The organism is Bradyrhizobium sp. AUGA SZCCT0105 (assembly GCF_018129565.1).
Classification (GTDB): Bacteria; Pseudomonadota; Alphaproteobacteria; order Rhizobiales; family Xanthobacteraceae; genus Bradyrhizobium.
Genome location: NZ_JAFCMK010000001.1, coordinates 683,956 through 737,827 on the forward strand (window position 1 = coordinate 683,956; position 53,872 = coordinate 737,827).

The following is a 53,872-nucleotide window of genomic DNA, read 5'->3' on the forward strand; positions in this document are numbered from 1 at the left end:
CCATGCAGATCTACGGCAAGCCGCTGGTCTATCTCGACAACGCGGCCTCGGCGCAGAAGCCGAATGCGGTGCTCGACCGCATGACCGAGGCCTACAAGAGCGAATACGCCAACGTGCATCGCGGCCTGCATTACCTCGCCAATGCCGCGACGGAGGCCTATGAGGGCGCCCGCGGCAAGGTCGCGCAGTTCATCAACGCCCGCCGCACTGAAGAGATCGTCTTCACCCGCAACGTCACCGAGGCGATCAACCTGGTGGCATCGTCCTGGGGTGGGGTGAACATCAAGGAGGGCGACGAGATCGTCCTCTCGATCATGGAGCACCACTCCAACATCGTGCCGTGGCACTTCCTCAGGGAACGCCATGGTGCCGTGATCAAGTGGGCGCCGGTCGACGACGAGGGCAACTTCCTGATCGAGGAGTTCGAGAAGCTCCTGAGCCCGCGCACCAAGATCGTCGCGATCACCCAGATGTCGAACGCGCTCGGCACCCTGGTTCCGGTCAAGGAGGTGGTCCGGCTGGCGCACGCCCGCGGCATTCCGGTGCTGGTGGATGGCGCGCAAGGCGCGGTGCATCTGCCGATCGACGTCCAGGACCTCGATTGCGATTTCTACGCCTTTACCGGCCACAAGGTGTACGGGCCGACCGGCATCGGTGCGCTGTACGCCAAGCACGAGCATCTGGTGGCGATGCGGCCGTTCAACGGCGGCGGCGAGATGATCCGTGAAGTGGCCAAGGACTGGGTCACCTATGGCGATCCGCCGCACAAGTTCGAGGCCGGGACGCCGCCGATCGTCGAGGCGATCGGGCTCGGTGCTGCGATCGACTACGTCAATTCGATCGGCAAGGAGCGTATCGCCGCGCATGAGCATGAGTTGCTGACTTACGCGCAGGACCGCTTGCGCGAGATCAACTCGCTGCGCGTGATCGGAACCGCCCGCAACAAGGGTCCGGTGATCTCCTTCGAGATGAAGGGCGCGCATCCCCACGATGTCGCGACCGTGATCGACCGGCAGGGCATTGCGGTGCGTGCCGGCACCCATTGCGTGATGCCGCTTTTAGAGCGGTTCAACGTCACGGCCACCTGCCGCGCATCCTTCGGGATGTATAATACAAGGGAAGAAGTCGACCATCTGGCGCAAGCGCTGATCAAGGCGCGGGAATTGTTCGCATGACCGATACAGCCGAAGTCAAGACGGCCACCATGGAAACCACCTCGGCTCTGCCGGCGGAGGAGACCGAGCGCATGAGCGGCGAGATCGTCGCGGCGCTGAAGACGGTGTTCGACCCGGAAATCCCGGCCGACATCTACGAGCTCGGCCTGATCTACAAGGTCGATCTCAAGGATGACCGCTCGGTCGACATCCTGATGACGTTGACCACCCCGAACTGCCCGGCCGCCGGCGAGTTGCCGCAGATGGTTGAGAACGCGGTTGCCAGCGTCCCCGGCGTCGGCGTCGTCAGCGTCAACCTGGTGTGGGATCCGGCCTGGACGCCGGACCGGATGTCGGACGAGGCGCGCCTCGTCCTCAATATGTGGTGATGCGTTAGAGGATTGAGCCTAAGCTCGAGATTGAATTGCCGCTGGGACTGACCACATGAGTGACATGACACAAGCCTCACCGACCCCAGCCAAGCCGAAGCGACCGCGCCCGCAGGTCATGAGACTGACCGATGCCGCGGCGGAGCGGATCACCGAGCTGACCCAGCGCGCCGATTCCGAGATCGTCGGCCTGCGCGTCGGCATCAAGAACGGCGGCTGCGCCGGACAGTCCTACACCGTCGAATACGCCCACGAGATCCGTCCGACCGATGAAGTGGTCGAGGACAAGGGTGTGAAGATCCTGGTCGATCCGAAGGCCGTGCTGTTCCTGCTTGGCACCGAGATGGACTACGTGGCCGACAGGATGCAGGCCCAGTTCGTGTTCAACAACCCGAACCAGGTCTCCGCCTGCGGTTGCGGCGAATCGGTGCAGCTCAAGCCGGCGACGGTCTGATCGCCGCTGCGCCCTCGCGAGCGCACAATCGCGCTCGCGTTTTGGATCCTATACCCACCATCGTTGCATGTTGACGCCGTCGTCGACCATACTGCGCTGCCAACAGGCTGCGGCTGGCGCGTTTGGCTGCGCTGGAACAATGGTGGGCATATGGACCGCGAATTCCTGACCGACCTGTTCGCCGATTTCGGCCCGGTCACGCTGCGCCGGATGTTCTCCGGCTACGGCATCTCCGCTGACGGCACCAATTTCGCGCTTGCGCTGCGCGCCGGGCTCTACTTCCGCGCCGATGAGGAGACCATCCCGCGATTCGAGGCCGAAGGCTGCGGGCCGTTCCAGTACCAGACGCGCGCCAAGACGGTGACGGTGAACTCGTACTGGCAACTGCCGGCGCGGCTGTTCGATGATGCCGAGGAGCTCGCGGTCTGGGCGCGTTCTGCCCTCGGCGCCGCCCAGCGCGCCGCGCTGCGCAAGCGGCCGAGGAAACGACCGGCCGCGCCGAAGTCGAAGACGCCGGTGAAGAAGGCAGCTGCAAAGAAGGCAGCGGGAAAGAAGACGCCGGCGCCGAAGCCGGGCACAAAACCGTCTTCAGCTTCGAAGAAGCGCGTGAAACGGAAATAATCCTGAGCGGCGCGGATTACGCGCGTCCCAAGGCACGTTCAGGGTTCACGCCACCCGAGTCTGGGTCTCGGCGCTGTATTCCGGATCGGCTTCGCAGATCACGCGGTTGCGGCCGGCGCGCTTGGCGCCGTAGAGGCAAGCATCGGCGCGCTCGATCAGGGAGTCGGTGTCGTCGGCCGGCTTCAGTATGGAGACGCCGACCGAGATCGTGACACGGCCGAGGATCTCGCCGGTCGACTTCTTCTTCAGTTCCTTGGCCATCACGGCGCGGCGGATGTGGTCGGCAACCGTCAGCGCCTGGCGCAACGCGGTGTTGGGCAGCACCACCGCGAATTCCTCGCCGCCGTAGCGGGCGGTGATGTCCTGGCCCTTGATGGTCTGCTTCAGCGTTTGTGCCACCAGCCGCAGCACCTGATCGCCGGTGAGATGGCCGTAGGAGTCGTTGAACGACTTGAAGTGATCGATGTCGAACATCAGGAGCGACAGCGGCTCGCCGCTGGCAAGCGCGGCCTGCACCGCCATGTCGATCGAGCGGTCGAAATATTTCCGGTTGCCGAGGCCGGTGAGCGGATCGGTCAGGCTCTCGGCGCGGATCGCCTCGAGGCTGTGTTGCAGGTCGCTGATCTCCGACTTCGACAGCGCGAGCCGGTTCTCCAATGCCTGATTGGTCTCGCGCATCTCGCGCGTCGATTTGGCCAGCCCCTCGACGATGGTCTTGATCTGGTCGCGGGTGGTCGCGGTCGAGAGCCGGTCGCTGGCGCCGACGAGGCTCGCGTCGTAGGTCGCGGACACGCCGAGCGCATCGGTGATCAGCCGCATGACGGCGTCGATCTCGCCGATGACGCGCGCGCCGACCTTGTCGATGCGGTCCGAGGTCTTGATGTGCGAAAGGTAGGTTTCGTAGATCTGCTCGAGATCGGATTCAGAGAGCTTGCCGCTGCGCGCCAGCGTCTCGTTGATGACCTTGTTGAGCGGTGCGTTGTATCCGGTCGCGTAGACGTACCAGATTTCGTAGTTGCGCGGCACGGCGGTCTGGCGAAGCGAGCGGATCTGGCCAAGCGCGACTTCGGCAAAGGCCAAAGTACGTTCGTGTTCGTCCAGCAGCTTGACCACTGTCACGTCCTCAATACACGCAATGCCGGTCATGCCCGGCAGCAATGACTAAATTATTGGCGCGAGGGTACGGGACGAGAATGAAGGCAAGGTAAATAGTGGAACTACGGGGATTTCGCCGCGACTAATGTCGTACGAGCTCGATTCCGTCGCGGGTCGAGCCCGGCTTTGGCGAGCCTTCCGCTTGCTCGCCATTGCGTTGCGCAACTGAGCGCATTTGCTTCAAACGCGAGCGATCAGCGCGAGCGTCGGTCGCCGGCGGCGACACAGACTCCGCAGGATGCCGCCGCTGGTGCGGCGGCATCGGAGCCGGTCTTAGGCGCGTACGCGCACAGGTCGCAGCAGGAAGGCGGGCAGGTGCGAATGATCGGCGGGCTCGTGGTCCACCTCGCGCTGCGGCCGGCGTGGCTCGGCGCGCCCGATCGACGGCACGTGCGACGGGGTGGCCTGGGGCGAAGAGTTGCGGCCATGGCGCGGTTCGCGCTCCGGCTTGGCTGCACGCTCCTGGCGGGGCTCCTGGTCCTGACGCGGCTCGCGTTCACCGTGACGCGCCTCGCGTTCACCCTGACGCGGTTCGCGTTCACGTCGCGGCTTGCGGCCGCCACGGGCACCATCGCGCGAGCCTTCGCGGCTGCGCGAGCGGCGCGGCGCACCGTCCTCGTCGGAGGCCTCGCTGTGAGCGGTGTAGTCGCCCTCGGCGCGCGGGATCGGCTGGCCGATCAGCTTTTCGATCGCTGTCATCGACTTGCTATCGAGCGAGGTGACGATGGAGATCGCGGTACCGGTCCGTCCGGCGCGGCCGGTGCGGCCGATGCGGTGGACGTAATCGTCGGGGTGGTGCGGCACGTCGAAATTGAAGACGTGGCTCACCGCGGGAATGTCGAGACCGCGGGCGGCGACGTCGGAGGCGACGAGCAGCGGAATCTCGCCCTTGCGGAATTGATCCAGCGCCGCGGTGCGGGCGGACTGATCCATATCGCCGTGGAGGGCGCCGACACTGAAGCCGTGCTTCTGGAGTGATTTGTGAAGGACGGCGACCTCGCGCTTGCGATTGCAGAAGATAATCGCGTTGTTGAGATCCTTGGCGTCGCGCAGCAGGCGGCGGAGGGTCTCGCGCTTGTCATGCGCCTCGCGACCGGCCGGGACCTGCAATTGCGTCACGGTGACGGCGGTGGTTGCGGGTTTGGAGACTTCGATCCGCGCCGGATTGTGCAGGAAGGCCTCGGTGATGCGGCTGATCTCCGGGGGCATCGTCGCGGTGAAGAACAGGGTCTGCCGCGTGAACGGGACGAGCTTGCAGATGCGTTCGATGTCGGGAATGAACCCCATGTCGAGCATGCGGTCGGCTTCGTCGATCACCAGCAGCTCGACGCCGGTGAGCAGCAATCCGCCGCGTTCGGTATGGTCGAGCAGGCGGCCGGGCGTTGCGATCAGGACGTCGACGCCGCGCATCAGCTTGGTGTCCTGGTCGCCGAACGAGACGCCGCCGATCAGCAGCGCCACGTTCAATTTCTGACCGGCGCCGTATTTGTCGAACTGCTCCTTCACCTGCGCGGCAAGCTCGCGGGTCGGCTCGAGGATCAGGGTGCGCGGCATGCGTGCCCGCGCGCGGCCCTTCTCGAGGAGGGTGAGCATCGGGAGAACGAAGGCAGCGGTCTTGCCGGTGCCGGTCTGGGCAATGCCGAGGACGTCGCGCCGGGCGAGGACGTGCGGGATTGCCTGTTCCTGGATGGGAGTGGGGGTGGTGTAACCGGTGGCCGCAACTGCGGCGAGGACCTTATCGGACAGGCCTAGATTGGAAAAAGACATTGAGCCTCTGGTCGAAACCGCCGTTCGGCATCGCAGGTAAAAGGCTGTCGCGTTCGGCCCCGAAACGGCTCGCTTTTCTATAAAGCTCGGGGGCTCTGGCTAACGCTGACGGACGGCAAACCTGACGAATCGCGTTTCGATCCGAGGGCCGCGTTGCCCGCAACATAGGGGCGAAAGCGGTAAAGTCAATCTTGGAACCAGCCGATAGCCGAAAAAGCTTAATGTTTTCGCCAAAATAACCGTCGTTTCCGTCATTTGGCGGTCAAATGAATCACCGGCTCGCTATCTGACGGCGGGGCCTCGGTGAGGGGTGTTCGCGCTGCTTTTCCCCTTAAATCCGCCGCAGCCGGCCCCGCCGCGGGGCGGGCTGCCCTACCAGGCATAACGGACCGCGCCTTTGCCGGCATAGGAGCGGGTCAGGCTGGAGAATTCGCCCTCGAAGCTTGCGAGCGCCGACCAGCCGTTGGCCCATTTCAGTTCGGCCGAGGCGGTGGTCAGGGCGGAGTCGGAGGCTTGCGCCGCGCCGCTCACGACGAAGCCCGCGCCGGGCAGGGCCTGGAAGGTCGCGGCGATGCTGCGGTCGGGGTTGAAATCATGCGACCAGGCGGCGCGGCCGCGTAGCGTCAGAACCGCATTGGAGAGCGCAAAGGATTTGTCGGCGCGCAGGCCGAGCTCGCTGCGGCTGTCGGTGATGCTCTTCGCGTTGTAGGCCAGCGCAAAGGTGTTGGCGCCGACGATGGCCTGCTCGGCGTAGCCCGGTAGCTGGAAGGTCGTGAACTGGCCGGCGGCATAGGGCGTGATGCCGACGCCGCCGATCCACCGCGCAACGAGGCGATAGCCGCCTTCGGCGCGGCCCGACCAGGCGTTGGCGTTGAATTCGGCGCGCAGGCGATCGAGACCCCCGACCGTCACGGTGCGGTCGGTGGTGACGTCCTGCCAGCCGTAGGCCAGCGCACCGGCGAGATACGCCGCGCCGACATTGTGCCGGACGAAGGCGCCGGCCTGAAACAGGTCGGAGCGGCCGCCGCCACCATTAGCGACGTTGAAATTGGTGCCGCCGCCGGCGAGCGCGAAGCCGGCGATAGTGTTTGGCGAGAAGCGATAGTCGGCGCCGATGGCGGTGCCGAACGCCTGGCTTGTGGTGTTGTTCGAGCCGAGTCCGGCGTTGCCGTCGGTCGTCTGTGAGCCGCCGTAGGCCGCCGCCCACACGCTCCAGCGTGGATCGTAGCTCTCGGCAATCGGCGCCTTGCGATAGATCGCGGCAGCGGCGTCGCTGGTCGAACGCCTGGCGGCATAGGCCAGGGAATTGTCATCAGCGTAAGCCGTGGCGCCGGCCGGCATCGCCGTCGCGCCGCGGCCGTCGATGAAGGGATCGAGCATCGTGCCCATGAACTGGTTCATGGCGTTGAAGGTGGTCTGCTGCGATCCGGCGGCGGTCTCGCCGGAGAGCTGGGTCAGGCCGTTGAGGAGGTTGTCGCCCGACAGCTTGAAGATCGCGCTGAACGCGTTGGAGAGGTTGGCGCCGCCGAGCAGGCCGTTGTCGATCGCACCCGCGACTTTGCTGTGGTTGATGCTGGCGTTGGCCGGCAGGATCGGGGAGAGCAGGCCGGGATCGACCGACAGCAGCACGTCGTTGCCGACATGGCTCAGCACCGGATTACGGGCGAGGTTGTTGGCGAGTAGCAGGCTTGCCGAGCCGAACGTGCCGCTCAGCGTTCCCGCATTGACGATCGTGTAGGTGGTTTTCTTGCTGATCCGCTCGAGCGGATCGACGACGACGTTGCCGGCAAGGTTGGCGGTGCCGGTCACGATCGCCTTGTCGCTGATCGTGTTGGTGATCTGCACCAGATAGGTTGCCGCCGCCGTCATGGTCAGGCTCGCCATGGTGATCGTGCCGGGCGAATTGCCGGGCGACAGCGTGCCGCTGATCGTCGCGTTGCCGATGGTGCCATTGCCGCCGAGCGTGCCGGTCGGACCGACCGTGACGCTGGCGTTCGGCATCGCGCCGTTGAGGATGAACGCGCTGTCGACGTTGACCATCCCGGCAAAGTTCGAGTTGTTGCCGGTGAAGCTCCAGTTCGAACCTGCAAGAACCCCAAAATTGGCGAAGCCAGTGCCGAGTTTCGACAGGTCGAAGTTCCCCGCGGTCGTGCCGCCGAACTGCACGATACTGGTCCCGCTGCCGACGATGTTGCCGTTGAACACGGCGCCGGACTGCACTTGCAGCACGTCGTTGGTGCCGCCGAACTGCACCGCGGTGCCACCGGTGCCGGTGATGGTGCCGTTGGCGATCAGCGTGGTGGTGCCGCCCGACGTCGTGATGCCGCTGGTGCCGGTGACGAAGGTGCCGGTGGTGATGAAGATGTTGCCTGGTGTCGAGCGCGAGGCGGATATGCCGATGCCCGTGCTTTGCACGCCGGCCAGCGCGTCGATCCTGATGTCGCCGAGCCCGTCGCGCTGGGCGAAGATGCCGTAGCTGCCAGCGGCGAGGCCGTTCGCAATGACATTGCCTTCCGCGCGTAGCGCCAGCGTTGCGGCGTTGTCGGCACCATGGGTAATGATGCCGCTGATGCCGATCGCCGCCGCGCTGGTCGAGGTGGCGCTCACGGTCCCCTTGGTGACGAGGTCGATGCCGCCGAGTCCCGCGGTGATGGTCGAGAACCTGGAAATGCCGCGGCTCAGCGTGATGCCGGTCGCGGCGCCGTCCGAGGTCGCGGTCACGTCGCCATTGGCATGAACGGTCATGGTGCCGGTGTTGATGTTGGTCGGAGCAAAGCTGGTGCTCGAGGCGCTGATTCCGGTGGCCGTGCCGCCGGCGCCGATCGCGGTGGCTGTTACGGCACCGTCGGCGGTCAGCCGCGTCGCGGCCAGATTGTATTGTCCCACGCTGATGCCGACGACGTTCGACGCGGTGTCGCTGATCGACGTTGCCGTCACTGCGCCGTGCAGATTGAAGTCGACCGAGACCACGCCGCTGGCGCCGAGGGACGCTCCGATCACGTTTGCCACGTAGCCGGACCGTGACATGCCGGTGACCGTGATCGAACCGTTGGCGTTCAGCACCGCCGAGCCGTTGCTGGACGTGCTTCCGAGCCCGGCGGACAGACCGGCGACGGTGCCACCGGCCGAAGGAAGGGTGGAAGCCCTGGTGTCGAAGGTTCCGGAAAGATCGCCATTGATGGTCGCGGTGTTGGTGCCGCCGGCGGCGGAAAAGCTGACCGACGCCAGGGTGCCGAAGAAGGACGTATCGGGGCCGCTTCCCCTGGCGATATTGCCGTCCACGACGAGGCTGTTGTTGGCGCCCCCGGCGGCGTAAACGGACAGCGTACCGCCCGTGATGCCGCGCGTTCGGACCGTCGTGGTGCCGGTGCCGTAGTTCCATAGGCTGACGTCGCCACTAACGTCCTGATTGAGCTTCACCGTGAACGCGCTGGTGTTGGCCGAATTGTTGCCTTCGAGGCGGATGCCCCCAGTGACGCTCGCATTGGTGGTGAGGTCGACGGTGCCGACGCCGCCGTTCTGGAGATAAATGCCGCCGGTGACTGCGCCGTTGGTCGTGGCGGAAAGATTGCGCGCAGAATGAAGGATCTGTCCCATCCGGACGAAGATTCCGCGGCTGCCATTGGTTGCGTCCCCGCTGACTGCGCCTGTCGCGATCGTGACGTCGGACTGGCTGCCGTCGGTCAGGACGTAGATTCCCAAGCTGGCCACGATCTGGCTTCCGACCGTGTTGATGTTGACGCTGGCGTTCGGTCCGCTGCCCGCAACCTGGATCCCGCTGCCGCCCCTGATCGTGCCGGCGCTCTGCGTAATGGAGACCGGTCCGTTTCCGATCGAGGCATTGATCGCGGACCCGTACACGCCGGCGGTGACGTCGGCCGACCCCGTGTAGGTGATCGTGCCTTGGGCGCTGAGCACGACGCCGTCGTAAAAGGTTGATGCGGTGATCCCGGCGAGGTCGTTGTGATTGAAAGTCAGGTTGCCGCCGCTGCTCGCCGCTGCGCCGCCGGTAATTCCGGCGCCGGCGTTGACGGTAACCGTGAGATCGTTTGAGAAACGCGTGACGTTAAGGCGCCCGCCGGCCGGGTTGGCGGCGTCGCAGAGGACGTTGTTTGACGTGGCTATGGTGCCGCTGAGGCCCTGGCAGGCCGCCTGCGCTTCGGTCGCGGCGGCCAGCGCGATCAGTGACGCCGAGCCGAGCAGCGCGCCGCGCCACATCGTCAGCCTGCCGCCGATGCCGATCATAACCTTGCCCCACGCCCCATTGTATCTGCACGTTTCTGGCGCAACGGTCGTGCGCTGTCTTCTCAGTGCGCGCATACCGTCGATCCAAAGCGCACCTCCCGCAGAAATGAGCACAGGTGTGGCCGCTCGGCACCATGCTGCACCGGCAGCGCCAGATCGGCTCCAGCGCAGTGCCGTCGGCCTAGAGTCCCGCAGCCCGGTACTCGCCCGGCGTCAGGCCCTCGGATGCGCTGAAGGTCCGGTAGAAAGTGGCGAGGCTGCCAAACCCGCAGGCGAGGGCGATATCGGCGATCGGCCGCGGCGGCTTTTCACAAAGCAGCCTGCGGCTCTCGCTCAAGCGCTGGGCCGTGACGGTTTGTGAGAAGCTCGCCCCGGTCGCTTCAAACAAAACGTGCAGGTAACGGACCGAGACGCCGAGTATGTCGGCGACCATCCCTGGCGACAGCGCCGGCTTCGCGAGATGGCGCGTGATCAGGCGGCGCGCCAGGCTGAGTCGGCCGACGCGCAGCGCCTGCTGGGCGCGGCGGCTGCCCGGCCTGATCGCGCCGCGCTCGATCAACGCGAGGTCCGCCACGATCTTGACCAGCGCAGCAATGCTCGCGGTGTCACCGGCCTCGGTGGCCTCCTTGAAATCGGCAAGGCAGGCTTCGAGCAACGGCGCCCAGCCGCGATTGCTTGCCGTCGGTGAATTCCGACGCGCAAGCGCGGGAGTTTGATCGACGCATAGCTCTCCGGCATCGGGGGCAAGAGCGCGAGCCGCGCCGGTGGATGGCGTTTCCGGGCTGTGATCCATTTGCTTGCTGCGCATCATGCATGACCTCTCGCTCTGCTTCAGAGCGCGCGTCGCCGGTAGGGAAATTGGCTGTGCCGCGTCCGGGCGAAGCGCCAGCGCGGTTCTGACGAAATCGCCGGAAATTATCGTCTCAATGCGCGCAGGCAGATCACTTCGGTTCGGCCGACGCGCGCCACGATCGGCCGGGTCGTCGGCTTGTCCCATGTCAGCCATTCGAGACGTCTCCAAAGGTCTTGCGATGCAATATCGTATATTTCACATAGTCATGTAAAATATGAAATAGCTAACAAGCGGCAAAACTTATCCACGGCCCGGCGAAATGGTCCGGCCGGTCGCTTGTGGTTGACAGTCGGGAGGGTTTGCTGATGGGCGACGGCCGTGCGCGGGCCGTCGTTGCGGACTACTTCCGCTTCGGCATCACGGCGCAGCCGTAGAGCACCATCGCGCACATCTGGCGGTAGCGGGCCGAGAAGTCGCCACGGGCGATCGGCGGCAGCGCCTGGTTGACGGCCCGTGCGCCGTCCGCAAGGGCCTGCGCGATCTGCGCCGGTTTGAACGCGCCGTTCAGCTTCAGCAGCCGTGCGGCCTGCAAGTCGATCACCAGTCCTTCCAGATCGGCCTGGAATGAGACGGCGGATTTGATCATCAGATCGCGGCAGCGCTTGAAGGCCTCGGCATTGAGCTCGACGGTGTGCGGCGAATGGGTGAGGCGGCGCCGCGTCTCGCCGTAGCGGACGTCGAGAATCGTCGCGAAAATATCCAGCGCGCCGCCGCCCTTCGCCCGCACGGACCGGCCGGCCTCCAGCGCGAGCGCCACGTCCTCGACGTGGCGCCAGGCGATCACGGCGCGAAACGCCTCTTCCTTGTTGCTGAAGTAGTAATACAGCGCGCGCTGCGTGAAGCCGCAGACCTTGGCCAGCCCGACCATCGACAACCCGCCATAGCCGTAGTCGAGAAAAGCCTGATTGACCTGCGCCAGCAGGTCGGGTCCAGGCTTGATCATCTTCTTCGACATCAGGATTCCAGGGACGACGAGGACGGCGCGTGACGCCGGGAATCCCGATTACGGGCATCAAGGCGCTTTAGCAACCCGCAACTGCCCGGTGTCCCGGCCGGTCTGGATCGAGGGTTTAGGCCGTGCCCGGTAATCGCCCGGGGTCATCGATTCGGACGCGTTGAAGAGGCGGTAGAACGTCGCGAGGCTCTCGAAGCCGCAGGCGAACGCGACCTCGGCGATCGTCTGCCCGGACTGCTCGCGGAGCAGGCGGCGGCTCTGCGCGAGCCGAAGTGCGGTGACCGTCTCCGAGAAAGTCTTCTCAGTTTCCTCGAACAGGATGTGCAGGTGACGGACCGAGATGCCGAGCAGGCCGGCGATCAGGCTTGGCGTCAGCGCCGCATTCGCGAGATGTCGCCGGATCAGGCGGCAGGCCAGCGACAGATGGGCGCTTCGCAGGGCCTGCTGCGCGAGCCGGCTCTTCGGCCGCATGATGCCGCGCTCGATCAGCGCGATATGGGCGAGTGCCTGCAGCATCGGGGCCGTATCCGCCGCGGTGGCGTCATGGCCTTCGATGAGGTCGCGGAAGCAGGATTCCAGCAGCGGCTGCAGCGCGGTCTCATCCTGCACGGGCCTTGGGACCAGTTCGCCGAGTTCGGCGCCCGCCGGGACGACGTTCGTCACCGGAATCTTGATGATGCGCAAATGGAAGCCGTCATCGTGCAGCGGGGCGGTGCGATAGGGCAGGTCCGAATAGCTGGTCGCGAACATGCCGTCGCGCACCGCGAATTCATCGAGCCGCGCGCCGCCGAACCAGCCGCCACCGCCGAGCTGCTGGTAGATACACAGGCTGTCGCTGCGCGCGTCCGCGATGTCGCCGGCGCGCCGCTCGACGCGGTAGGGCGAGGCACGCAGCTCGACCAGCCCGGCATCGCCGAGCTGGCGCAGCGAGAACTCGCCGAAGAAGTCGCGGCGGCGCTCGGGTTCGAGTTCCGCGGTGACGCCGAACAACCCCTTGGCGCGCACCTCGCGCCAATAGTCGAAGCGATCGCGGGGATCGACCTGTTCAGTGGACCATGTGTACACGGGAATGCCCCTGGAGTGCCCTTGGGACGTGCGGAGAGCTCGCGCCGGATGGAAGCCGGAATCTAACACGCGGCCCGTAAAAAGAAACTTGACCGAAGGCGGACGGGACGCCCCATGGTAGCCAAGAGGGCGCCAAGGGGTGGTCGCGGCGGCCGTCCGGCGTCGGCCTTGAACCGGCCAAACGGCTGATCCGACTATTAGGCGGCGGTCGCACGAGCGGCGCACTTGTCGTGCAGGCGGGAATTGGGATGAAGAGCTGGCTTTCGAGACTTTCAGCGGCCCTGTTGGCGGTCGCATGTGTTGCGTCGGCGGCGCCCGCCCAGGCTGAAAAGCGCGTGGCGCTGGTGATCGGCAACAATGATTACAGGAACGTGCCCAAGCTGCAGAAAGCGGTCAACGACGCCCGCACCATGGGCGACACCCTGAAGCAGCTCGGTTTCAACGTCATGGTGGCCGAGAATTTGAACCGGCAGGCCTTCTCCGAGACGCTGCTCGCCTTCGACCGCGCCGTGGAACCCGGCGACACCGCATTCTTCTTCTATGCCGGCCACGGCTTCGAGATCGCAGGCCAGAATTTCCTGCTGCCGACCGACGTGCCATCCGCCACCGAAGGGCAGGAAGAGCTGGTGCGCGACGCTTCGGTTCTCGCCGACCGCATCATCGAGCGATTGCAGAACAAGAAGGCGCGGACCTCGATCCTGGTGTTCGACGCCTGCCGCAACAATCCGTTCGAGCGCGCCGGGACGCGCGCGGTTGCCGGCGGCGGTGGCCTCGCGCCGATGACGCAGCTGCCCGAAGGCGTGTTCTCGGTGTTTTCGGCGGGGCCGCGCCAGACCGCGCTCGACCGTCTCTCGAACGACGACGCCAATCCCAATTCGGTGTTCACGCGAACCTTTGCCAGGGAGCTGCTGCAGCCCGGTGAAAACCTGGTGCAGGTCGCCCAGCGTACACGGCGTCTGGTCAGCGAGATGGCCGAGACCGTGAAGCACAAGCAGATCCCGGTCTATTTCGACCAGATGGTCGACGACGTCTTCCTGAACGGGATCGCCAAGGGGCAGGCGGAGGCGGCCAAGCCGTCCGCTCCGCCGCAGCAGGTGGCCGCGCTGCCGCCGGTCTCGGTGCCGAAGCTGCCGAAGGAGGATTCCATCAACGCGCCGATCGCGAGCTTCTCGCGGCACAATGGCGGCTGGACCGTCGTGTTCTCGATCGCCGATCCGACGCTCGGCATCTCCTGGCGGATCGGCGATAGCGGCGATTTCCGCGAAACCGGCTTCATGGACACGCTCGATCCGCGCACGCGCAAGCGAATGCCCAATCCATCGATCGAGCTGCCGGCCGATGCGCCGGCGGCGACGATCGAGCTTCGCTACGTCGATACGCAGGGCGAGATGCAGGGGCCATTTCCGATCAAGTTCGATCCCGACGCCGCGCTGATCCGCGACCAGCGCAAGATCCTCGACATGACCGCGACGAGCTGGCTGTCGTTCCGCGAGTTCAACGGGCTGCTCGTCTACTACACGCATCTGATGTCCTATCGCTGTGCGATCCGCGAGGTGCGGATCGGCATCGACACCGCGGTGCCGGACAAGGTGTTGAAGATGCCGGCCTGCAATTCGCGCGACCCGAGCGCAATCCCGTCCGACGCGCAGCCCTATCTGAAGCTCGCGCCGCAGACCAAATCGGTTTCGGTGGAGCTGACCTACCGCGACGGCAGCGTGTCGGAAATCAAGACGTTCAGGCGATAGCCTTGCATCCTTGTCGTTCGATCCGCGTTACAGTCGGCGAGGCAGCGATAAGGACGGCATCATGGACGCAGGCAATCCGGCAACGCCGAAGGCGCGTCAGATGAAGGTGCGCTGCTGCGTGGTCGGCGGCGGGCCGGCCGGCATGATGCTCGGCTATCTGCTCGGACGCGCCGGGATCGACGTCGTGGTGTTGGAGAAGCACGCCGATTTCTTCCGCGACTTCCGCGGCGACACCGTGCATCCGTCGACCCTGCAGGTGATGGACGAGCTCGGTCTGATCGACGGCTTCCTGAAGCTGCCGCACCAGGACATCCAGAAGCTCGACGGCATGTTCGGCGGCACCTCGGTGCGGATCGCCGACCTCAGCCGCCTCAGCGTCAAATATCCCTTCATCGCGATGATGCCGCAGTGGGACTTCCTCAATTTCCTGCGCGAGAGCGGCAAGCGTTTCCCTTCGCTCAAGGTGCTGATCAGCGCCGAGGCGACCGACCTGATCCGGCGCGGCGACGCAGTTGCGGGCGTCCATGTGAACACGCCTGATGGCCCGATCGAGATCGAGGCGGATCTCACCATCGGCTGCGACGGCCGCCATTCGATCGTGCGCGAGCGCGCCGGCCTCGACGTCGAGGAGATCGGCGCGCCGATGGACGTGCTGTGGTTTCGCGTCGGGCGGCGCCGGGACGAGACCGAGAATTTGTTCGCCCGCATCGACCACGGCAAGATGATGGTGACGTTCGATCGCGGCGACTATTGGCAATGCGCCTATGTGATCGCCAAGGGACAATATGAAGCCGTGAAGGCGAGGGGATTGCCGGCGCTGCTCGACGACGTGCTGCGGCTCGCGCCGATCCTCAAGGCCGGCATTGCCGACGTGAAGAGTTTCGACGACGTCAAGCTGCTCACGGTTGCGATCAATCGCTTGACCCGCTGGACCCGTCCCGGCCTGCTCTGTATCGGCGACGCCGCGCACGCGATGTCGCCGATCGGCGGCGTCGGCGTCAACCTCGCGGTGCAGGACGCGGTCGCGACCGCCAACATCCTGGCGGCCAAGCTCGCGCAAGGCTGTCCGCCGGAGGACGAGCTCGACGCCGTGCGGCGTCGCCGCGAATTCCCGGTCCGGGTGACCCAACGCATGCAGGTGATTGGGCAGAACAACCTCATCAGCGCTGCGCTGAAGGGTGGCGATCAACCGGTGACGTTCGCGTTGCGGTTGATCACCGCGATGCCCTGGCTGCAAGGGCTGACGGCGCGTCTTGTCGCGATCGGGGTGCGGCCGGAGCACGTCCATTCGCCGGCGGCGCGCTGACGGGCGTTGCGCGCAGGGAAGGAATTTATCAAGGATAACAGCTCCTTAAACGAGTCATTAGAAGTTGCGTGATTGCCACAGACCGACATGATTCGAACCCGGCGCACATGGATTCGGCGCGACCAGTTCCCACGGTTTGCTTTTGGTAAGGGTCTCTCTGGGAAAGCTCGTCCCCATCAGGCAATCTGGGGATGCCGCCATGTCTCATACCAAATTCATTGCCGCGCTGACCGTGACTACGGCGCTCGGCGTCGGTGCTGCGTCGGCCGCCGACCTTGCAGCCCGTCCGTACACCAAGGCGCCGGCCTATGTGGAAACGGTCTACAACTGGTCCGGCTTCTACCTCGGTGGCCATCTCGGCGGCGCCTGGACCAACGAGCAGTGGGTCAACAGCGCAAACACGACGGCGTTCGGCGATCTCGCGCCCGGCCAGGGCTTTCGGCAGCGCGGCTCGGGCTTCATGGGTGGCGGTCAGATCGGCTACAACTGGCAGGCCAACAACTTCGTGTTCGGCGTCGAGGGCACGATCTCCGGGCTCGACAATTCCGGCCGCGTCACCAACACGGTGTTCGGCGTCGGCCGCGACGATCAATTCAGCTGGCGCTCGAACGTCATGGCAACGATCGTCGGTCGTGCCGGCTACGCGATCCAGAACAACCTGCTCTATTTCAAGGGCGGCTATGCCGGCGTGAACAACCGCCTGTCCGTCGTCGACAACCTTCCGCCGGCAACGGGCTCCGGCAGCCAGACCCATTGGGCCAGCGGCTGGACGGTCGGCGCCGGCTGGGAATACGGCATCACCCGCAACTGGACCATCGGCGTCGAATACAATTACGCGGCCTTCGAGCGCCAGACCTATCAGCTCGCCGGCACCGCGGCGGGCACCTACACGTTCGATGCCAAGCCGCGTGACATCCAGTGGGCGGTGGTGCGCGTGAATTACAAGTTCGACGCGCCGGCCATCGCGCGCTACTGAACGACACTGAGGCGAACAGGATGCAGGAGCCCCGGCGAACGCCGGGGCTCTCGTGTTTCATGGATCCTGTGTTTTCAGGCCATCACCGAATAGCCGCCGTCGACGGGGATCGCGGTGCCGGTGACGAAGTCCGACGCCGGCGAGGACAGGAACACGGCGATGCCCGCGAAGTCGTCGATGGCTCCCCAGCGGGCCGCCGGCGTGCGTGCGAGCACGCGCTCGTGCAGCCCGGCGACCTGCTGGCGCGCGCCCTTCGTCAGATCGGTGTCGATCCAGCCGGGCAGGATGGCGTTGACCTGGATGTTGTCGGGCGCCCAGGCGTTGGCGCAGGCGCGGGTGTACTGCACGATGCCGCCCTTGCTTGCGGCATAGGCCGCAGCGAAGCTCGCGCCGAAAATCGACATCATCGAGCCGATGTTGATGATCTTGCCGTGGCCCGAGGCCTTGAGCGCCGGATAGGCCGCCTTCGAGCACAGGAAGGCGCTGGTGAGGTTGGTGTCGATCACCTTGCTCCACTCGTCGAGCTCGAGCTCGTGCGGCGGCTTGCGGATGCTCATGCCGGCGTTGTTGACGAGGATGTCGATCCGGCCGAGCTCGCCGATGACCCGATCGACCATGGCCGCGACGGCGGCCTTGTCGGTCACGTCGGTTGCCACCGCGATCGCCTTGATACCACGCTTGCCGAGGTCCTCGACGGCAGCCTTCGATTTCGCCTCGTTGCGGCCGACCACGGCAACCGCCGCGCCGGCATCCGCCAGGCCGCGCGCCATGCCAAGCCCGATGCCGCCATTGCCGCCGGTGACGATCGCGACCCGGCCCGAGAGATCAAACTGTCCGTTTCTCATTGTTGTTGTCCGCTGTGGTTTGAATCCGGTCGCGAGAGTGCCCGATCGCCACAGCGCTGACCAGATCGGGCGCGGCCGGTCGGCCCTGCGCCAGGAGGCGTGCGCGCGAGATCGTTCTCGACAGCGCTCAGGCAACAAAAAAGCCCCGGACAATGCCGGGGCTTTTCGTCTGCTGGATCAGCAGGGAGTATTCAGCTCAGTACTTGGCAACAACCGGACCGGTCCAGTTGAAGCGGTAGACCAGCGAGGTGCTGATGGTCTGGACGAACGGCTTGAAGGTGATGTCGCGGCCGTTCGAGATGTTGGTGACGTCGGCGAGTTCCGAGATGTTCCGGTTGTCGTAATAGGCAGCGCGGTACTCGGTCTTCATGAACCAGCCCGGCGCGGTGATGCCGAAGATGTTCAGGTTGTTCTCGACGCCGCCGCCGACGAACCAGCCGCTGCGATCGAAGCCGTTGGTGTGCAGGCCGGACGGGAGAGCGGTCGCGGTGTTGAACAGCGTGGTGCCCTTCCAGTGCGAGCTGGAGTAACCGGCGTTGACGTAGGACAGAACGTTCGGAGCGACCAGATAACCGAGGCGCGCACCGGCGGCCCAGCTGTAGTCGTTCTTGATGTTGCCGGCGATGAACGGACCCTGATCCTGGATCGTGCCCTTCAGGCTGCCGAACTGACCGTCGGCGAACACACCGAGGACCCAGCTGTTGGCGGTCTGCCAGTCGTAACCCGCACCGACGGTGCCGAACCAGCCATCGCCGCCCTGGCGCTGGTTGAAGCCGAGGATTGGCGCGCCCGTGACGGTCGACTGGACACCGGTGTCAGCGTCCCAGACGCCGCCGCCGCCGCCGCCGAAGATGTAGAAGCCGGTCCAGCTCGGCGCCACTGCGATCGGGGCCGGAGCCTTGGTGTAGGGGCGGGCGGCCAGATCGGCAGCCGACGCGGAACCCGTCATCGCAGCAACCGCGGTCAGAGCGAGCAAAATCTTCTTCATATCCAAATCCTCGACTTTAGCGTTCGATCGGGTCGCTGACGGGGGCGCGATGGCACCGATTCCCGAAACTCATGTCGGGACTATACGTAGTTCCGCCGGAAATGCTGTTGCGGGTGAGACACAACCGCCCGAAAACGAAACCGCAGACGCTCTCCGAATACGCGAATGAAAACGGCCGCCCCGATCGAGGGGCGGCCGGAAAATCATTTCAAATCAGCCGGTTGAGGCCTAAACGTCGAGCAGATCGTCGCTTGCGAATTCGGCCTTGTCGGAGATGAAGGCAAAGCGGGCTTCCGCCTTGGTGCCCATCAGCCGCTCGACCGAGTCGGCGGTGCCCTCGCGATCGTCGGCGAGCAGCACCACGCGCAGCAGCGTGCGCTTGGCCGGATCCATCGTGGTCTCCTTCAGCTGCGCCGGCATCATCTCACCGAGGCCTTTGAAGCGATTCACCTCGACCTTGGCGTTGGCGTTGAATTCGCTCTTGAGCAACTCTTCCTTGTGGGCGTCGTCGCGGGCGTAAACCGACTTGGTGCCGTGCTTCAATTTGTAGAGCGGCGGCACCGCCAGATAGAGATGTCCCTCGTCGATCAGCCGTGGCATCTGCCGGTAGAAGAAGGTGATCAGGAGCGATGCGATGTGCGCGCCGTCGACGTCGGCGTCGGTCATGATGATGATGCGCTGATAGCGCAAATCCTCTTCGCGGTAGTGCGCGAGCGTGCCGCTGCCGATCGCCTGGACGAGATCGGAGAGCTGCGCGTTGGCGGTCAGCTTGTCCTTGCCGGCAGAGGCGACGTTGAGGATCTTGCCGCGCAGCGGCAGCACGGCCTGCGTCTTGCGATCGCGTGCCTGCTTGGCGCTGCCGCCGGCCGAGTCGCCTTCGACGATGAAAAGTTCAGAGCCTTCGGTGCCGGCATCGGAGCAATCCGCAAGCTTGCCGGGAAGACGCAGCTTTTTGCCGGCGGACTTGCGCGCGGTTTCCTTTTCCTGGCGGCGGCGCAGCCGTTCCTCGGCGCGATCGATCACGAAGTCGAGCAGCCGGTTGGCCTGGTTCGGATTGCCTGACAGCCAGTGGTCGAACGGGTCCTTCATCGCCTGTTCGACGATGCGCTGCGCTTCGGCGGTGGCGAGGCGATCTTTCGTTTGGCCCTGGAATTCAGGCTCGCGCACGAACACCGAGAGCATCACGGCCGCGCCCACCATCACGTCTTCCGAAGTGATGGAGGCCGCGCGCTTGCCCTGACCGGCGCGCTCGGCGTGGTCCTTCAGGCCGCGCAGCAATGCGCTGCGCAGACCCGATTCATGCGTGCCGCCATCGGGCGTCGGCACCGTGTTGGTGTAGGACGACAGGAAGCCGTCGGCGTCGGCCGTCCAGGCCACCGCCCATTCGCAGGCGCCATGCGCGCCGCTGCGGCCGGATTTGCCGGAGAAGATATCCTGATGCACCAGCGTGTCGGCATGGATCGCCGCGGCCAGATAATCCTTCAGGCCGCCGGGGAAGTGGAACTTGGCTTCCGCCGGGACGTCCTCAACGCCCTTCAACAACTCCTGATCGCAATGCCAGCGAATCTCGACACCGCCGAACAGGTACGCCTTCGAGCGCGTCATCTTGAATAGACGCTGCGGCTTGAAGGCCGCCTTGGCGCCGAAAATGTCGGTATCCGGCTTGAAGCGGATCCGCGTGCCGCGGCGGTTGTTGACCTTGCCGAGGTCTTCGAGCTTGCCCTTGGGATGGCCGCGCTCGAAGGTCATGCGGTGCAACTGCCCGCTGCGCGCGACCTCGACCTCGAGCCGTGACGAGAGGGCGTTGACCACGGAGACGCCGACGCCGTGCAGGCCGCCCGAGGTCTCGTAGACCTTGGAGTCGAACTTGCCGCCCGAATGCAGCGTGCACATGATGACTTCGAGCGCGGACTTCTTCGGGAATTTCGGATGCGGATCGACCGGGATGCCGCGGCCATTGTCGGTCACGGTCAGGAAGCCGTCGGTGGTCAACTCCACGTCGATGAAGGTGGCGTGGCCGGCGAGGGCCTCGTCCATGCAGTTGTCGATCACCTCGGCGAACAGATGGTGTAGCGCCTTCTCGTCGGTGCCGCCGATATACATGCCGGGCCGCCGGCGGACCGGTTCCAGCCCTTCCAGCACCTCGATATCGGCCGCCGTATAGCCGGCTTCGGCACTTCCCGTGGGCCGGGAAGCAGCCTTCGCCGGGGCGCGTCCCTTCGGCTCCGGGGCTCCGAACAGATCGTCGGCAGATTTACTTTTGGCGTTTGATTTCAGCGGTTTGGACATGGCTCTTCAAGTAGTGCGCCGGCTTGGGCGCAGCGAATCGGTTGCTCTGACTATGCCACGGATGGGCTGCCAAATGGGGGCGGCCGCGCCGTTAGGGCCCGGCCGCCTGTGTAGATAGGAGCCTGCGATTACGCCCGCGAGGTGCGGAATACAACGACCGTGAACAGGGCCATGGCGGCGACCACCATCAGCGATCCCACGATCGGCGCTGCCTCGAACGCGGGACCCTTCAGCAACACCGCGGCCACGCCGGCCGGAAACAGGATGCCGCCGACGATATGCAGCCAGCCCTGGATCCTGGCGAGCAACATGGTTCCTGCCGCCGGCACCAGCCGGTAGTACAGGCCGAACAGGAACAGCAGCACGCCGCCGACGAGATTGAGATGCGCATGCGCCGGCCCCAACGTGAAGTCGTGCTGGATACCCATGGCGATGCCCGCGAGCATTCCGAACAACAAGACGAGAACGCCGACGCACATCATCAGTGACCCGATCATCCAGTGATTCCTTTTTCTTATGAGGGAGGGGCCAGCCAACCCGGACCGCAGGGGCCTTACCGGAAATCACGTTTGATCCCCGCCTTTGTGACTTGATGTCACGCAATGGGCTGGCTTACCTGTTCTTAGGCTGTGTGCCGCTACAAAGGTTCATTCAGTTTTCAACGCAGCGGAGGGCACTCGACGAGATGGAAGACTTTGCGCGGGCCTTGGCCGAATTCGTCCGCCACCACCAGGCCTGGGCCGCTCCGATCGTCATGCTGCTGGCGTTCGCTGAATCGCTCGCCTTCATCTCGTTGCTGGTGCCCGCCTGGGGTGCGCTGGTCGCGATCGGCGCCCTGATCGGCGTCAGCGGGATCAGTTTCTGGCCGATCTGGATCGCGGGCGGCATCGGCGCCGCACTCGGCGACTGGGTCTCCTACTGGTTCGGCTATCGCTACAAGGAGCAGGTCGCGCAGATGTGGCCGCTGTCGCGCTACCCCGAGATCCTGCCGCGCGGCGAGGCCTTCGTGAAGACCTGGGGCGTGCCCAGCATCTTCATCGGGCGCTTCTTCGGCCCGCTGCGCGCCTCGGTGCCGCTTGCCGCCGGCATTTTCGAGATGTCGTACTGGCAATTCCAGATCGCCAATTTCGTCTCCGCGCTGGTCTGGTCGGCGGCGCTGCTGTTGTTTGGCGACGTCATCGGCCAGGTCGTCGAGTGGATGTGGCGGGCGGTGTAACGACGTCAGGAATATCGCGACGATGCAGGGGTTAGGCGGAAGAACAATTGCTTGCACAGCCGTCTTCACGCGACTGTCAAAACGCTGAGCAAAAACTCGCCGCAGCGGACGCGGCTCGGCCGGGCGCATCATTGCTTCACTGGGAGGACATCAGATGGAATTGACACGACGTCGCGCTCTCGCAGGTGCTGCCGGCATCGCAGCCGCGCCGTTGCTGCCTGCCGTTCCCGCGGCCGCCGCAGCGCCCGCCGCCGACAGGCAGGCGCCGGGCTTCTATCGCTACAAGGTCGGCGACATCCTCGTCACCGCGGTGTCGGACGGCAAGAACGTCTTCAAGCTGGAAGATTCCTTCATCCCGAATGCGAAGCGGGACGATGTCAACGCGGCGCTGGAGAAGGCCTTCATGCCACGCGACATGGTGTCGATCTGGTACGCGCCGCTCGTGCTCAACACCGGCGGCAAGCTGGTCGTGATCGACACCGGCAATGGCGCGCTGGCGAAAGCCAGCACAAAGGGTGCCAGTGGCCAGTTCGCCGACAATTTCGCCGCGGCCGGCTTCGATCCGAAGAATGTCGACATGGTCGTGATCTCGCATTTCCATGCCGACCACGTGAACGGCCTGCTGACGGCGGAGGGCACGCCGGCGTTCCCGAATGCCGAAGTGCTGGTGCCGGCGACCGAATGGAAGTTCTGGATGGATGACGGCGAGATGAGCCGGGCGCCCGCCGGCCGCATGCAGGGCCTGTTCAAGAACAACCGTAATATCTTCGAGGCCGGCCTGAAGAAGAAGGTCACGCCCTACGAGTGGGGCAAGGAGATCGCGCCGGGCCTGACCTCGGTCGAGACCGTCGGCCACACGCCGGGCCACACCTCCTACGTGCTGGCTTCGGGGGCGGACAAGGTCTTCATCCAGTCCGACGTCACCAACAATCCGAACCTGTTCGCGGCCAATCCCGGCTGGCATGCGTTCTTCGACCAGGACGGCGACGTCGCGGAGAAGACCCGCCGCCGGATCTACGACATGGTGGTCGCGGAACGGCTCCAGGTGCAGGGCTATCATTACCCGTTCCCGGGCCTCGGCAATGTGGTCAAGGACGGCAATGGCTACCGCGTCGTGCCGGCGCCGTGGAATCCGGCGATCTGAACGGTTTTCCTTGACGCAAAACGGGCGCGGCCTTATAGCCGCGCCCATGATCAACGCCGCGACCATCATCATCGCCCGCCGCCGCCGCATTATCGCGGTATGGGCGGTCGCTCGCGTTTAAGACCATCGCCTCTGCCGCCGGATCCGATCCCGCGGCGCTCTCCTGAAAAAGACACGCGGTTCGATCTGGCGGCTCCTTCGTCATGCAGGAGCTTCGATCATGTATACGCCACCGCCTTTCAAGCCTGACCGCGCCGCGAGCCTTGCGTTCGCGGAAGCGCGCGGTTTCGGCATCGTCTGCGCGTGCGATGGCGGCAAGCCGATCGCCTCTGCGCTGCCGTTCTATTTGACCTACGCCGCCGACGGTACGCCGCGGGCGCTGTTTCATGTTGCCCGTCACAATCCGCTGGTAAAGCTGGCGAACGGGAGCCCGTGGCTGCTGGCCGTCACGGGCGCGGATGCCTATGTGTCGCCGGACTGGTATGTGTCGCCCGATCAGGTGCCGACCTGGCTCTATCAGGCCGTTCATCTGACCGGGCCGGTGCGGACCCTGTCGGACGAGGAACTTGCCGTTCAGATCGACGTGCTGAGCGCCAAGTTCGAGGACCGGCTGCTGCCGAAAAAGCCGTGGGTGTCGGGCAAGATGACCGCCGCGCGGCTGGAAGCCATGAAGAAGGCCATCGTGGGCCTCGAGATGATGGTGGAAGAGGTGGAGGGCAGCTTCAAGCTGAACCAGCACAAGTCTGAAACCGATTTCGCGGCGGTCGGTAACACGCTCGCATTGCAGGCCGAAGCCGGTGCCCGGGACATCGCGGCTTTGATGCGCGAAGTGCGCCCGCAGGCTTTCGCGATGGTACAGGCCGAGATGACTGCGCTTCCGAGGAGCGAGTAATGATGAAGAAGAAAATCGGAATTTTGGGCGCGTCCGGCTACACCGGCGCCGACGCGGTGCGCCTGTTGGCGCGGCACCCGAATGCCGAAATCACCGCGCTTACCGCCAACACCCATGCCGGCAAGGCGATGAGCGAGGTGTTTCCTCACTTCTTCATGCTCGACCTGCCAAAACTCGTGGAATGGGAAAAAGTCGACTGGACGCGGCTCGATGCCGCGTTCTGCGGACTGCCGCATGGGACGACGCAAGAGATCATCGCCGCGGTGCTGAAAGCCAATCCCAGAATCAAGATCCTCGATATGTCCGCGGATTTCCGGCTGCGCAACAAAGACAGCTACGCGCAATGGTACGGCCATGAGCACCGGGCGCTCGAATTGCAGGACGAGGCCGTCTATGGGCTGACCGAACTCTACCGGGAGAAGGTCACGGCCGCGCGGCTGGTGGCCTGTCCCGGCTGCTATCCGACGGCGGTGCTGCTGGCGCTTGTTCCGCTGGCGAAGGCAAAGCTGATTGACGTCGACGAGATCATCATCGACGCAAAGTCGGGCGTCACCGGCGCCGGACGCGGACTGAAGCAGAACACGCTGTTCAGCGAGGCCGGCGAAGGTTTGTCGCCCTATTCGATCGGAAGCCATCGACACTCGGCGGAGATCGAGCAGGAGATCGGCGCAGCCGCTGGCTCGGCTGTGACAGTGAACTTCACCCCGCATCTCATTCCGATGGCGCGCGGTGAGTTCTGCACATCTTATGTCAAGCTCAACGGGGCTACGCCCGACGATTTGCGCGCCGAGCTGGAAAAGGCCTACGCCAACGAGCCGTTCGTATATGTGACGAAGAAGGGCGTGCTGCCACAGACGCAGAACGTGCGCGGTTCGAATTACGTTCAGATCGGCGTCGTCGCCGACCGGATCAAGAACCGCGCCATCGTGCTCTCGACGCTCGATAATCTTGTGAAGGGGTCGGCCGGACAGGCGATCCAGAATATGAACCTGATGTTCGGCTTGCCCGAAACCACCGGGCTGGAGCAGATCGCGCTGTTTCCGTGAGCGGGGGTTGTTGTCGTGGACGAGGATGCGCTCAATCTAGGGATAACAGCCCCGGATTGGCGGCGCAGGTGCGGCCAAACGTGTTAGCAAACGAAACGAACGAGCTCGAAAGGAGCATGCCATGACCGTCACCGATACCAACCAGCCGAAAACCAAGAGCGGTGCGACCAGGGCCACCGTGTTCGTCGACGGGGCGTCCGGCACCACCGGCCTCGGTATCCAGGAGCGGCTGCACGCGATCGGCGACGTCGCGGTGAAGCACATCGCGGACGACAAGCGGAAGGATGCAGGCGCCAAGCGTGCGCTGATGGAGGAGGTGGATCTCGTGATCCTCTGCCTGCCTGACGAGGCCGCCAAGGAGACGGTCGCGCTGATCGACACGATGGGCAATTCGGCGCCGAAGGTGCTCGATGCGTCGACCGCCTATCGCGTCGCGCCCGACTGGACCTACGGTTTCGCCGAGCTCGCGCCCGACCAGGCCGACAAGATCCGCAACGCGCAGAAGGTCTCCAATCCGGGCTGCTATCCGACCGGTGCGATCGCGCTGCTGCGGCCGATCGTCGATGCCGGCCTGCTGCCCGCGGATTATCCCGTCACCGTCAACGCGGTGAGCGGCTATTCGGGCGGCGGCAAGTCGATGATCGCGAGCTTCGAGGATGGCTCGGCGCCGGCCTTCGAGCTCTATGGCCTCGGCTTCGAGCACAAGCACGTGCCGGAGATGCAGCTTTACTCGCATCTGACGCGGCGGCCGATCTTCATCCCGTCGGTCGGCAACTACCGGCAGGGCATGCTGGTCTCGGTGCCGCTGCAGCTCGACACGTTGCCGGGCAAGCCGACCGGCGCCGACCTGCAGGCTGTTCTGGCGAAGTGGTATGCCGGCAGCAAACACGTCTCGGCGATGCCGCTGCAAAACGAAGCGGCGAAGGGCGGGCGGATCGAGCCGGAGGCACTCAACGAGACCAACCAGCTAGAGCTTTATGTGTTCGCCAGCGACAAGCACCGCCAGGCGGTGCTGGTTGCCCGGCTCGACAATCTGGGCAAGGGCGCCTCGGGTGCCGCGGTGCAGAACATGCGGCTGATGCTCGGACTGGCCGACAGCTGACGGCGAGGTTCGCATCGTGGATGACGCCACGCTGCAATTCTACCGGCGCAATGCCGAGGCCTATGCCGGGTGGGCGAAAGCGCCGTCCACCCGGCTGATCGGCTTTCTCAAGCTGCTGCCGCCGGGCGGCGCGATCCTCGAACTCGGCTGCGGTGCCGGCAATCATGCCGCCGTCATGCTTGCCGAAGGCTTCGTGCTGCGCGCGACCGACGGGTCCCCCGAGATGGCTGACGTCGCGGCGCGGCGCATCAACCATCCCGTCGAGGCGATGCTGTTCGATGAACTCGAGGACCTGGAGGCCTATGACGGCGTCTGGGCCAGCGCCTGCCTGCTGCACGTGCCGCGCGACGAATTGGCCGGCATCCTCAGTCGCATCCATCGCGCGCTGAAACCCGGCGGCATCTTCTACGCGAGCTACAAGATCGGCCATGGCGATGGCCGCGACAGCATCGGCCGCTACTACAATTATCCCGCGGCCGACTGGCTGGCGGCGACCTACGCCGCGTCGGGGGCGTGGGTCCAGGTCTCGTCCGACACCAGCGAGATCAAGAGTTTCGACGAGGCGCCCGCAACGATGCTGCATATCGTGGTGCGCAAGGGCGAGGAATAGCGCCGGCGCGGCCGTCACCGCCGCCGGCGCGAATGTGTTGCTCAGACGATCTTGAAGATCGCGAGCGCCAGCACCGCCTGGGCGATGAAACCGACGGTGAAGGCCAGGGTGCGGAACACCGGCAGGCCGAGCGTGTAGACGATCAGATGCGCGACGCGGGCCCAGAAATAGACGGCGCAGGCCAGCACGGTCCATTTGGTGGAATAGTCGGCCGCGTTGAGGATCAAGACCAGCGGCGCGAAGATCACGAGATTTTCGACCGCGTTGTCATGGGCGAACATCAGCCGGTTGGCCCATTCCGCGTGTGGCTTGTCGTTGCGCGTGGGATTGCCCATGGCGCCGGAGAGGCCGCGCACCTGGCAGCGGTTGATGATGTAGGGAATCCACAGCAGCCCGGTCAGGATCACCGTCAGCGACAGCCAGAACAGTTCGCGCGTCATCGTCTCCCCCTCACGTGAATTCGATTCCCGACGGTCGGGACCGTCTGTTTATAGCTGAGCGGAAGACTTGGCGCTACGCGCGGACGCGGACATAGCTGCCCGGAGCGTCCTCGAGCACCGACGCCCCGTTCGAGCCCACAATGCGCGCCGGCACCGTCTCTGGATCATGGCTTTCCAGCCAGCCGCGCCAGTCGGGCCACCACGATCCCTTGTGTTCCTCGGCGCCCTTAAGCCAGTCGGCGAGCTTGATGTCCTTGATGTTGTCGTTGGTCCAGTACTGGTACTTCTTCGAGGCCGGCGGATTGACCACGCCGGCGATGTGGCCTGAGCCGGACAGCACATATCTCACCGGGCCGCCGAAGAACTGCGAACCGTAGAGCACCGATTCCGCCGGCGCGATGTGATCCTCGCGCGCGGCGAGGTTGTAGACCGGCACCTTTACCTTCGACAGATCGAGCAGCGTGTTGTCGAGCACCATCGTGCCGGTCGACAGCCGGTTCTCCAGATAGCAGTTGCGCAGATAGTAGGAGTGGTTCGACGACGGCATCCTCGTCGCGTCCGAATTCCAGTGCAGCAGGTCGAACGAGGAGGGCGACTGGCCCTTCAGATAATTGTTCACGACATACGACCAGATCAGGTCGTTCGAGCGCAGCATGTTGAAGGCCATCGCCATCTTGCTGCCCTCGAGCACGCCGGATTCCTGCATGTCGCGTTCCAGCGCCGAGATCTGGTCCTCGTCGACGAACACCAGGAGGTCGCCGGCGTGGGTGAAGTCGACCTGCGCGGCAAAGAACGTCGCCGACGTCACGCGCTGGCGGCGCTTCTCGGCGAGATAGGCGAGCGTCGAGGCGAGCATGGTGCCGCCGACGCAATAGCCGGCGGTGTGCACCTTCATCTCGCCGGTGACCTTCTCGATCACGTCCATCGCCGTGAGCGGGCCTTCGGCCATGTAGTCGGCCCAGGTCTTCTTGCCGAGCTCCTTGTCCGGATTGACCCAGGAGATCACGAACACCGTGATGCCCTGGTCGACGCACCATTTGACGTAGGATTTCTCAGGCCGCAGATCGAGGATGTAGAACTTGTTGATCCATGGCGGCACGATCAGGAGCGGCGTGCGCAGCACGTTCTCCGTCGCCGGCGAATACTGGATCAGCTGCATCAGCTCGTTCTGGTAGATCACCTTGCCCGGCGTCGTCGCCATGTTGACGCCGACCTCGAGGTTGCTCGAATCGGACTGGCGGATCCGCAGCGTGCCGTGACCGGCCTCGATATCCTCGGCCAGCATCTTCATGCCGCGGACCAGATTGTCGCCATTGGTCTCGACCGTGGCGCGCAGCACTTCCGGATTGGTCAGCACGAAATTCGACGGCGCCAGCGCGTTGGTGATCTGCTGGACGTAGAATTCGGCCTTCTTGCGGGTGTGAGGATCGATTCCGTCGGCGTCGTGGACCAGCTGCTGCGCCCATTTCGCGGTCAGCAGATAAAGCTGGAGGATGAAGTCGAAGAACTGATTCGACTTCCATTCCGGATCCTGGAAGCGCTTGTCGCGCGGGGCCGGCGCGATTGCGGGTTTGGCATCGGCTTCGCCGGCCATGCGGCGCACGGCCGATCCCCAGAGATCGAGGTAATCCTTGCCGAGCTGCATCTGCAGCGAGGAGGCGCGCTCCTTGTCGGCCAGCCAGTATTCGGCGATCACGCTGAAGGTCTTGATGACCTCACCGAGCTCGTTCGGCGGCTTGTCGCGGACTTCCCCGGTCTGGCGCGGCTTGAGATAGGCTGCCAGCGCCTGGCCGCTGCTCTCCATCGCTCGCGCGATGTTCATGGCGAAGGCTTCGGCGTTGAATTTCGGGGCGGCTTGGGTGTCGGTACTGACGTTGCTCATCTGGGGGACACTATCGCGTCGTTTGGAGGGCGTCATCGCGCGGTGCGGTAGCGGAAATCAGTCAAAAGCCGATGTTTCGCTCTGTTGCGGTGCGATAAAAAAATCTTTGTTCCGTCATATTGAAGCCTCAGGGGTCGCTTTTGGTGTTCCCGCTTTAAGCGTTTCGGGCGACAATGGTTTGAAACCGCTAAAGCCAGGACTAATGCAGCGGGGACGCTGCAAGGCTCGTACCAGTGCGACCCGTGTCGGCAATGTGCGACGTGCGCGCTAGCTTGTTGGGGACAATTCGGCGCATGCCGATCGATCGAATGAACAGGGGGCTCGCGGCCGCAGCGCTGCTCGCGTCGATGCTGGCGCTGAGCGGGTGCTCGAGCACGATTGCCGATATGGCCATGCCGGCCGATGCGCCGGCGCGGCAAAAGGATGCCAACGGCTACCTCCCGGTGCACGATATTCCGCCCGACCGCGCCGATCCGACGATCAAGCCGGCGGATCAGGCCAAGATCGAGCAGGAGCTGGTTGCCGCGCGCGATCGTCAGGCCCAGGCACAGGCTGCGACGGCGGCCCAAAGCGGGAAGTGAACGCGCGAGATCGGCCGATCAGCGCTGGCGCCGCCCGGCGTCCGTGCTAAAAGAAACCCAATTCAACCGCAGATCCGGCCGCAGCCCCCCGATCGTGCGCCTGAATTCGCTCTAAGTCATTGATTCAGTGCGATTTCTGTAAGAGGCCGAGCCGGCTTCCGCAAGTCGACCAAGGGGGACGATTCTGGCATTGCGGTTGTCGGAGCAAGGGTCTCATGGAAGATTTTTACCGCATTCGCCGTCTGCCGCCTTACGTCTTTGAAAAGGTCAACCAGGCCAAGGCGGCCGCGCGCAATGCCGGGGCCGACATCATCGACATGGGCATGGGGAACCCGGACCTGCCGACCCCGCCCCACGTCATCGAGAAGCTCAAGGAGACGCTGGGCAAGCCGCGGACCGACCGCTACTCGGCCTCCCGTGGCATCAACGGCCTGCGCAAGGCCCAGGCCGCCTATTATGGGCGCCGCTTCGGCGTCAAGCTGAACCCCGATACCCAGGTGGTTGCGACGCTCGGCTCGAAGGAGGGGTTCGCCAACGTTGCGCAGGCGATCACCGCGCCTGGCGACGTCGTGCTGTGCCCGAATCCGAGCTACCCGATCCATGCGTTCGGCTTCCTGATGGCGGGCGGCGTGATCCGTTCGGTGCCGTCGGAGCCGACGCCGCAGTTCTTCGAGGCGGTCGAACGGGCGATCCAGCATTCGATTCCGAAGCCGATCGCGCTGATCGTCTGCTATCCGTCGAACCCGACCGCCTATGTGGCGGACCTCGACTTCTACAAGGATCTGGTCGCGTTCGCGAAGAAGCACGACATCTTCATCCTGTCCGATCTGGCCTACGCGGAAGTCTATTTCGACGAGAACAATCCGCCGCCGTCGGTGCTGCAGGTGCCCGGTGCGCTCGACGTCACCGTCGAATTCACCTCGATGTCGAAGACGTTCTCGATGGCCGGCTGGCGCATGGGCTTTGCGGTCGGCAATGAGCGCATCATCGCAGCGCTGGCGCGGGTCAAATCCTATCTCGATTACGGCGCCTTCACGCCGGTCCAGGTGGCCGCGACCGCCGCGCTGAACGGCCCCGACGACTGCATCCGCGAGATGCGCGACACTTACCGCAAACGCCGCGACGCGCTGGTTGAGTCATTTGGCCGCGCCGGCTGGGACATTCCGCCGCCGCAGGCCTCGATGTTTGCCTGGGCGCCGCTGCCCAAGGCGTTCGAGGCGGTCGGCAGCATGCAGTTCGCAACCCTGATGGTGGAGAAATCCGGCGTGGTGGTATCGCCCGGCGTTGCGTTCGGCGAGCATGGCGAAGGCTATGTCCGCATCGCGATGGTGGAGAACGAGCAGCGCATCCGGCAGGCCGCGCGTGGCGTACGCCGCTTCCTTGAAAGCGGCATCGAAACGTTGCACAACGTCGTTCCTCTCGCCAACCGGCGCTAATCCTTCCAGGTTGCTTAATCTCCAGGTCCCTAAATCCATGGTCGCACCCCTGAACGTGGGCATAGCGGGGCTCGGCACCGTCGGTGCCGATGTCGTCCGCCTCATCGAAACGCAAGGACGGGCGCTGGCCGAGCGCAGCGGCCGCGGCATTCGCGTCGTCGCCGTCACCGCGCGCTCGAAAGCCAAGAAGCGCGGCCTCGACCTGCGCGGCATCGCCTGGGCGAAGAGCCCGCAGGCGCTGGCCGAGGATCCCAATATCGACTGTTTCGTCGAGTTGATGGGCGGCGCCGGCGATCCCGCGCTCTCCGCGATCGAGACCGCACTGAAGGCCGGCAAGTCGGTCGTGACCGCCAACAAGGCGCTGATCGCCAAGCACGGGCTGCGGCTTGCCGCCGCGGCCGAGAAGCACGGCGGCGCGCTGAATTTCGAGGCGGCAGTCGGTGCGGCGATCCCGGTCATCAAGACGCTGCGCGAGGGCCTCGCCGGCACCAGCGTCAACCGCGTCTACGGCATCCTGAACGGCACCTGCAACTACATCCTGACCCGGATGGAGCAGGAGGGCTTGTCGTTCGAGGAATGCCTGAAGGACGCCCAGCGGCTCGGCTACGCCGAAGCCAACCCGTCATTCGACGTCGATGGTCACGACACCGCGCAGAAGCTTGCGATCCTGGCGAGCCTCGCCTTCGGAACCAAGGTCGCCGAAAGCGCGGTCTATGTCGAAGGCATCTCCTCGATCACGCCGGAAGACCTCAAGGCCGCCGCGGAACTCGGCTACCGCGTCAAGCTGCTCGGCGTTGCCGTGCGCACGGCAAAGGGCATCGAGCAGCGCGTGCATCCGACCATGGTGCCGAAATCATCGTCGATCGCGCAGGTGATGGGCGTCACCAACGCGGTGGCGATCGACGGCGAGGGGATTCCCCCGATCACGCTGGTCGGTCCGGGTGCCGGCGGCGGCGCGACCGCCTCGGCGGTGGTCGCCGACATCGCCGATGTGGCCCGCGGCATTCGTGCCAAGCCGTTCGGGCGTCCGGTGGAGCGGTTGCGCGACACCACCAAGGCGCCGATGGAACGCCACGAGGGTGGCTACTATATCCGCCTGATGGCGCGCGATCTTGCAGGCACTGCTGCAACAATCGCCACCCGGCTCGCGGAACAGAAGATATCTCTGGAGTCCATCGTGCAACGGCATCCGGATGGCGTCGATGTGAACGGTGCGGCCAAAAAACCTTCACCGGTCCCGGTCATTCTGATTACCTACGCGACCAGCGAGGATGCGGTGCATCGTGCGCTGGCCGCAGTGCAGCGCGATAAGGTCATCAGCGGCCGGCCGCAGGTGATCCGGATCGAGAAAAACTAACGCATGACCTGAACGGGTCGGGCGTGAGACGATTGATGCGGGCAGGCTGGCCTGTCCCCGAGGCTTTAAGGAGTACGCCGATGTCGACCCATATTTCCGTTCCGCCGCAGATGCTGCTCGAGCGCATCCTGACGCTCGAAATCGTGCGCGTAACGGAGCGCGCGGCGGTGTCGGCCGCGCGGCTGCGCGGCCACGGCCAGGAGAAGGCCGCCGACAAGGCCGCGGTCGACGCGATGCGCCGCGAGCTCAACAAGCTGCCGATCGAGGGCACCATCGTGATCGGCGAGGGCGAGCGCGACGAGGCGCCGATGCTGTTCATCGGGGAGAAGGTCGGGCTCAACGCCGGCCCCAAGGTCGACATCGCGGTCGATCCGCTCGAAGGCACCACGCTGTGCGCCAAGAACATGCCGGGCTCGATCGCCACCATGGCGATGGCCGATGGCGGCACGCTGCTGCACGCGCCCGACGTCTACATGCAGAAGATTGCGATCGGCCCGGGCTACGCCAAGAACGTGATCGAGCTCGACGCGCCGCCGGCCGACAATGTCCGCCGACTCGCCAAGGCCAAGGGCGTCGACCCCAGCGCGATCAACGTGCTGGTGCTCGACCGGCCGCGCCATGCCGACATCATCAACGGCGTGCGCTCGACCGGCGCTGCCGTGCAGCTGATCACCGACGGCGACGTCGCCGGCGTCATCCACTGCGCCAAGCCCGACGAGACCGGCGTCGACATGTATATCGGCACCGGCGGCGCGCCCGAAGGCGTGCTGGCGGCGGTCGCGCTGCGCTGCATCGGCGGCCAGATGCACTGCCGCCTGATCCTCGACACCGAGGAGAAGCGCGAGCGCGCCCACAAGATGGGCGTCACCGATCCGAAGATGATCTACGGCATCGAGGATCTGGCGAGGGGCGACTGCCTGTTCGCCGCCACCGGCGTCACCACCGGCTCGCTGCTTTCAGGCGTGAAGTTCAAGAAGGACGTGATCGAGACGGAGACGGTCGTGATGCGCTCGGTCACCGGCACCGTGCGCTACATCAAGGCCGAGCACCGGCAGCTCGAGAAGTTCCACCTGGACTAAGCAGACTCCGTCATTCCGGGGCGTCCGAAGGACGAGCCCGGAATCCATAACCACCATCGGGAGTATGGATTCCGGGTTTGCGCCAAAGGCGCATCCCGGAATGACGAGGAGAGATTCTGACGCAAGCAAGAACAACACAAGAAGGGAGGCACCCATGTCCGATCTTTCCGGCGTCAAGGCACTGGTGTTCGACGTGTTCGGAACCGTGGTCGACTGGCGCACGAGCCTGATCAACGACTTCACCAAATGGGGCGAGACATCAGGCATCAAGGCCGACTGGACTGCGCTGGTTGACGGCTGGCGCGCGGTCTATGCGGCCTCGATGGACGAGGTGCGCAAGAACCCGCAGAACGGCTACGTGATCCTCGACGTTCTGCACCGCCGCTCGCTGGAGAAGCTGGTCGCGCAATTCGACGTGAAAGGCCTCACCGAGGCCGATTTGCACCATCTGACGCTGGGCTGGCATCGCCTGCACGGGTGGCCCGACAGCGTTGCCGGCCTGACCCGGTTGAAGACCAAGTACATCATCTCGCCGCTGTCGAACGGCAACGTCGCGCTGCTCACCAACATGGCGAAGTTCGCGGGCCTCCCATGGGACCTCGTGATGTCGGCCGAGCTGTTCGAGCACTACAAGCCCGATCCGGAAACCTATCTCGGCGCCGCAAAGCTGCTCTGCCTGCCGCCGGAGCAGGTGATGATGGTGGCCGCGCACAATTACGACCTGAAGCATGCGCAGAAGCACGGCCTGAAGACGGCGTTCGTCGCGCGGCCGACCGAATACGGCCCGTTGCAGAAGGTCGATTTCGAGGCCACCGGCGAATGGGACATCGTGGCCAAGGATTTCGGGGAAATCGCCACCCGGATGGGTTGCTAGAACTGGTCTGCTCGTCATCGAAGCGTTACGATTCCTTCCTGGAGGGTCGGTTCTGATTGGGCAGAACCGAAGCCCTGGACTTGTTTTGACGCGTTTTCGTTACGCGAACCGCTGCCCATTTCGCTCGAAGACGCTCTGGCTCCAGAAGGGATCATGACGCTCCACGCATCCGCACTGCCCGTTGAGGCGCCACAGGCGTTCCTCGGCGTGGCGCGGTCGCTGACCGGAAAGCTCTGGCGCGACCGGCTGGACGCGCGCGGAGCGGCGCGGGCGCTCGCGATCGTGCAGCGGCACAATCTGCCGGAAATGCTGGCGCGCGTGCTGGCCGGCCGCGGCGTCGCGATCGACGAGGTTGCCGACTTCCTCGACCCGACCATCCGGAAGCTGATGCCTGATCCCCACACGGTCACGGAGATGGAGACCGCTGCCAAGCGGATCGCGGATGCCGCTGATCGCGGCGAGAAGGTCGCGATCTTCGGCGACTATGATGTCGACGGCGCGACCTCGGCGGCGCTGCTGACCTGGCATTTGCGCCATTGCGGGCTGGATCCGCTGATCCACATTCCCGACCGCATCTTCGAAGGCTACGGTCCGAACGTCGACGCCGTCCGCGCCCTGGCGGCGAAGGGCGCGACGCTGCTCGTCACGGTCGATTGCGGCACCACCAGCATCGAGCCGCTGGCGGAAGCCAAGAAGCTCGGCATGTCGGTCGTGGTGATTGATCATCACCAGACCGGCGATGAACTGCCCGAGGTCGATGCGCTGGTGAATCCGAACCGGCCCGACGATCTCTCGGGGCTCGGCCATCTCGCGGCCGTCGGCCTGGTGTTCGTCACATTGGTCGCCGTGAACCGCGAACTGCGCCAGCGCGGCTTCTGGACCCGCGAGATGCCGGAGCCCGACCTGCTCAGCGTGCTGCATCACGTCGCGCTCGGCACCGTCGCCGATGTCGCACCGCTGATCGGGCTCAACCGCGCCTTTGTCGCCAAGGGCCTGATCGCGATGCGCCGCCGCGACCATGTCGGCCATACCGCGCTGATGGATGTGGCGCGGCTCAATGGCCCGCCGGAGGCCTGGCATCTCGGCTTCATGCTGGGCCCGCGCATCAATGCCGGCGGCCGCATCGGGCGCGCCGATCTCGGCGTGCGGCTTTTGCTCGAAGGCGATGTCTCGGAGGCCGCGCGGATCGCGGCCGAGCTCGATCGCCTCAATGCCGAACGGCGGGTGATCGAGCAGGCGGCAGAGGCGCAGGCCGAAGCCGAAGCGCTCGCCTCGCTCGGCCTCGAGGACAAGGGCGCGGTGATCGTCACAGCGGCGGAAGGCTGGCATCCCGGCGTGGTCGGGCTGGTCGCAGCGCGGCTGAAGGAGAAGTTCGCGCGGCCGGCCTTTGCGATCGCGCTCGAGCCGGGCGGCATCGGCACCGGATCGGGCCGCTCGATCGGCGGCGTCGATATCGGCAAGGCCGTGCGCCAGGCGGTGCATGACGGTCTGCTGATGAAAGGCGGAGGGCACGCGATGGCGGCGGGCGTCACGCTGCGCAAGGAGAAGCTCGCCGAATTCCGCGCCTACATGGAAAGTGCGCTGGCGGCCGACGTCGCCAACTCGCGCCACGAAAACGAGCTGTTCATCGATGGCGCCGTCACCGCCCGCGCGGTGACGCCGGAATTCGCCGCGACGCTCAATCGCGCAGGCCCGTTCGGTGCCGCCAATCCCGAGCCGGTGATTGCGCTGCCGTCACATCAGCTGGTCTATGCCGACGAGGTCGGGCAGGCGCATCTGCGGCTGCGATTCAAGTCCGGCGACGGTTCCATCGTCAACGGTATCGCATTCCGCTCGGTCGGACAGAAGCTGGGCAGCGCCTTGACGCAAAACCGCGGCCAGCAATTGCACGTGGCGGGCTCTCTTGCAGTCGACCGTTGGCAAGGCACCGAACGTGTGCAATTCCGTGTGCTCGACGTCGCGGTACCGGATCAGGGCCCGGCGGTGATCAGATAAGAAACGTCGGGAGTGAACATGGCAGGACAGGTTGAAGGCAAGGTCGCGCTGGTGACCGGCGGCGCGTCGGGTATCGGCGAGGCCATCGTCGAATTGTTCGCGCAGGAAGGCGCGACGGTCATTGCGACCGATATCGACGAGTTGAGGGGACCGGAGCTTGCCGCGCGGCTCAAGAAGGCCGGGCGCGAGGTGGTCTTCCTGCCGCAGGATGTCACCAGCGAGGAGCGCTGGATCGAAGTCGTCGCTGAGATCGGCAAGCGCTATGGCCGCCTCGACATCATGGTCTCCAACGCCGGCATCGGCATCGGGGCGCCGTCGATTGTCGAGATGTCGCTCGCGGACTGGCGCCGGCAGACCGCCATCAATATCGACGGCGTGTTCCTGTCGGTGAAGCATTCGCTGCCGCTGATGCGTAAAACTGGCGGCGGCTCGATCATCATGATGTCGTCGCTGGCCGGCCTGCGCGGTGCGGCGACGCTCTCCGGCTACAGCGCGACCAAGGGTGCCGTGCGGCTGTTCGCCAAGTCGATCGCGATGGAATGCGCGCAGGTCAACGACGGCATCCGCGTCAACTCCGTGCATCCCGGCATCATCGACACGCCGATCTGGGGCAAGATTCCGACCGGCGCGACGGGCGCCGGCCAGAACGCACCGATCGATCCGGAGGAGCGCGCCAGATTCGCCACGCCGCTCGGCCGCGCCGGCCAGGCGATCGAGATCGCGCAAGGCGTGCTCTATCTCGCCTCCGATGCATCGCGTTACGTCACCGGCACCGAACTCGTGATCGACGGCGGCATGAACGCCGGCGGCGTCGTGCGGCAGCCGAAATAAGTCTTCGTCATTGCGAGCGAAGCGAAGCAATCCATCGTGCCGCAAGTAGAGAGATGGATTGCTTCGTCGCTGACGCTCCTCGCAATGACGGCGGCTAGCCACCTTGCCGCAGCCGCGCCAGCACCTTGAGCCCGCCGTACCCGTCAGCGGGCAACAGGCCTGTCTTGGTCTGGAAATCCTTGATCGCCTGCATGGTGTCGTTGCCGACGCGGCCGTCGGTGCCGCCGGTGTCGAAGCCGGCCTTGGTCAGCCTCGTCTGCATCTCCTGCACCTCGGCGAGCGTCAGCGCGCGCTCCGAGCCCGGGAACGGCTGGATGAAGGGCGGTCCGCCGAGACAGCGGTCGCCGAGATGGCAGATCGCCAACGCATAGTTCATCGACGGATTGTAGCTCTTCACCGAATTGAAGTTCGGGCCGAGCAGGAAAGCGGGACCGCCCGCGACCGGGATCCAGAGCTGCGCCGACGCATTCGGTTGCGGGAACGGCTGGCCGTCGGCGCGGGTCACCCCGGCACTGGCCCAGGCCGCGTAGGTGCGGCTGCCGCCGGCGCCGCCGCCCTGTGCACGAACCTCGTAGCCCCAGTGCTCGCCGCGGTGCCACTTGCCGCGATCGACGAGATATTTCGCGGTCGAGCCGAGCGCGTCGTCCGGGCGGCCGAACGGCGAGACCTTGCCGTCGCCGTCATAGTCGAAGCCGACATTGAGCCAGACTTCCGGCATCCACTGCGAATGGCCCATCGCGCCGGCCCAGGAGCCGTTCATCTCCTCGGGCGTGCTCCAGCCGCGCTGCACGATCTTCATTGCGTTGATCAGCTCGGTTTCCCAATAGGCCTTGCGGCGTGGCTCGTTCCAGGCGAGCGCGGCGAGCGAGGGAAACACCGGCGTCATGTGGTTCTGCTGCACCAGCGGATCGCCGTAGGCTGACTCGACGCCCCACAGCGCGAGCAGCGTGCCGCGCTCGACGCCGAAGTCGCGCTCGATCCGCGCGAACAGCGCCTCGTTCTTCTTCAGCGCCTCGCGGCCGTGGATGACCCGCCAGTCCGAGACGCGGCGGTTGATGTACTGCCAGATCTGCTCGTGGAATTCGGGTTGGTTGCGCATCTGCTTGAACACGCTCATGTCGGGCTCGACCCGTCCCATGCAGCGATTCCAGGTCGCTTCCGAAATGCCTTTTGCTAGTGCGCGGGCGCGAAAATTGTCGCGCCACTGGTCGAAGCCCGCTGGCGCGGCCGCCAGCGCGCCGAATGGATTGGCGAGCGTCACGCCAGCCGCGAGCGCCGCCTTCAGGACGGCTCGGCGGGCAGGAGATTTCAAAGAATCAGGCTGTTTCATCGGGCCAGTGTAGCGACGCTGATCGGGTGAGCCAAAAGCCACGCCGCCGCAGGAGCATTATTTGAGCATGCCCTTGTCGGAAAACCGGTTCCCACTTTTCCGGGGCATGCTCTAGCTATCCTGCAAATCTGTGGCGATTTTTGACAGCCATTGCCGGACAATTTGCTCTGACTTGCTGTCGAGGCCGGCGGCGAGCCGACGCTCCTGAGCCTGGGCGATATGGCGGCATTTCTCCAGCAGCGTGGTTCCATGGCTGGTCAGCGTCCATTGCAGCACCCGGCCGTGGACCGGATGCGGCGTCTTGCCGATCGCGCCGTCGCGCTCGAGGTTGCGGATGATCACGCTGACGGTCTGCGGCGTCAGGAATGCCACTCGTGCCAGATCGGCGCCCGAGAGGCCCGGATAGGCTTTCAGCATCGTCAGCACGACGAATTGGGGAGAGGTGACGCCGAGGCCTGCCAGCTCGCGCTCCATCGACAGCCGCGAGGCCGCATTCGCCTGGCGCAACAGGTAGGCGAGATAGCCCTGTTCGCCGCGCTTGCCTTCGCCGGGCGGCGGGACGGCGGAGGCGGGCAGGGCGTCTGCGGCCGATCCCGCCCCGATCGCAGCCTTGCCGGCCGCCGCTTTCCCCGCCGGGCGCCGCCCGGCGGCGCCGGATTTCCTTCGTTTCTGCATTCCCGCCATGTTGCCTTCGCGAATGTCTGCGTCTTGCTCAATATCAGAGCTCTGATATTATTATCAGTGCACTGATAACATGAGGCCAAGTCAATGTCACATGCCCGCAAGGAATACACCGACTTCGAGAAGCTCGCCCCCGATGTCTTCGCCGTCGTTCGTGACCTCGGCCAGTTCGCGGCGAAGGCCGGTCTCGACAAGCAGCTGCTCGAACTGGTCAAGCTGCGCGCCTCGCAGATCAACGGCTGCGCCTTCTGCGTGCAGTATCACATCCTGCAAGGCGAGAGCCTCGGCGTCCCCGTCGACAAGCTCAACCTCGTCGTGGTGTGGCGCGAAGCGCCGCAGTTCTCGGCGCGCGAGCGCGCGGCGCTGGCCTGGACCGAGGCGCTGACGACCTTGCCGAACGGCGTCAGCGACGATGTCTATGCCGAGGTCACCGCCGAATTCTCCGAAAAGGAGCTGACCTACCTGACCTCGGCGATCGCTTCGATCAATGTCTGGAACCGGTTCGGCGCCGCCTATCGCTGGACGCCGCCGCCGCGCCGGCAGCGGGCGGCCGCGGCGACTTCGTGAGACGGATCGAACGGCAATTGACAGGGGAGAACGACCGATGAGTTCGATGGCGATGACACCATCTGTTTCATGCGCGCGGCCGCCGCGGCCGGTCTTGCTGGCCGTGATCGCGGGACTGGCTTCGGCCTTCGTGATCGGCAAGGCGCTGCCGACCCCGATGGACGCGATCTCCGCGGTGATTGCGCCACTCTGCGCGAGTGCCAATGCGGCGTCGCCGCTCGACAAGGTCGAGGTCATCACCTCGCATGCGTTGCCGAACGTGGCGGGCAAGCGCGTCACCGTCGTACGCGTGTTCTATGGTCCCGGCGGCTTCACGCCGCCGCACCGCCATTCCGGCTCGGTGACGGCCTACATCACCAAGGGCGAGATCCGTTCCCAGCTCGGCGGCGGGCCGGTCGAGACCTTCAAGGTCGGCCAGTCCTTCTTCGAGCCGCCGGGCTCGACCCACATGGTCTCGGCCAATGCCAGCACCACGCAGCCGGCGGAACTGATCGCGGTGTTCGTCGCGGACGAGGGCGCGCAGCTGACCACGATGCTGGAATAGCCGCCGGCAATTCTAGTCGACGCCGGCCCAGTTCCGCAGATCGCACGCGCCGTCGCGCACTGGACCAGTTTGCTGCGAAGTCCGCGGCAAACTGGACCTTGCGGGCGGAACTGGGCGCGGTGATTGATGGCGCGGCGGTGACGACCGCAATGCGATCGCGCCGCGCGCGCGGCGGTCAACGAACAGGAGCAACCGATGGTCAATCTCAAGGGGCTTTCCGCCTTCCCGATCACGCCCTCGAACAGAGATGGGCAGGTCGATGCGGGAGCGCTTCGCGCATTGCTGGAGCCCCTGATCGCGGCAAAGGTGGATTCGATCGGTCTACTCGGAAGCACCGGCTCATATCCGTATTTCAGCCGCGATGAGCGGCGGCGTGCCGTGCAGGTGGCGGCCGCCCTGGCAGGTGGCAAGACGCCGATCCTGGTCGGCGTCGGCGCGCTGCGCACCGATGATGCGGTGAAACTGGCGCAGGATGCGCGCGATGCCGGCGCGGCGGCAGGCCTGCTGGCGCCGGTTTCCTATACGCCGCTGACCGATGATGAGGTCTTCGAGCACTTTCAAACAGTGGCGCGTGAAAGCGGATTGCCGATCTGCATCTACGACAATCCGGGCACCACGCATTTTCGGTTCACGCCGGCTCTCGTCGGCCGCTTGAGTCACGTTGCAGGAATCGTGGCGGTGAAGAGCCCCGCGCTGGACGCTTCCACACTGTCGGGCCATATCGCTGAATTGCGCGCTGTCGTGCCGAGCGGCTTCTCGTTGGGGTACAGTGCCGACTGGAATTGCACCGAAGCGCTGCTGGCGGGTGGCGAGACCTGGTACAGCGTTCTCGCAGGAGTTTTCCCCAAGGTCTGCGTCGACATCGTCCGTGCCGTGGCAAGTGGCGATGCCGCCAGGGCGCGGCAGCTCGACGCGCGGCTGCAACCGGTCTGGCAGCTGTTCAAGACATTCTCCAGCCTGCGGGTCGCCTACGCGATCGCCAATCTCAGAGGGATCTGTGCGGCCGAGCCTCCGCGTCCGATCCTGCCGTTGCCCCCGGACGCCCAGAAGCAGGTCGGTGAGATGTTGGCCGGAATGGAGATCGGCTGATCGCATCGATGCGGTTCGCGATGGAATTCGCGGTCGCTCCATCGCCATCACAGCTTCCATCGGCGCGCAAAATCGGCTTAACAATCGCCCGTCGTGCTCGGCTTTCTGGGAGGCGTTCGATGCGATTGCCGGTGGTTCTGTTGACGCTTCTGATCCCTGCGGTGGCGTGGGCCGAGGAGCCTGCGACCAACGCGCCGGCGTTGTGGGGCAGTCCCACCGTCGACAACGGCGCCTGCTGCAAGACGCTTGGCGAGGTGCGCAGCAATATCGACCGGCTCGACCGCGAGATCGTGCGCCTGATGGCCGAGCGCGGCCGCTACGTCCATGAAGCCGCCCGCTTCAAGGCCAACCCCGCGCAGGTCGAAGCGCCCGAGCGCGCCGAGGCGGTGGTGAAGAAGGCGATGGCGCTGGCGGAAGCGGACGGGCTGTCGCCCAAGGTTGCGGAAGCCGCCTATCGCGCAATGGTGCGCGCCTTCATCGACTACGAGCAGGGCATCTTCGCAGACGCCGCGGCACGCGGCGATACGCCCTGGAAGAAGTAGGCAGACGCGGCTCAGATACGGACCTCCCTCCGGCGCGCGCTCGCGGGCGCGACGTTCGTCCTGATCGGTTCTATGGCCGTATCGGTCCTCGCGTTTGCCGACGTCTCGCACCATAATGTGGTGTTACTCACCAATCACTTCGCAGTTGATACCGATTCTTCAGGCGGGTCGCCGTGACGCTCGTCGCATGCTGGATCCGGTTGAGATCTCCGCCGTCCCGCACCGATGCATGAAGGCTCCAATCCGCGTTCGCTGAGACGACTTCCACGTGGCATACGTGCTCTCCGCCGGGACAACTGCGTATTTCGCGCAGCGCAATCAACTCGAGGTCTCTTGCCGATATTGGCGTTCTCATTGTTGAGCCTCGCCATCCACATGTTGTCCACGGGCAACCCGATCAGGCGGCCTGGGCCGCCTGAGTGAGATCAGCAAACAGCCGTTCCAGGTTGCGCTTCTCTTCGTCGATCTTTCTTGCGAACTTCTCCCGCTCCTGATCCGATTGGGCAGTGTCGAGCAAGAACTGATAGTGACGGATTACCTTCTCGCTTCCGCGTATCAGAAACTGCGTCGTGCTCATGGCGAGGCGCCTTCCAATCTACTGACGCTCAGCGATGGCCGTTCATGTAAGAGAGGTGGCATGTCGGCCGCCAGAGCCTCCATCGCCGAGGATTCCTCGGAAAGACGTCGTTCGATGAACTGGCGCTCAAGGTCGCTCAGCTTGGTGCTGAGTAACCGTCGATACCGCCGGATGTTGTTGCGATGCGCCCGAAGCTGTTCGAGCCGGCGGTCGACGATCTCGTGCTTTTCCTGCCTGGCGCACCAGCGGGCTTCGATTCTGTCTACGATGTGTTTCGGAAGATTGATGTCCTTCATATCACCCTCCTACGCCGCCAGCGGACGCACCGTTGAGCGAAGACGGTGGGGCTTGCCGCCCGGCGGATGATGCGGATCGCTGTCGAGACGACATAGCGCGTCGAGAATTGCGTCGATCGTTGCCGGTGATCGTAGCTCTGTTGGCGCGCGTAAGTCCGGACGGCACGGGACTGCGGCAGCGTCACACGCCCACGACGCCAGGAGCGCCCGTTTTTCTTCCGTGGTCAGTGAGAGATCTGCCAAGACATCCCGGGGATGATTGAACCGCGCCTTACTGCGGTCGGATTTCAAACAAATGACTTCGGCGGTCGTCGGCCGCATGTTTGCCTCCGTTCTAAGACGAGAATTGAATGTTGAGGCCGCGCCCGGCGTTCCGAACGCGGCTGCTCGTGTGTCACGCTGCAGCTGATTCGAGCTGTTGCGGCCGGTTCGGCTGCGTTGCGTTGATCGCGATCCGCCGCGGCTTCATGGCTTCCGGAATTTCGCGTGCCAGCTCGATCTTGAGCAGACCATTGTCGAACGCGGCGTTCTTCACCAGGACATGGTCCGCCAAACTGAATTGCCGCCTGAATCGACGGGTCGAGATACCTTGATAGAGATAGTCGCGGTCTGCTTTTTCGACCTTGTTGCCCTCGATCGTCAGGACGTTCTGCTCGGCCGTAACCGAGATCTCGTCCGGTGAGAAGCCTGCGACCGCGAGTGCTATCTGGTAGCGATCTTCGGCAAGTCGTTCGATGTTGTAGGGCGGGTAGTTGTCTTCGGTGGCCCGCTGAGCGGTCTCGGCCAGATCGAAGAGACGGTCGAACCCGATCGTCGACCGGAAGAGGGGAGAGAAATCGTACGTGCGCATAGCCAAATCCTCCAAAGAGCAAGATGGGTATGAGAAGCACCGGACACGACCGGTGCCCGTCAATCCTGGACCCGACCGGCGTCCAGGTGGTCGGCCACGCGGACCGACGTGTCACGAATTAAATCGGGCTCGGAAAGTGTCAAGAGGTCTTCGCAAAAAAATGCGACAGCATGTGAGCGGCCCGCCCCGAGAGGTGCTGGGGCCGTTTCTTTGGGCGACATCTCGTCACCGGGATTCCACGAAATCCATCTTGGCCGCATTTGGCGCTAATTGTCCTGACGACCGGGGCAAGATTTCATCCCGAAGCAATTTTCAGGTTTCGGTTGAGGGGCCGTCTCGCGACACGGCCCCTTTTCGTTTCACGCGACCAGGTCTCGGCCGGTGTCGGTGAACTTTAGCACGCGCCTCTTTCGTGCGCGGTGTCTTGCGGCGCGAGCACTTGATCTCCAGCCGCGTGTAGCCGGCGTTGATGGCATGGCAGCGCGCCTCTCGGTCGAATGCGGTGCGAGGATCGTCGTGACCGCTCTGGCACGCGCGAGTTCCTTCGTCGGCGCTTTGCGGTCGCCGCCGGAGAGGGGCGTGGGATAATATTTAGGGCCCATGTCCATGATCGCGCCGCCGCCGTTCTGCAAGCCGATGTGACCCACCGGAACGGACGTTCTGGAAACTGTTGCGACGGAGCCGATGGCCATGGCCCCCAAGGCAAACGGCGTTTGCGCGATTTCGGAATAATGGAATAATGCCGCTGAGTTGCCCGACATGTCAAGGCGTCGTGTCTATGGCGGCCCCCGCGGGCTACTTTGCATGGGGTTGTTTTGGATATTTTGGTGGTGCGCCCGGAACCGGTGTCCATCCCGCATCAAGTGCGGGGACAGGCTTCGCTCGACCACGCGCTAATTGCCGCCGCCTTCCTGGGTGTCGATGCGATGCAAGACATCGTCGGGCAGCGCATGGGCCACCGCCGCCGCAGGTCCGGGCTCCGGTCCGATCTCGCGGCCGCGGCCGCGGATCAGCCGCTCATAGGCCGACACCAGCGTGGTGTAGGGATTGACCCAGAGCCAGCCGTCGCGCGTGAACACCTGCACGTCGAAATGCAGATGCCGTGACGTGCCGTTGGGATGGTCGAGATAGTTCGAGACCACGCCGATCTTCTCACCCTCGCTGAGGCGGCGTCCATTGATCAGGCCGTCGGCATCCATCACAGACGGGTTCATGTGCATGTAGCGGAAACGGACATGCTCGGTGCTTGTGTTGACCTGCAATGTCGCGGCCTGCTGCTGCGCCGAGCGGATCACGATACTGTCGCGCACCGCGACGACGACTTGCTGCCTGGGGTCGCAACGGTCCTTGCTGTCGGCCGGACACGCGCCGGGCCTGATATCCTGGCCCTGATGACCGTAGCCGCTGGCGCATTGGCCGACCTCGAAGCTGCGCGCCTCGCAGAAATTGTCCTGCCAGGGATACTCGTCGACGGTCGCGCCAGCCTTGCGCCTGGCGAAGGATTGCGAGTGCGCGAAGGCCGGCGCTTTGTCGAGCGGAAAGCGGATCTGCGAATAGACGGTGAAGTCGGCATGGCCGCCCTGCTGCCTGCGGCCGCTGCTTCCCGCGACGATGTCGCCGCTCGGGCGGTAGGTGAAGTCAGCCGATTGCGCGATCGGCCGCTCTGCAATGTCGGAGGCGATGTCGCTGCGCGGCCGCGACGGTTGCCCGCCGGCGATGCGCAACGCCTTCAGGAAGCGTTCGGCCACCGGATAGGCCTCGCGGCAGGCCAGCCGCTTCGGCCGTGGCGCGCTGTCGAGGCACTGGATTGAGACGACATAGGGAATCCCGAAGCGGGTGAAGGCGTAGCGCACATAGCCTTCGCGGATGAAGCGGCGCAGGTCCGGAAACTGCGCGGCCAGCGTCTTGACCGGTTCGCCCTTGCCGCCGAGCCGGTCGGCGAGGTCGTAGACCAGGATCGAGCCCGAGATCTGCACTTCGACCGGCTTTGCAAAGGTCCGCGGCGGCATACCGTCGCCGGCGCCCGGGTCGAGCGAGAACACCGCGTCATAGCCGGACGCGCCGGCATGGAACACATCGGCCGCGCGGAAGTCGGCCTGGTAGCGTGCGACCGGCAGGCTGTCCGGTGCCCCGTTCTGTCGTGCGTCGAGATAGCTTGCGGGGTCGAAAGGCAGCAGCACCGGGATCGGGCTGCGCGCAATACCGGGGAAGAGCGGCGATGTCACCGCGTTCAGCTGCACCAGCGCGGGCGTCGCGCGTGGATCGGTAGCGGGAACGCGGCGCTGTCCGGCGAATGTGAAGCTGGAGGCGATAGCCGGGCGGGTCGTGATCTCTTGCCGGAGCTGGTCGAGCACCGAGCGCCATTCGACCCGCATGGCCGAGATCGAAGGCGTCCGGAATTCGTCGGCATGAGCGCCGGGAGGAGGCAAGAGCAGGGCTGCCAGCCAGCAACTGATGAAGCTGACGACCTTCCTGTTCACTGCACTCCCCGGTTCATGTCTGATCGCGAGAGATTAGAGCAAGTTCCAGAAAAGTGTGTAGCAGTTTTCCGGAAAGTTTGAGGTTAAACAACAGCCTGATGTGCGATGAAGGTTCATTACGACTGTCACCGCACTTCGCCGCTCAATCCTTGTTCAGTCCTTGGCGCGTTCGACGTAGGAGCCGTCCTCGGTCATCACGACGATGCGCGTGCCGGTGGAAACGTGCGGCGGCACGCCGGTGCGGATGCCGTTGGACAGCATCGCCGGCTTGTACGACGACGAGGCGGTCTGGCCCTTGGTGACGGGCTCGGTCTCCACCACTTCCAGCGTCACGCGCTGGGGCAGCTGGATCGCGACCGGATTGCCGTCGTGCATCGACAGCTTCACGGTCATGTTCTCCTGCAAATACGGAGCAGACGAGCCGACGATCTCCTTGGAGACCTGGACCTGGTCGTAATTGTCGTTGTTCATGAAGTGGAAGCCGTCGGCGTCCTCGTAGAGGTAATTGTAGTTGTGGTCCTCGACGGTGGCCTTCTCGACCTGATCGGTGGTCTTGTAGCGCTCCGACACCTTCACGCCGTCGCCGATGCGGCGCATTTCGATCTGGCTGACGGGGGTGCCCTTGCCGGGATGAATGTTTTCGGCGGAGAGGACCACATAGAGCTTGCCATCCTGCTCGATGATGTTGCCCTTGCGGATGGAACTGGCGATGACTTTCAAAGGTGTTTTCCTGAATTTGAGAAGCTGGGGCGCAAACCGGACCGGCAGCCCCTCGGCCGTGGCGGCGATTTCGGGCTGCAACATACTGATTTGGGCGGGGTTGTCCAATTGTCGTTACATCACAACCACTTGGATTTCCACGGGTAAACCTACGGTAAGTCTACCCGGCTTTTTGGCGGATTTCACTTAGCCTCTGCCGCGTCAGATTGCCAGTCCGGATGATGGTGTCCGTAGGTGGTTTGAAGCATTTCGAGGCTCATTCCGAGGGACCGGGCGGCCTGCCACGGGTCGACGCGCTGGCGCATCATGTGGGTGGCCCGGGAGTGCCGCAGGGTGTGCGGCGTGACGTCGGCCGAAAGCTTCGCCAGCTTGCGGGCGGCGCGCCAGCCCTCGCCATGATCCAGGACCGGTCCGCCGCCGTACTCCATGATGAACTTTGCTTTGGGGCCGTCGAGCCGCCGCCAGCGGCGTAGGTGCGACAAAAGCCGGCGCCCGGCCCGAACTGGCGGCGTCCGCTTCCTCGTCTCAGCGGCGCCGTCAGGGCGCCTCAACATGATGCCGGTTTCAAGGTCGACCATCTTCCAGGACGTGCCGCCGATCGCGGTATGGCGGGTGCCGGTGTACCACCCTATGATGAAAAACCGGAACAGCCGCTTGCGCTGGCCGGGCTTAAGCCGCCGTATGCCATGCCAGAGGAATTGGGCGGCCTCCGATCTGGTGAGCCATCGAGTGCGCTTTGCCGGCGGTGGCGGTTTATCCACGATGGGCAGCACGCGGAGCGGCCCTTTGCCGCTCTTCTTGTGCCAGTAGATCGCCGCCGCGTGCAGCATGCCGATTTCCCGGCGGCAGATGGTCGGGGCGCTCCGATGCGCGATGTACAGCTTGCAGTTTTCGGGGGTGATCTCGGCGGCGCGCTTGCCGCCCCACCATTCCTCGAGGTTGACCATATCGGCCGCGACCGACGCGGCGGACGGCTTTCCGGTCAGCCACTCATCCGAGTAGACCTTGAGCATGTCAGCAATGAGCGGGTCGCTGCCGGCTGCTATGCTGTGGTTGGCGGCGAGGTATTCCGCGAGGAAGTCTTTAGCCGCTTGAAGCTCGCTCTTGCCGCAGCCCGTGCGGACTGTTTTTCGGCCGTCGATGACGGACCAGGTTTCGCGTTCTTTGTCGAGCCAGAGGCGGGGGCCGGATTTTGGGCGCGGCATTTCTTTTCCTGCATTTCCCGCACAAAACGGAGGGTCGTGAAGTCTTGGCGGCCAACCCGAAATATTTCAAGCATCCCGCGGGCGTGCTCGGCACGCAAGCTGGCCTCGGTGACGATCCCACGGAAGGCCAGTTCACAAGCCTCCGTGAGCGTGATGGGGGTTTCGTCGCCGATCTCGGCTGGCGCGACGCGCTTCAATATCCTCTCCACTTCTCGATCGGTGACGATGCGGTGCGCTTGGCCGGCGCCTTCGCGAAACCGCGGCTCCGGATCTTCGACCGCTTCGCCGGCTTGAGCCCGTAGGCGCTTTTCAGCACGGCATCGGCCTTGCGCATGCGCGGGTTGTCCTCGGTGTGCGTCTTGACGTCGGCGCAGGGCAGGCAGTGAACCTTGCAATTCGCCGCGGTCGGCTCGCCGCCAAGGCCGTCTGGCTGAACGTGCTCGTAGATGAACCCGCCGGACCGAACCTCCTTGCCGCAGTTTTCACACTGAGGCCGGCCGGCGAGGTTTTCGACGCCTTCAACCCTGCATTCTCGGCAGCACCGCGCGAACGCGGCCTTGCGGACCGACTGCGGGAATTCCTGGCGTTCCTGGCCGCGCAGGTTCATAGGGGCTTCCCGCCGGTGCACAGTCCGCGCCGGACAAGCGAGTCATGTTGCTCTGTTTTGAGCATCATCTTTTCCAGCGGGGACAGCGGAAACCGCTTGCTGCTGCTCGGCGGCTGGAATTGCGCGAGATACCGACGCTGCGCGGTGAGCCATGCCTTGTAAGCCCAGCCCTTCCGTTGCGCGAACGGGTAGTTTTCGCGCAACAGCTTCGCCCGATCCCTGAACGGGGTGTCCTTCGGAAGGTCGGCGGTGATGGTGCGGATGTGGTCCCAGGCGCGATCGGTCCAGCTCAAGCGGCAGTCTCCCGCTCGCGCGCTCGCTGTTCCTTCGGGTCGCTCCAAACGATGCCGTTCTCGGCGCCCCACGCGAACATGAATTCGATGAGGTCGCGCATTTCCCCCACGCTGAGATCGGATGAGGACTGCCCGTAGGGGACAAAGCCCTTGCCGTCGAGCGTCGGCAGAACGGTAAATTCCTTGCCGCAAGCCTGCATGAACACAACCTTGGCTTCATCGGTCGTGTAGGGCCGGCCAAAATCGTACTGGCTCACAATGTCGGTCAGCATGGCCCACATGCGGTCGTTCTGTTCGATGGTGCGCTGAGGTGCTTTGAACTCAACGCGCGTTCCGGCTGGCGCCTGGTTGATCCAGCGGATTGCGCGGTCGCGGACGTCGCGGCCGGTCAGGACGAGCTGCGGGCGGCCGGTCATGCGGGCACCGCCTGTGAACGCTGCTCCAACGTCCTCTTGAGGGCGAGGGCGGCGTTTTTATCGTGCGCCCAATATTCCTGCAGCGCCACGCGGTTCTGATCGGCGAAGCGCGCGACCGCGTCCGGCGTCATGGCCCGCGTGTGTTCGTCCACTCGGTCGTAGAATTGACCGTGCGGGACGCGGACAAGTGTGCCGGCACCGTCGAAAGTTGCAAGCAGCGCCGGGCCACCGATGCGCTCAAGCCGCGCTGTGGCGTCCGCCTGGTCGGCAAGCTCGGCGGGCGTCAGTTCGCGGTAATCGGCGTCCGTGATCGAAGCGTGACGATCAACCTCGGCTTCCTCATGCACGGTCGCTAAATCTTCGGGCCATCCCTTGCGGAGGGCTTGCATCTCGGCGCACTTTGCAATCTGGTTGCGGCCGGCCTTTGTCCATTGCGCTTTCTTCGGGTCGAGCCGCTGTGTCTCCTGGGCGCCTTGACGGAGCTGGCGGCGCATCTTTGGCTTACCGCTGTCGGGCCATACGTCGCCGGTGTCGACGTATTCGTAGGCGGCGGGATCGCCTGTCGTGACGATCGGCGCAAATTCCTCCCAATAGACCTTGCCGACGATCCGGCGGAACGGGTCCGCGGGCGTGGGGCGATGAAAGACGCCGACAGTGCAAGAAACGATGCCGTGCGGGTTGGTCAGCGGGTTTTTTGCTTCCTCGCTGAATTCCAACCGTGGCGGCTCTTCGTCGGGTTGGTAGTTGCCGGTGCGCGCCGCGATCGAGCGCGCACCGTCGATTCCGACCACCAACGTCAGTTGCCGGGTCGCCTCGTTGTCCTTGTTGAAGACGAAGGCATAAACCTGCTTCCGGATCGGCGAGAGCCGCAATTCCCGGCAGAGCATGGTGAACAGGCCGAATTCGTCGTTGTTGCAGTCCTTCGCATAGGTGCGACGAACCAGGGAGAGCGAAGAGCCGTTATCCCACCATGACAGGCTCGATGCGGCGCGCGGGACAATCGCGTTCATGGGATCAGCTCCACTTCACGGTTACGCCGGTGCCGCCGTCGATGAGTTCGGCGCCGGGGATGGGCGGGAAGGCGGCGAGCAAGCGCGCCTTGGCATCGGCGTAGTCGTCTTCGGGAAGGCTGCCGGCTTTTACTGCGGCGTCGAGCTCGTCCAGCTTTCCGGCCAGCGTGTCGCGGCGGTCCTTCAACGCCTTGAGTAAATCGGCGCGGTTCAATGCCGGTTCGGGCGTCTTGAAAAACTGGGACGGGATAGCCGCCTCATCGGTTACGTCGATCTTGTCCGGCTTCGCGCGGGAGAAGATGAGGGCGAGCGGCCGCTCAATCCGGCGCTGCTCCAAGACGTCGAGCACGCCGAGCAGCATCGTTTCCATGCTGCGGCACCGATCATCGAGCCGCTTTTTGCGCAGTTCGCGCTTCGCCGACATGGCGTCGATGCCGGCGATCTGCTCGCGGTCGAGTAGGATCTGAACCAAGACCTGGTCGACCATTTCCAGAAGGTCGGTTTCTCCCTCGATCGTGTCGCAAAGCAGCGTCACGTCTTCATCTTCGCCGAAGATGGCCTTGAGCTGGTCTTTAAGGGCAGATGCGGCGACAAGCTCGCGTTGCAAGTCCCGCTGCGGCGCGGCCGGCGGCTTCGCGCGGCGCGGCGCGCGGATGGCGATGGGCTTGATGTTCTCAGTGGGGAGCGGTTCGGCGGACATTTATGCGGCCTCCTGGCTGTGGGCTTCTTTGTCCCTCGCAATCGCGAGGTCGATCTTCGACAAGGCGAGCGCAACAGCGGCGCGGGCCTCGGCGAGAATTGCGGTCGAGTGCTGGCAGGGCGCGGCGTCGCGCGGCGCAACGTTGTGAATGAGCCCGTCCACGTCATCGGCGAGCCATGACGCATAGCCTTCAACTCGGGTGTTGCGGGCGGCTTCCGCCTCGGCGGCGCACTGCTGTTCTGTTGTCGTCACGGCAATTCACCTTTCAAAATCGGGTAATCTGGTCCCCAGGTCTCGACGCGCTCGGAGGCGGATGCCACCTTGTCGACGGCCTGGATCTTCACGGCGAGGCCGCGGGCGCTGATCTTCCCGGTGGTCCAATCGGACAGCCAGTCGCCAAGCGCCCAATCGAATCGGGCGCCGGCGACAGCTTCGCGGGCGAGGCGGGGCAGGCGATCGAACATCGCGAGCGTCCCAATCTCGAGCAGATCGCCTTGCGAATTGTTCACGCGCCGGCCCCGATCGCGGCCCAGACGCAAAGCGCGCTGATGAAAGCGGTGATGATGAAGAAATCGCGGATATCGCTGCTGTCGCAGCCGTGGCGGCGCATGAACTTGAGCATGTTAGCCCCGGGCGTCTTCGATGACGGCCACAAGGTCGTCAATTGCATCCTGCTCGGTGCGGCCGAAGCCCTGGAACATGTACCCGTCGTCGTCTGGCTCGTCGCTGTCGCGCGTGGCGCACCAATCGTAACGGCGGTCCGGGATCGGCGGGAAAACGTGCGTGCACACGATCTTGTCACCAACCTTCTTTTCGGCCTCCTGGCGGTGCAGCCGATCGCAGCCGGCGCCGTCGCATTCCTCGCAACGGCCGATGTCGCGTTCAAAATCGGGGGCGTCGTTTTGTGCGATGTGCTGGAAAAGGCGGCCGTCGATGCAGCGGACGTCGAAACGAAAGTGCTTCATGGTCGATTACTCCGCGGCCTGTGCCATTGCGCCGGTAACCGCCAGCTCGTCCCAGCGATAGGAGAGGGCTTCCGAAACCTCGCCGGTTTCCATCAGCTCGCGCACGGTCTCGGCGCACAGCGCGGAAGCCGCGACGGTGGTTTCGGTGAATTCCTTCTGGGCGGCTTCGCGCTCGCGCTCCCAGCGTGGCGAGCCTCGGTAGGCGAAGGCGGCCGACATGCGGTCCGAGAAACGGGCCTGCTGCGGCTTTGTCGCGGAGTTGAAATACCAACCGGCTTCGGCCTCGGCGCGCTCTAGCCTTTCGCAATCTTCGCTGAGGTCGTCGGGTGCGTAGTGCGGGTTTGGTGAGTAGTAGGACATCGGCGTTTCCCCGTGCTGATGGGAAACATGATAGTGGAAGAAATCCCACTGCACAATAGGAAAGTGGGAAAAATCCCTCGTCCTTAAAGTTCTTGATTTGTTCTTATTCAGAAGGCACGATCTCGCACAATCAAAAATGGGAGTGCAGTCGTCATGAGTACAGCGACCTATTACGTCGCGCAGCCGTTTGAATTGACCAAAGGCGGCCACCTGGTGGCCGGCATGCCGCAGCAGGTTCAGAGCGAAATGGCGGCGATCAGGCGGGCCGAGAGCTTGGCAAGGAAGGGTGGGGCGGTCGCGTTCAGTCGGACCGGCGATTTATCAACAGGCGATTTTGAGGACGCAAAGATACTGCGAACATTTGGGCAGGTGCCGGATGATATTCTGTAGAGAGCCTCCCCGCCGTGTTAGGTTTGGATGGCGCTAGAAAGAGCAAACATGGATTCGACTTATAATTTGAACGGTGGCTATAAGCCGACATTAAAGCGATTTGCTGACCTGGATGGTCCCGACTTTTTTCCGACACCTCCTTGGGCTGTGGAAGCACTCATGGACAACGAGGAATTTGAGGGAGATATCTGGGAGCCGGCGTGCGGTGACGGCTCGATGGCGAGGGTTCTAGCTAGCCGCGGCAACGCCGTAATAGCGTCGGATCTCTACGATCGCGGTTTCGGCGAAATAGGAGTCGACTTTCTAAGTTCAACTCGCGCGGCTGAAAACATAGTGACAAATCCCCCATACAATGCGGCCGAAGGGTTTTTAAGGGTCGGATTGTCTCTCGCGACGAAGAAGGTCGCGCTTCTGTTGCGACTTGCATTTCTTGAAGGTGGAAGCAGATATCGATCAATTTTTTCTGTCGTACCTCCCACCCGGGTTTGGGTCTTCAGCGAGCGCATCACATTCTATCCCGCTGGAGTTCAGCAACAGGGCTCCGGAACTACCGCGTATGCTTGGTTCATCTGGGACAAGTCGGCAGCACAGGGTAGCAGCCAGCTTTGCTGGCTACCGCCTGGTTATAAGGCTGCGTCTGCCAAGGAGAAGCCGATGCTGTGAAGGTATTCGAGGCCTTCCTCGGTGACCTTGACCTCGTCCTGCGCCGTTTTCTTCGCGTACCCCAAACTGAAGATACTTTTGGATGAGCTTGCGTGCGATATGACGTTGCCAACGATTTGGCGCCATCGTGGCTCGGAGCCCCGGGATGGAAAAGGCTCTAAGTCGGTAGCAGAAAATTCAACAACGCTCTCAATGAAGTTCTTGATCTGAGCTGTTGTCGCCTTGCGACCCGGAAAGCAACTTGCGGCTTTCAAAACCGCGTCGCGGGAGTCTTTCTCCTTAAGTTGCTGGCCTC

At 64.5% G+C, this 53,872-nt stretch carries 58 protein-coding genes (2 of these 58 running past the window's edge); 27 read left to right on the top strand and 31 right to left on the bottom strand.

All coding sequences use genetic code 11. The annotated features are described in order from the left end of the window. From JQ573_RS03165 to JQ573_RS03180, 4 genes are all read left to right on the top strand, one after another. A protein-coding gene (locus JQ573_RS03165) for a cysteine desulfurase (RefSeq protein WP_176531605.1) crosses the window boundary here: on the top strand, nucleotides 1-1,175 show its 3' portion. It extends 73 nt beyond the left edge of the window; 1,175 of the gene's 1,248 nt are visible here — the last part of the coding sequence; its start codon lies beyond the left edge, outside the window; the stop codon is at nucleotides 1,173-1,175. Then, the gene (locus JQ573_RS03170; protein ID WP_092113809.1) at nucleotides 1,172-1,543 is read left to right on the top strand and encodes an SUF system Fe-S cluster assembly protein; all 372 of its coding nucleotides are present in this window, start codon (nucleotides 1,172-1,174) and stop codon (nucleotides 1,541-1,543) included. Before JQ573_RS03165 ends, JQ573_RS03170 begins: the two co-directional genes overlap by 4 nt. Before the next feature lie 64 nt (nucleotides 1,544-1,607). After that, the gene (locus JQ573_RS03175) at nucleotides 1,608-1,997 is read left to right on the top strand and encodes an iron-sulfur cluster assembly accessory protein (RefSeq protein ID WP_212318024.1); all 390 of its coding nucleotides are present in this window, start codon (nucleotides 1,608-1,610) and stop codon (nucleotides 1,995-1,997) included. Between the two features lie 150 nt (nucleotides 1,998-2,147). After that, nucleotides 2,148-2,618: a TfoX/Sxy family protein gene (locus tag JQ573_RS03180; RefSeq protein ID WP_212317490.1), complete on the top strand. Its 471-nt coding sequence runs from the start codon at nucleotides 2,148-2,150 to the stop codon at nucleotides 2,616-2,618. Between the two features lie 45 nt (nucleotides 2,619-2,663). Here JQ573_RS03180 and JQ573_RS03185 read toward each other — a convergent pair whose 3' ends face one another. The 6 genes from JQ573_RS03185 to JQ573_RS03210 all read right to left on the bottom strand — a co-directional run bounded on the left by JQ573_RS03185 (nucleotide 2,664) and on the right by JQ573_RS03210 (nucleotide 12,658). Then, nucleotides 2,664-3,731, bottom strand: coding sequence for a GGDEF domain-containing protein (locus JQ573_RS03185; RefSeq protein WP_212317489.1), 1,068 nt, complete (start codon nucleotides 3,729-3,731; stop codon nucleotides 2,664-2,666). A gap of 315 nt (nucleotides 3,732-4,046) precedes the next feature. After that, nucleotides 4,047-5,540, bottom strand: a complete 1,494-nt coding sequence (locus JQ573_RS03190; RefSeq protein ID WP_212317488.1) for a DEAD/DEAH box helicase — start codon at nucleotides 5,538-5,540, stop codon at nucleotides 4,047-4,049. Between the two features lie 372 nt (nucleotides 5,541-5,912). Beyond that, on the bottom strand, nucleotides 5,913-9,785 hold the full coding sequence (locus JQ573_RS03195; RefSeq protein ID WP_212317487.1) for an autotransporter outer membrane beta-barrel domain-containing protein: 3,873 nt from the start codon (nucleotides 9,783-9,785) through the stop codon (nucleotides 5,913-5,915). Nucleotides 9,786-9,966: 181 nt separating this feature from the next. Then, nucleotides 9,967-10,791, bottom strand: coding sequence for a helix-turn-helix transcriptional regulator (locus tag JQ573_RS03200; RefSeq protein WP_212317485.1), 825 nt, complete (start codon nucleotides 10,789-10,791; stop codon nucleotides 9,967-9,969). Nucleotides 10,792-10,978: 187 nt separating this feature from the next. Continuing rightward, on the bottom strand, nucleotides 10,979-11,593 hold the full coding sequence (locus JQ573_RS03205; RefSeq protein WP_212317483.1) for a TetR/AcrR family transcriptional regulator: 615 nt from the start codon (nucleotides 11,591-11,593) through the stop codon (nucleotides 10,979-10,981). A 57-nt stretch (nucleotides 11,594-11,650) separates the two neighbouring features. Then, a complete protein-coding gene (locus tag JQ573_RS03210) occupies nucleotides 11,651-12,658 on the bottom strand; it encodes a helix-turn-helix transcriptional regulator (protein WP_212317481.1) in 1,008 nt (335 codons plus the stop codon). 248 nt (nucleotides 12,659-12,906) lie between these two features. Between JQ573_RS03210 and JQ573_RS03215 the strand changes: the two genes are divergently transcribed. From JQ573_RS03215 to JQ573_RS03225, 3 genes are all read left to right on the top strand, one after another. Further along, nucleotides 12,907-14,403: a caspase family protein gene (locus tag JQ573_RS03215; RefSeq protein WP_212317479.1), complete on the top strand. Its 1,497-nt coding sequence runs from the start codon at nucleotides 12,907-12,909 to the stop codon at nucleotides 14,401-14,403. 61 nt (nucleotides 14,404-14,464) lie between these two features. Next, complete coding sequence (locus JQ573_RS03220) at nucleotides 14,465-15,709, top strand: FAD-dependent oxidoreductase (protein WP_212317477.1); 1,245 nt, start codon at nucleotides 14,465-14,467, stop codon at nucleotides 15,707-15,709. A 199-nt stretch (nucleotides 15,710-15,908) separates the two neighbouring features. Continuing rightward, nucleotides 15,909-16,685 carry an outer membrane protein gene (locus JQ573_RS03225; protein ID WP_212317475.1) on the top strand — a complete coding sequence of 259 codons (777 nt, stop codon included), beginning with the start codon at nucleotides 15,909-15,911 and terminating at the stop codon, nucleotides 16,683-16,685. 74 nt (nucleotides 16,686-16,759) lie between these two features. On the opposite strand, the gene JQ573_RS03230 is transcribed toward JQ573_RS03225, so the two are convergent. The 4 genes from JQ573_RS03230 to JQ573_RS03245 all read right to left on the bottom strand — a co-directional run bounded on the left by JQ573_RS03230 (nucleotide 16,760) and on the right by JQ573_RS03245 (nucleotide 21,304). Then, nucleotides 16,760-17,530: an SDR family NAD(P)-dependent oxidoreductase gene (locus JQ573_RS03230; RefSeq protein ID WP_212317473.1), complete on the bottom strand. Its 771-nt coding sequence runs from the start codon at nucleotides 17,528-17,530 to the stop codon at nucleotides 16,760-16,762. A 196-nt stretch (nucleotides 17,531-17,726) separates the two neighbouring features. Further along, nucleotides 17,727-18,518 (bottom strand): outer membrane protein, encoded by a 792-nt coding sequence (locus JQ573_RS03235; RefSeq protein ID WP_212317471.1) that lies wholly within the window; start codon nucleotides 18,516-18,518, stop codon nucleotides 17,727-17,729. 228 nt (nucleotides 18,519-18,746) lie between these two features. After that, nucleotides 18,747-20,807, bottom strand: a complete 2,061-nt coding sequence (parE, locus tag JQ573_RS03240) for a DNA topoisomerase IV subunit B (RefSeq protein ID WP_212317469.1) — start codon at nucleotides 20,805-20,807, stop codon at nucleotides 18,747-18,749. Between the two features lie 128 nt (nucleotides 20,808-20,935). Further along, nucleotides 20,936-21,304: a hypothetical protein gene (locus JQ573_RS03245; RefSeq protein ID WP_092113833.1), complete on the bottom strand. Its 369-nt coding sequence runs from the start codon at nucleotides 21,302-21,304 to the stop codon at nucleotides 20,936-20,938. A 188-nt stretch (nucleotides 21,305-21,492) separates the two neighbouring features. On the opposite strand from JQ573_RS03245, the gene JQ573_RS03250 reads away from it, so the two are divergent. The 6 genes from JQ573_RS03250 to JQ573_RS03275 all read left to right on the top strand — a co-directional run bounded on the left by JQ573_RS03250 (nucleotide 21,493) and on the right by JQ573_RS03275 (nucleotide 26,817). Continuing rightward, on the top strand, nucleotides 21,493-22,023 hold the full coding sequence (locus tag JQ573_RS03250) for a DedA family protein (protein ID WP_212317468.1): 531 nt from the start codon (nucleotides 21,493-21,495) through the stop codon (nucleotides 22,021-22,023). 154 nt (nucleotides 22,024-22,177) lie between these two features. Then, the gene (locus JQ573_RS03255; RefSeq protein ID WP_212317467.1) at nucleotides 22,178-23,167 is read left to right on the top strand and encodes an MBL fold metallo-hydrolase; all 990 of its coding nucleotides are present in this window, start codon (nucleotides 22,178-22,180) and stop codon (nucleotides 23,165-23,167) included. A 220-nt stretch (nucleotides 23,168-23,387) separates the two neighbouring features. Continuing rightward, complete coding sequence (locus JQ573_RS03260) at nucleotides 23,388-24,059, top strand: FMN-binding negative transcriptional regulator (RefSeq protein ID WP_212317466.1); 672 nt, start codon at nucleotides 23,388-23,390, stop codon at nucleotides 24,057-24,059. Beyond that, nucleotides 24,059-25,105: an N-acetyl-gamma-glutamyl-phosphate reductase gene (argC, locus tag JQ573_RS03265; protein WP_212317465.1), complete on the top strand. Its 1,047-nt coding sequence runs from the start codon at nucleotides 24,059-24,061 to the stop codon at nucleotides 25,103-25,105. Before JQ573_RS03260 ends, argC (JQ573_RS03265) begins: the two co-directional genes overlap by 1 nt. Nucleotides 25,106-25,226: 121 nt before the next feature. Next, nucleotides 25,227-26,207, top strand: a complete 981-nt coding sequence (argC, locus tag JQ573_RS03270; RefSeq protein WP_212317464.1) for an N-acetyl-gamma-glutamyl-phosphate reductase — start codon at nucleotides 25,227-25,229, stop codon at nucleotides 26,205-26,207. 16 nt (nucleotides 26,208-26,223) lie between these two features. Further along, nucleotides 26,224-26,817: a bifunctional 2-polyprenyl-6-hydroxyphenol methylase/3-demethylubiquinol 3-O-methyltransferase UbiG gene (locus JQ573_RS03275; RefSeq protein WP_212317463.1), complete on the top strand. Its 594-nt coding sequence runs from the start codon at nucleotides 26,224-26,226 to the stop codon at nucleotides 26,815-26,817. A 41-nt stretch (nucleotides 26,818-26,858) separates the two neighbouring features. Here JQ573_RS03275 and JQ573_RS03280 read toward each other — a convergent pair whose 3' ends face one another. Together JQ573_RS03280 and JQ573_RS03285 are read right to left on the bottom strand one after the other, a co-directional pair. Then, on the bottom strand, nucleotides 26,859-27,257 hold the full coding sequence (locus JQ573_RS03280; protein WP_212317462.1) for an MAPEG family protein: 399 nt from the start codon (nucleotides 27,255-27,257) through the stop codon (nucleotides 26,859-26,861). 73 nt (nucleotides 27,258-27,330) lie between these two features. Further along, on the bottom strand, nucleotides 27,331-29,139 hold the full coding sequence (locus JQ573_RS03285; protein ID WP_212317461.1) for an alpha/beta hydrolase: 1,809 nt from the start codon (nucleotides 29,137-29,139) through the stop codon (nucleotides 27,331-27,333). 293 nt (nucleotides 29,140-29,432) lie between these two features. Here JQ573_RS03285 and JQ573_RS03290 point away from each other — a divergent pair, with 293 nt between their 5' ends. The 7 genes from JQ573_RS03290 to JQ573_RS03320 all read left to right on the top strand — a co-directional run bounded on the left by JQ573_RS03290 (nucleotide 29,433) and on the right by JQ573_RS03320 (nucleotide 37,292). Beyond that, nucleotides 29,433-29,720: a hypothetical protein gene (locus JQ573_RS03290; RefSeq protein ID WP_176535054.1), complete on the top strand. Its 288-nt coding sequence runs from the start codon at nucleotides 29,433-29,435 to the stop codon at nucleotides 29,718-29,720. Between the two features lie 215 nt (nucleotides 29,721-29,935). Continuing rightward, nucleotides 29,936-31,156, top strand: a complete 1,221-nt coding sequence (locus tag JQ573_RS03295) for an LL-diaminopimelate aminotransferase (RefSeq protein ID WP_092113857.1) — start codon at nucleotides 29,936-29,938, stop codon at nucleotides 31,154-31,156. 37 nt (nucleotides 31,157-31,193) lie between these two features. Next, on the top strand, nucleotides 31,194-32,513 hold the full coding sequence (locus JQ573_RS03300) for a homoserine dehydrogenase (RefSeq protein ID WP_173643386.1): 1,320 nt from the start codon (nucleotides 31,194-31,196) through the stop codon (nucleotides 32,511-32,513). A gap of 80 nt (nucleotides 32,514-32,593) precedes the next feature. Continuing rightward, on the top strand, nucleotides 32,594-33,592 hold the full coding sequence (gene glpX, locus JQ573_RS03305) for a class II fructose-bisphosphatase (RefSeq protein ID WP_212317459.1): 999 nt from the start codon (nucleotides 32,594-32,596) through the stop codon (nucleotides 33,590-33,592). A gap of 154 nt (nucleotides 33,593-33,746) precedes the next feature. After that, nucleotides 33,747-34,466 carry a haloacid dehalogenase type II gene (locus tag JQ573_RS03310; protein ID WP_212317457.1) on the top strand — a complete coding sequence of 240 codons (720 nt, stop codon included), beginning with the start codon at nucleotides 33,747-33,749 and terminating at the stop codon, nucleotides 34,464-34,466. Between the two features lie 153 nt (nucleotides 34,467-34,619). After that, entirely contained in the window at nucleotides 34,620-36,461 is a 1,842-nt protein-coding gene (recJ, locus tag JQ573_RS03315) for a single-stranded-DNA-specific exonuclease RecJ (protein ID WP_212317455.1), read from the top strand. An 18-nt stretch (nucleotides 36,462-36,479) separates the two neighbouring features. Further along, entirely contained in the window at nucleotides 36,480-37,292 is an 813-nt protein-coding gene (locus JQ573_RS03320; protein WP_212317453.1) for an SDR family NAD(P)-dependent oxidoreductase, read from the top strand. Nucleotides 37,293-37,386: 94 nt separating this feature from the next. On the opposite strand, the gene JQ573_RS03325 is transcribed toward JQ573_RS03320, so the two are convergent. Continuing rightward, the gene (locus tag JQ573_RS03325; RefSeq protein WP_212317451.1) at nucleotides 37,387-38,622 is read right to left on the bottom strand and encodes a lytic murein transglycosylase; all 1,236 of its coding nucleotides are present in this window, start codon (nucleotides 38,620-38,622) and stop codon (nucleotides 37,387-37,389) included. A gap of 111 nt (nucleotides 38,623-38,733) precedes the next feature. Next, nucleotides 38,734-39,306, bottom strand: coding sequence for a MarR family winged helix-turn-helix transcriptional regulator (locus JQ573_RS03330; RefSeq protein ID WP_212317449.1), 573 nt, complete (start codon nucleotides 39,304-39,306; stop codon nucleotides 38,734-38,736). 84 nt (nucleotides 39,307-39,390) lie between these two features. On the opposite strand from JQ573_RS03330, the gene JQ573_RS03335 reads away from it, so the two are divergent. From JQ573_RS03335 to JQ573_RS03350, 4 genes are all read left to right on the top strand, one after another. Then, entirely contained in the window at nucleotides 39,391-39,870 is a 480-nt protein-coding gene (locus tag JQ573_RS03335; RefSeq protein ID WP_212317447.1) for a carboxymuconolactone decarboxylase family protein, read from the top strand. A 37-nt stretch (nucleotides 39,871-39,907) separates the two neighbouring features. Next, entirely contained in the window at nucleotides 39,908-40,414 is a 507-nt protein-coding gene (locus JQ573_RS03340; RefSeq protein WP_212317445.1) for a cupin domain-containing protein, read from the top strand. Between the two features lie 195 nt (nucleotides 40,415-40,609). Then, the gene (locus JQ573_RS03345) at nucleotides 40,610-41,503 is read left to right on the top strand and encodes a dihydrodipicolinate synthase family protein (protein WP_212317443.1); all 894 of its coding nucleotides are present in this window, start codon (nucleotides 40,610-40,612) and stop codon (nucleotides 41,501-41,503) included. A gap of 119 nt (nucleotides 41,504-41,622) precedes the next feature. Further along, nucleotides 41,623-42,045: a chorismate mutase gene (locus JQ573_RS03350; protein ID WP_212317442.1), complete on the top strand. Its 423-nt coding sequence runs from the start codon at nucleotides 41,623-41,625 to the stop codon at nucleotides 42,043-42,045. Between the two features lie 397 nt (nucleotides 42,046-42,442). Here JQ573_RS03350 and JQ573_RS03355 read toward each other — a convergent pair whose 3' ends face one another. The 8 genes from JQ573_RS03355 to JQ573_RS03390 form a co-directional block, all read right to left on the bottom strand. Next, nucleotides 42,443-42,622: a hypothetical protein gene (locus JQ573_RS03355; protein WP_212317441.1), complete on the bottom strand. Its 180-nt coding sequence runs from the start codon at nucleotides 42,620-42,622 to the stop codon at nucleotides 42,443-42,445. Beyond that, nucleotides 42,619-42,918 carry a hypothetical protein gene (locus JQ573_RS03360; RefSeq protein ID WP_409334694.1) on the bottom strand — a complete coding sequence of 100 codons (300 nt, stop codon included), beginning with the start codon at nucleotides 42,916-42,918 and terminating at the stop codon, nucleotides 42,619-42,621. The genes JQ573_RS03355 and JQ573_RS03360 overlap by 4 nt, the downstream gene beginning before the upstream one ends. 9 nt (nucleotides 42,919-42,927) lie before the next feature. Then, the gene (locus tag JQ573_RS03365; protein WP_212317440.1) at nucleotides 42,928-43,239 is read right to left on the bottom strand and encodes a hypothetical protein; all 312 of its coding nucleotides are present in this window, start codon (nucleotides 43,237-43,239) and stop codon (nucleotides 42,928-42,930) included. 73 nt (nucleotides 43,240-43,312) lie between these two features. Beyond that, entirely contained in the window at nucleotides 43,313-43,768 is a 456-nt protein-coding gene (locus JQ573_RS03370; protein WP_212318020.1) for an Hsp20 family protein, read from the bottom strand. A gap of 359 nt (nucleotides 43,769-44,127) precedes the next feature. Next, nucleotides 44,128-44,529 (bottom strand): hypothetical protein, encoded by a 402-nt coding sequence (locus tag JQ573_RS40870; RefSeq protein ID WP_212317439.1) that lies wholly within the window; start codon nucleotides 44,527-44,529, stop codon nucleotides 44,128-44,130. 132 nt (nucleotides 44,530-44,661) lie between these two features. Then, the gene (locus JQ573_RS03380; RefSeq protein ID WP_212317438.1) at nucleotides 44,662-46,248 is read right to left on the bottom strand and encodes a M23 family peptidase; all 1,587 of its coding nucleotides are present in this window, start codon (nucleotides 46,246-46,248) and stop codon (nucleotides 44,662-44,664) included. A gap of 153 nt (nucleotides 46,249-46,401) precedes the next feature. Then, complete coding sequence (gene efp, locus JQ573_RS03385) at nucleotides 46,402-46,968, bottom strand: elongation factor P (RefSeq protein WP_092125602.1); 567 nt, start codon at nucleotides 46,966-46,968, stop codon at nucleotides 46,402-46,404. Nucleotides 46,969-47,150: 182 nt separating this feature from the next. Continuing rightward, nucleotides 47,151-48,173, bottom strand: coding sequence for a tyrosine-type recombinase/integrase (locus JQ573_RS03390; protein WP_212317437.1), 1,023 nt, complete (start codon nucleotides 48,171-48,173; stop codon nucleotides 47,151-47,153). Between JQ573_RS03390 and JQ573_RS03395 the strand changes: the two genes are divergently transcribed. Continuing rightward, the gene (locus JQ573_RS03395; protein ID WP_212317436.1) at nucleotides 48,161-48,475 is read left to right on the top strand and encodes a hypothetical protein; all 315 of its coding nucleotides are present in this window, start codon (nucleotides 48,161-48,163) and stop codon (nucleotides 48,473-48,475) included. The two genes, JQ573_RS03390 and JQ573_RS03395, sit on opposite strands and share 13 nt — an antisense overlap. A 301-nt stretch (nucleotides 48,476-48,776) precedes the next feature. Here JQ573_RS03395 and JQ573_RS03400 read toward each other — a convergent pair whose 3' ends face one another. The 8 genes from JQ573_RS03400 to JQ573_RS03435 form a co-directional block, all read right to left on the bottom strand. Then, nucleotides 48,777-49,073, bottom strand: a complete 297-nt coding sequence (locus JQ573_RS03400; RefSeq protein WP_212317434.1) for a hypothetical protein — start codon at nucleotides 49,071-49,073, stop codon at nucleotides 48,777-48,779. Continuing rightward, nucleotides 49,070-49,489, bottom strand: coding sequence for a recombination protein NinB (locus JQ573_RS03405; protein ID WP_212317432.1), 420 nt, complete (start codon nucleotides 49,487-49,489; stop codon nucleotides 49,070-49,072). The genes JQ573_RS03400 and JQ573_RS03405 overlap by 4 nt, the downstream gene beginning before the upstream one ends. Continuing rightward, a complete protein-coding gene (gene bet / locus JQ573_RS03410; protein ID WP_212317430.1) occupies nucleotides 49,486-50,499 on the bottom strand; it encodes a phage recombination protein Bet in 1,014 nt (337 codons plus the stop codon). Before bet ends, JQ573_RS03405 begins: the two co-directional genes overlap by 4 nt. A 4-nt stretch (nucleotides 50,500-50,503) precedes the next feature. Then, the gene (locus JQ573_RS03415; RefSeq protein ID WP_212317428.1) at nucleotides 50,504-51,199 is read right to left on the bottom strand and encodes a siphovirus Gp157 family protein; all 696 of its coding nucleotides are present in this window, start codon (nucleotides 51,197-51,199) and stop codon (nucleotides 50,504-50,506) included. After that, a complete protein-coding gene (locus JQ573_RS03420) occupies nucleotides 51,200-51,451 on the bottom strand; it encodes a hypothetical protein (RefSeq protein ID WP_212317426.1) in 252 nt (83 codons plus the stop codon). It lies immediately after the preceding gene. Then, the gene (locus JQ573_RS03425) at nucleotides 51,448-51,708 is read right to left on the bottom strand and encodes a hypothetical protein (protein ID WP_212317424.1); all 261 of its coding nucleotides are present in this window, start codon (nucleotides 51,706-51,708) and stop codon (nucleotides 51,448-51,450) included. Before JQ573_RS03425 ends, JQ573_RS03420 begins: the two co-directional genes overlap by 4 nt. Nucleotides 51,709-51,822: 114 nt before the next feature. Beyond that, nucleotides 51,823-52,164, bottom strand: a complete 342-nt coding sequence (locus JQ573_RS03430; RefSeq protein WP_212317422.1) for a hypothetical protein — start codon at nucleotides 52,162-52,164, stop codon at nucleotides 51,823-51,825. Between the two features lie 6 nt (nucleotides 52,165-52,170). After that, nucleotides 52,171-52,524: a hypothetical protein gene (locus tag JQ573_RS03435; RefSeq protein ID WP_212317420.1), complete on the bottom strand. Its 354-nt coding sequence runs from the start codon at nucleotides 52,522-52,524 to the stop codon at nucleotides 52,171-52,173. A gap of 153 nt (nucleotides 52,525-52,677) precedes the next feature. Between JQ573_RS03435 and JQ573_RS03440 the strand changes: the two genes are divergently transcribed. Then, entirely contained in the window at nucleotides 52,678-52,914 is a 237-nt protein-coding gene (locus tag JQ573_RS03440) for a hypothetical protein (RefSeq protein WP_212317418.1), read from the top strand. Between the two features lie 48 nt (nucleotides 52,915-52,962). Further along, complete coding sequence (locus JQ573_RS03445; RefSeq protein ID WP_212317416.1) at nucleotides 52,963-53,577, top strand: hypothetical protein; 615 nt, start codon at nucleotides 52,963-52,965, stop codon at nucleotides 53,575-53,577. Here the strand turns inward: JQ573_RS03445 and JQ573_RS03450 are convergent. Next, nucleotides 53,538-53,872: the 3' portion of a hypothetical protein gene (locus JQ573_RS03450; protein WP_212317414.1), read on the bottom strand. The gene runs 376 nt beyond the window's last position; 335 of the gene's 711 nt are visible here — the last part of the coding sequence; its start codon lies beyond the right edge, outside the window; its stop codon occupies nucleotides 53,538-53,540. The genes JQ573_RS03445 and JQ573_RS03450 overlap by 40 nt on opposite strands.

What these genes read in the sequence shown, in the direction of transcription:
- JQ573_RS03170 (WP_092113809.1), top strand. Translation starts at nt 1,172, where the DNA reads ATGACCGATACAGCCGAAGTCAAGACGGCCACCATGGAAACCACCTCG.
- JQ573_RS03175 (WP_212318024.1), top strand. Translation starts at nt 1,608, where the DNA reads ATGACACAAGCCTCACCGACCCCAGCCAAGCCGAAGCGACCGCGCCCG.
- JQ573_RS03180 (WP_212317490.1), top strand. Translation starts at nt 2,148, where the DNA reads ATGGACCGCGAATTCCTGACCGACCTGTTCGCCGATTTCGGCCCGGTC.
- JQ573_RS03190 (WP_212317488.1), bottom strand. Translation starts at nt 5,540, where the DNA reads ATGTCTTTTTCCAATCTAGGCCTGTCCGATAAGGTCCTCGCCGCAGTT.
- JQ573_RS03195 (WP_212317487.1), bottom strand. Translation starts at nt 9,785, where the DNA reads ATGATCGGCATCGGCGGCAGGCTGACGATGTGGCGCGGCGCGCTGCTC.
- JQ573_RS03200 (WP_212317485.1), bottom strand. Translation starts at nt 10,791, where the DNA reads ATGGCTGACATGGGACAAGCCGACGACCCGGCCGATCGTGGCGCGCGT.
- JQ573_RS03205 (WP_212317483.1), bottom strand. Translation starts at nt 11,593, where the DNA reads ATGTCGAAGAAGATGATCAAGCCTGGACCCGACCTGCTGGCGCAGGTC.
- JQ573_RS03215 (WP_212317479.1), top strand. Translation starts at nt 12,907, where the DNA reads ATGAAGAGCTGGCTTTCGAGACTTTCAGCGGCCCTGTTGGCGGTCGCA.
- JQ573_RS03220 (WP_212317477.1), top strand. Translation starts at nt 14,465, where the DNA reads ATGGACGCAGGCAATCCGGCAACGCCGAAGGCGCGTCAGATGAAGGTG.
- JQ573_RS03225 (WP_212317475.1), top strand. Translation starts at nt 15,909, where the DNA reads ATGTCTCATACCAAATTCATTGCCGCGCTGACCGTGACTACGGCGCTC.
- JQ573_RS03230 (WP_212317473.1), bottom strand. Translation starts at nt 17,530, where the DNA reads ATGAGAAACGGACAGTTTGATCTCTCGGGCCGGGTCGCGATCGTCACC.
- JQ573_RS03235 (WP_212317471.1), bottom strand. Translation starts at nt 18,518, where the DNA reads ATGAAGAAGATTTTGCTCGCTCTGACCGCGGTTGCTGCGATGACGGGT.
- parE (WP_212317469.1), bottom strand. Translation starts at nt 20,807, where the DNA reads ATGTCCAAACCGCTGAAATCAAACGCCAAAAGTAAATCTGCCGACGAT.
- JQ573_RS03245 (WP_092113833.1), bottom strand. Translation starts at nt 21,304, where the DNA reads ATGATCGGGTCACTGATGATGTGCGTCGGCGTTCTCGTCTTGTTGTTC.
- JQ573_RS03250 (WP_212317468.1), top strand. Translation starts at nt 21,493, where the DNA reads ATGGAAGACTTTGCGCGGGCCTTGGCCGAATTCGTCCGCCACCACCAG.
- JQ573_RS03255 (WP_212317467.1), top strand. Translation starts at nt 22,178, where the DNA reads ATGGAATTGACACGACGTCGCGCTCTCGCAGGTGCTGCCGGCATCGCA.
- JQ573_RS03260 (WP_212317466.1), top strand. Translation starts at nt 23,388, where the DNA reads ATGTATACGCCACCGCCTTTCAAGCCTGACCGCGCCGCGAGCCTTGCG.
- argC (WP_212317465.1), top strand. Translation starts at nt 24,059, where the DNA reads ATGATGAAGAAGAAAATCGGAATTTTGGGCGCGTCCGGCTACACCGGC.
- argC (WP_212317464.1), top strand. Translation starts at nt 25,227, where the DNA reads ATGACCGTCACCGATACCAACCAGCCGAAAACCAAGAGCGGTGCGACC.
- JQ573_RS03280 (WP_212317462.1), bottom strand. Translation starts at nt 27,257, where the DNA reads ATGACGCGCGAACTGTTCTGGCTGTCGCTGACGGTGATCCTGACCGGG.
- JQ573_RS03285 (WP_212317461.1), bottom strand. Translation starts at nt 29,139, where the DNA reads ATGAGCAACGTCAGTACCGACACCCAAGCCGCCCCGAAATTCAACGCC.
- JQ573_RS03290 (WP_176535054.1), top strand. Translation starts at nt 29,433, where the DNA reads ATGCCGATCGATCGAATGAACAGGGGGCTCGCGGCCGCAGCGCTGCTC.
- JQ573_RS03295 (WP_092113857.1), top strand. Translation starts at nt 29,936, where the DNA reads ATGGAAGATTTTTACCGCATTCGCCGTCTGCCGCCTTACGTCTTTGAA.
- JQ573_RS03300 (WP_173643386.1), top strand. Translation starts at nt 31,194, where the DNA reads ATGGTCGCACCCCTGAACGTGGGCATAGCGGGGCTCGGCACCGTCGGT.
- glpX (WP_212317459.1), top strand. Translation starts at nt 32,594, where the DNA reads ATGTCGACCCATATTTCCGTTCCGCCGCAGATGCTGCTCGAGCGCATC.
- JQ573_RS03310 (WP_212317457.1), top strand. Translation starts at nt 33,747, where the DNA reads ATGTCCGATCTTTCCGGCGTCAAGGCACTGGTGTTCGACGTGTTCGGA.
- recJ (WP_212317455.1), top strand. Translation starts at nt 34,620, where the DNA reads ATGACGCTCCACGCATCCGCACTGCCCGTTGAGGCGCCACAGGCGTTC.
- JQ573_RS03320 (WP_212317453.1), top strand. Translation starts at nt 36,480, where the DNA reads ATGGCAGGACAGGTTGAAGGCAAGGTCGCGCTGGTGACCGGCGGCGCG.
- JQ573_RS03325 (WP_212317451.1), bottom strand. Translation starts at nt 38,622, where the DNA reads ATGAAACAGCCTGATTCTTTGAAATCTCCTGCCCGCCGAGCCGTCCTG.
- JQ573_RS03330 (WP_212317449.1), bottom strand. Translation starts at nt 39,306, where the DNA reads ATGGCGGGAATGCAGAAACGAAGGAAATCCGGCGCCGCCGGGCGGCGC.
- JQ573_RS03335 (WP_212317447.1), top strand. Translation starts at nt 39,391, where the DNA reads ATGTCACATGCCCGCAAGGAATACACCGACTTCGAGAAGCTCGCCCCC.
- JQ573_RS03340 (WP_212317445.1), top strand. Translation starts at nt 39,908, where the DNA reads ATGAGTTCGATGGCGATGACACCATCTGTTTCATGCGCGCGGCCGCCG.
- JQ573_RS03345 (WP_212317443.1), top strand. Translation starts at nt 40,610, where the DNA reads ATGGTCAATCTCAAGGGGCTTTCCGCCTTCCCGATCACGCCCTCGAAC.
- JQ573_RS03350 (WP_212317442.1), top strand. Translation starts at nt 41,623, where the DNA reads ATGCGATTGCCGGTGGTTCTGTTGACGCTTCTGATCCCTGCGGTGGCG.
- JQ573_RS03355 (WP_212317441.1), bottom strand. Translation starts at nt 42,622, where the DNA reads ATGAGCACGACGCAGTTTCTGATACGCGGAAGCGAGAAGGTAATCCGT.
- JQ573_RS03360 (WP_409334694.1), bottom strand. Translation starts at nt 42,918, where the DNA reads ATGAAGGACATCAATCTTCCGAAACACATCGTAGACAGAATCGAAGCC.
- JQ573_RS03365 (WP_212317440.1), bottom strand. Translation starts at nt 43,239, where the DNA reads ATGCGGCCGACGACCGCCGAAGTCATTTGTTTGAAATCCGACCGCAGT.
- JQ573_RS03370 (WP_212318020.1), bottom strand. Translation starts at nt 43,768, where the DNA reads ATGCGCACGTACGATTTCTCTCCCCTCTTCCGGTCGACGATCGGGTTC.
- JQ573_RS40870 (WP_212317439.1), bottom strand. Translation starts at nt 44,529, where the DNA reads ATGTCGGGCAACTCAGCGGCATTATTCCATTATTCCGAAATCGCGCAA.
- JQ573_RS03390 (WP_212317437.1), bottom strand. Translation starts at nt 48,173, where the DNA reads ATGCCGCGCCCAAAATCCGGCCCCCGCCTCTGGCTCGACAAAGAACGC.
- JQ573_RS03405 (WP_212317432.1), bottom strand. Translation starts at nt 49,489, where the DNA reads ATGACCGGCCGCCCGCAGCTCGTCCTGACCGGCCGCGACGTCCGCGAC.
- bet (WP_212317430.1), bottom strand. Translation starts at nt 50,499, where the DNA reads ATGAACGCGATTGTCCCGCGCGCCGCATCGAGCCTGTCATGGTGGGAT.
- JQ573_RS03415 (WP_212317428.1), bottom strand. Translation starts at nt 51,199, where the DNA reads ATGTCCGCCGAACCGCTCCCCACTGAGAACATCAAGCCCATCGCCATC.
- JQ573_RS03430 (WP_212317422.1), bottom strand. Translation starts at nt 52,164, where the DNA reads ATGAAGCACTTTCGTTTCGACGTCCGCTGCATCGACGGCCGCCTTTTC.
- JQ573_RS03435 (WP_212317420.1), bottom strand. Translation starts at nt 52,524, where the DNA reads ATGTCCTACTACTCACCAAACCCGCACTACGCACCCGACGACCTCAGC.
- JQ573_RS03440 (WP_212317418.1), top strand. Translation starts at nt 52,678, where the DNA reads ATGAGTACAGCGACCTATTACGTCGCGCAGCCGTTTGAATTGACCAAA.
- JQ573_RS03445 (WP_212317416.1), top strand. Translation starts at nt 52,963, where the DNA reads ATGGATTCGACTTATAATTTGAACGGTGGCTATAAGCCGACATTAAAG.